Consider the following 56,245-nt stretch of genomic DNA (forward strand, 5'->3'; position numbering starts at 1 on the left):
TCCCCATCCTCGGCCTCGCCCTGCACACTCATCGAGCGGGCAATCTCGACCGCACGCACCAAATCCTGGATCGCCGCCAGCGTCGTGTCCGCCAGCCGGATCAAAGGCTCCCTCGCGCCCGGCGAAAGTCCGGCCAAGGGCTCCACGAAGAGCAGGGTATGCAGAAAGAGCGCCTCCTCGAGCGCATCGGCCACATCGTCGGCATGCTCCATCAAGCGCACCAGCGGCTGCCAGCGCGCGTGCTGCTCCGCCCGCTCGCGCGCCTGCATCAGGAGGTGATCGGCCTCACGCTCCCACTGCTTGCCGCGCTGCCCCTGCGCTTCGAGCGTCGCGGGGTCGGCCTCCTCCAGGGCGGCGCAGACCTCGCGAGCAATGGCGTGGGTGTACGCCGCATGCTCGGCGAGCAGATCCAGTTCGAAAGTACGCTGCCGCAGCAGACGGGCGAGCAGGATGCGCGCCTCGTCGGCGACCAGATCGGGCGGCTGACGTTCGAGCAGTATCCGGGTCGACACGCGCATCAGGGCGAAGAGATACTCGCTCGCCGCCTGCGGCCCCAGCACCTCGTCGAGCCGCTCACCGATGCGAAAGGCTTCGCCATCGACCGACTGCATGGCCGAAAACACCAGGCGCTCGCCGCCGGCCAGCAGCCAGCCCATGTGTCCGCATTCCTCCTTGGCCGCGCGGTAGAGCAAGCCCCGCGCCTCTTCCTTGCCGACGAACTGCTGTAGCCGCTTGCGTGCCCGGTTCCAGTCGATCACAAATACGATCTTCGCGCCCAACGCTTCCAGCGCCGCCTCGAGCGCGGCGCGATCCTGTCCGCGAAATACCGCCTCCCCCACCACGTAAGGCCGCCCTTCGTTCAAGCCGGAACCGGCGGCAGACGTCTGCACCGTCCAGGTGAAACCGATTTCCTCCAGCAAACGCTGGAAGAACCGGAAACGCCCCCGATGCAGATCCGAATAAGTCAAGCGGATCTCCCACTCCTCCACCGTCACCACCAGCACGTGAACGTCGTTCGTGCCGATGTCGTTCTGGATGAGCAGGCGGGGCCCGTCGCGGGTCGCTGCCGTGTCCAACCCCGGATGAGAGAATTTGAGCGGCGCGGTGCGACGCAGTCCGCGCATGAAGGCGCGCACGAGCGACCGATCCTCGGGCGCGAGCCCCCAAACGTGAGCCCCGTCGAGCTCCTCGGTGGCGATCTCCCGGGCCAGCGCATTGAGCGCCTTGTGCAAGTCCATCACCAGAAGATGCAGGCTGTCGCCGCGCTCACGCTCGCCGTGCGTCAACGCGGTGAGCTGCTCGGGCTCCAGCCCCTCCTGCGGATCGAGCCCGCGCAGGAACTCGAGCCAGGCATCACGCCGCGCTACCAGATCGGCCGGCGCCGGGTGATCGGCCTCGCACACGGGGCGCGCCATCGTCTGCAGGTCGGTCGCCACCGACTCACGCCAACGATCGAGGTGGCGCAGCATCAACACCCCATCGTCGAAATAGGCGCTGCGCACCAGTTCCTGCAGCCATCCCGTTTCCCTCACCCCCGCCCGGACGAACTCGGCCGACCAGTCCGTCCCCACCGCCTGCGGCTCGGCGGCGTGCCGCGCCGCCTCCTGCAGCAAACTCAGATAGAGCTTGAGCCGGTCGTTCGCCGCCAGCGCCGCCCGGACCCAACCGGGCAAGAGCAAAGAGCGCTGCCCCAGCGCGGCCACCGCCTCTTCCTTGCGCATCCTCGTCCCCTGCTCCCACTAAGATGTTCCGAGTCTGACGCGGAAAGATTGCGCGACGATGACATTCAAGAAGACAAACGAACCCCCCCACGGCCAAGCGCAGCGCCCACAGGGATGAACCACCACAGAATGCCCCTCATCCCCCGGAACCCATCCTCCCCACCTCTGCCCGGAAATGCCGCGCATAGCGCCGCGAAATGCGCTCGGCCGAGAGCAACACCGGCACGTCCGCGCACTGGAAATCCGCATCCAACGCCGGCGCTCCACACAACCACGCCCCTGCGTTGAGATAAGCCTTGAGGAGCGGCGGGCAAGGCGCCGGCTCGACGCTCGACGCTCCCCCGACTTCCGGCAGCGGCTGGCGCGGCGTGACGCGGTATTCGATCGGTGCGGCGTGCGCCGCCCACTGCGCCGCGAACAGGGCATGAACCGCATCGATCCCGCCATGCAACGGCACCGAGGCCAGGCCGAAGAGATAGCGGTACCCGCGCACGTCCAGATAACTCGCCAGCCCCGCGAAGAGCAGCGCGATCACCCCACCGTGACGATGCCCCGGCGCGATGCAGGCCCGTCCCACCTCCACCATGCGCTCGCGCAAGGGGTCGAGCCGTACCAAGTCGTACTCCTGCTCCGAATACAACCCCCCCACGCGTTCAGCCCCTTCCGGTGTGAGCACGCGGTAGCAGCCGACCACGCGCTGCTCCAGTCGGTCGCGCACGATGAGGTGTTCGCAATACGAATCGAAGAAGTCGCAATCGAGCCCGGGAATGCGACTCTTGAGCCGCGCACCCAGCTCGTCGTGGAAAACGCGATAGCGCAAGCGCTGCGCCTCATACACGTCGAGCTCGCTCGAGGCGAGTGTCAGTTCATAGCGCCCCAGCGCCGGCAAAGCGGCGCGCTGATGTTGTACGGAAATGGCAAGGGTCATGACGGCTCCTGCGACACGGGTCCCGAACGGGACGACGATGGCAGGGTAAGCGCATCTGATTACAGGGTGATGTCAACGACAAGCCGCTCACCCACCGCCGTCATCCCAACAATCCTCCCAGGAGGCCGCACATACCGACCACCGCCCACGGCGGCACCCGCCAGAACAGCAAAGCCACGAACGCGACGAGCCCCAGACAAAAATCCTGCGGCCGCAGGATCGCGCTCGTCCACACCGGCTGATAGAGCGCGGCGAGCAAAATGCCAACCACGGCGGCATTGATGCCCGCGAGTGCCGCCTGCGCCCATCCGAGATGACGCCACCGCGCCCAGAACGGCAAAGCACCGAAAATCAGCAAGAAGGAGGGAAGAAAGATCGCCCCGAGCGCGAGCAGACCACCCTCCCAGCCCGCCGGCGGCACCTGACGCACGGCGCCGAGAAAAGCAGCGAACGTAAAGAGCGGCCCCGGTACCGCCTGCGCCGCCCCATAGCCGGCAAGGAAAGTCTGCGCGTCTACCCAACCGCGCGGCACCGTCTCCGCCTGCAGCAGCGGCAGCACTACGTGCCCCCCGCCGAAGACGAGCGAGCCGGCACGGTAGAACGCATCGACGAGCGTGAGCGCGGGATTCGCGGCCAAGCGGGCCAACAGCGGCAAGGCCATGAGCAGCACGGCGAAGAGCATCAACCAAAAAAGGCCGGTCCGCCGCCGCATGGCGATCGGCAACGACGCCGGCACCGACGAGTCCCGCCCCGGCAGCAGCACCAAGCCGATCACGCCCGCCACCCCGATCACCGCTACCTGCACCCAGGAAAACGGCGCGAGTGCGACGCAACAGGCCGCCACCGTCATCAGCGTCACACGACGCACATCGGGGCACAGCGTGCGTGCCATGCCCCACACCGCCTGCGCCACCACCGCCACCGCCGCCACTTTCAGGCCATGCAACATCCCCGCGGGAATCGCCTCGGCATGGCGTGTCACCCCCAGCGCGAACAGGATCATCGCCACGGCCGAGGGCAAGGTGAACCCGAGCCAGGCGGCGAGCGCCCCGCCGTAGCCGGCCCGCAGATAGCCTAATGCCATTCCCACCTGACTGCTCGCCGGTCCCGGCAGGAACTGGCACAGCGCCACCAGATCGGCATATTCCCGCTCGTCGAGCCAGCCACGGCGCACCACGAACTCCTCGCGAAAATAGCCCAGATGCGCGATCGGCCCGCCGAACGACGTCAGCCCCAGGCGCAGAAAGACGAACAAGACGTCCCACGCCCCTGCCCTTTTTCGTTCCCCGTTCATTGCCCCTCCCTCCACATCTGCGCCGGGCACATCGACCGCCTGGTCGACTCAGGATAGTCGGTGAACGGTTTTTCGGGTATCGCATGCTTGACATCATTCAATACTTCAACAATAATGGAAATATGGAAATGTTACTTGCTGCCGAACTCCTCGCCGCGCTGGGGCACGAAACGCGGCTCGCCATCTTCCGCCTGCTCGTCGAAGCTGGGCCGCAGGGTCGCTATCCGAACGAACTGAGCGAAGCGCTCGGCCTGCCTCCCACCACACTGTCCTTCCACCTCGCGCATCTGAACCGCGTCGGTCTCATCCGCCGGCACAAAGAGGGGCGGTACCTGCGCTACGCCGCTGCTTACGAGACGATGGACGAACTCCTTGCCTTCCTCACGCAGAACTGCTGCGGCGGAGTTGCTTGCCTCTCTGGGGCGGCAACCAGACCAAACGAAGAACTTCCCCAAACGACCAGCCCTGCACCCCAAGGAGCATGACGATGACGAAGACCGTGCTCGTGCTGTGCACGCACAACGCCTGCCGCTCGCAGCTGGCGCAGGCCCTTCTCGAACACGAACTCGCCCCCGCAGTGCGGGCGATCTCGGCAGGCACGCAACCGGCGGGCGAAGTGCCGGCCGAAGTGTTCGCCGCGCTGCGCCTCGCCGGCCTGCCGGCCGATGGGCTCGTGCCCAAATCCCTCGACGCCGTGCTCGACGAACCGGTCGATCTCGTCGTCACCGTCTGCGACGACGCCAAGGAATCCTGCCCCGTCTTCCCCCGCCCGGTGCCACGGCTGCACGTTTCCTTCCCCGACCCGATGGGGCAGCCGCTCGCACGTTTCCTCGAAGTACGCGACGAAATCCGCACCCGGCTGGTGCCTGCCGTTCGCCAGGCTCTTGGGCTGTAAACGAGGAACTCGTTCATGAGCACAACGCACGCCACGTCTTCCGCCTCCGGCCACGACTCCCCCTTGGGGTTCTTCGAACGCTACCTCACCCTCTGGGTGCTGCTGTGCATCGGCGCCGGCGTCGGGCTCGGCCAAGCGCTGCCAGGCGCGTTCGCCACGCTCTCGCGCTGGTCGGTCGCCGAAATCAACCTGTCGGTGGGCCTCCTCATCTGGATCATGATCATCCCCATGCTGGTGAAAGTCGATTTCAGCGCTCTGCACGACATCCGACGCCACACGCGCGGCATCGGCGTGACGCTCTTCGTCAATTGGCTGGTCAAACCCTTTTCGATGGCCCTGTTCGGCTGGATTTTCCTGCGCCAACTGTTCGCGCCATGGCTGCCGGCCGGCGAGATCGACGCCTATCTCGCCGGACTCATCCTGCTCGCTGCCGCCCCATGCACCGCGATGGTCTTCGTCTGGAGCCGACTCGCCGACGGCGACCCGCTCTTTACCCTCACCCAAGTCGCGATCAATGATTTCATCATGATCTTCGCCTTCGCGCCGCTCGTCGGATTCTTGCTCGGCCTGTCGGCGATCACGGTGCCCTGGCAGACGCTCGTCGCCTCGGTGCTCCTCTACCTCGTCCTTCCCGTAATCCTCGCCCAGATCTGGCGCACACGGCTCATGAAACGCGGCGAGGCGGCCTTTGCCGCGGCGATGCGCCGCATCGCACCATGGTCGACCGCGGCGCTCCTTGCCACCCTGGTGCTGATCTTCGCTTTCCAGGGGCAAGCCATCCTTGCCCAGCCCCTGGTGATCGCACTGCTGGCCGTGCCCATCGTGGTGCAGGTCGCCTTCAACGCCGCGCTCGCCTACGGCCTCAACCGCGCCCTGGGCGAGGACTACGCCGTCGCCTGCCCGTCGGCCCTAATCGGCGCCTCCAACTTCTTCGAACTGGCGGTGGCCACGGCGATCAGCCTCTTCGGCCTCTCCTCCGGGGCGACGCTCGCCACGGTGGTCGGCGTGCTGATCGAAGTGCCGGCCATGCTGCTGGTCGTGAAATTCGTGCGTCGCACCCGCGGCTGGTACGAACGCGGCACACGCTCGGCACCCGTGTAGCAATCGTCCAGTACGGGGCAACAGCGAAGCGGGCGGAACGCGACCGACGCGCCTGGTCACGAAGAGCAGCAGGCAGCCGCGCACCGATGCCATGCGCTCAGCCGGGTATTCGGGCGACCCGCGGCAGCGGTTTCCCACGCCGCAAGCCGATGCACCGCTTCCGAGTCGAATCACCGGCTCCTTGGAAACCGAATGCGTTATCATTGATCCTGTGCCATCATGCTGCAAAGGACCGCGTACCCCATGAACGAGGTCACCGACTTCGGGTTTCGCCAAGTGCCTGAAACCGAAAAAAAACGCCTCGTCGGCCGGGTATTTTCCTCGGTCGCCGGCAAGTACGACCTGATGAACGACCTCATGTCGCTCGGCCTGCACCGCCTGTGGAAGAAATTCACCGTGGCTGTCTCCGGCGTGCACCGCGGCAACAAGGTGCTCGACATCGCCGGCGGCACCGGCGACCTGACGCTCGCGTTCGCCCGTCGCGTGGGCCCCAGTGGCGAAGTCTGGCTCACCGACATCAACGGCGCCATGCTCGCCCGCGGGCGCGACCGGCTCCTGGACGAGGGGCTGCTGGTGCCGACAGCGCAGTGCGACGCCGAAGCGCTCCCCTTCCCTTCCAACCGTTTCGATTGCGTCAGCGTCGCTTTCGGCCTGCGCAACATGACGCACAAAGAAGCGGCGCTCGCCGAGATGCACCGCGTGCTCAAACCCGGCGGCCGGCTCCTCGTGCTCGAATTCTCCCGCGTCTGGGCGCCGCTGTCGCCGGCCTACGACCTCTATTCCTTCAAGGTGCTCCCCTGGCTCGGCGACAAAATCGCCCACGACGCCGAGAGCTACCGCTACCTCGCCGAATCGATCCGCGTGCATCCCGACCAGGAAACGCTCAAGGCGATGATGGAACGCATCGGCTTTCACCGTGTCGATTACTACAATCTCACCGCCGGCGTGGTCGCCCTGCACCTCGGCCGCAAGCTGTAAGCCCTTAACGGAGGTCCCATGAAACGCCCCTTCCTCACCCTGCTGCTCGCGCTCTTCGCCTCCTTTACTTTCTTCGACGCAGCCGAAGCCAAACGCCTCGGCGGCGGCAGCGGTGGCGGCCTGCAGCGCAACATCACCCCCTCTGCCCCCCTCTCCCCGGCGCCGAAACCGGCAAGTCCGACCTCTCCCACCCAGGCCCCCGCCCAGCGCCAGACACCGGCGCAGCAACCCAGCACCACGCCGCAGCCCGCGCCCAAACGCTCCTGGCTCGGTCCCCTCGCTGGACTCGCTGCCGGCCTAGGGCTGGCAGCGCTCTTCCACCACCTGGGCTTGAGCGAAGAATTCGGTTCTCTGCTCCTCCTCGTGCTCTTCGCCGTCGTGCTCTTCGCCCTCTTTCGCCGCTTCGCCGGAGCACGGCGCGCGCCCGAACCGGCCTACGCCGGAGCGACCGAGCGCACGATGACCGGGCCCGCCACGAGCGCGCCCCCTGCAGCGCCGGCCAACGGCACTCCGGTCGCTGACGACCTGCGCGCCCAGCTCGACGAAGCCGCCTTCCTCGCCGAAGCCAAGCGGCGTTTCGTCGAACTGCAGGCAGCGCACGACCGCGGCGACTGGGAAGCCATTGCCTCCCTCGTCACGCCGGAGCTGCTCGCCGACCTGCGCCGCCAGGGTGGGCAGACTCCCGGCGAGAAGACCGATATCGTGATGCTGGAAGCGCGCCTCGTCGATCTCTCCCTCGAAGGGGACCACTACGTCGCCACGGTCGAATTCTCCGGCAGCCTGCGCGAGTCGCGCGACGCCCCGCCGCAACCCTTCAGCGAATACTGGCATCTGGTCAAACCGCTCCACGGCGGCGGCTGGCGCCTGGCTGGCATCCAACCGGTTGCCTGAACCATGTGGCAAAGGGTGCTCACGGCGGCGCTCGAGCGTCACCTCGACGAAGTCCCCTGGTGGCGCGAGCGGCTCGCCGCCCACGCCGGCGCTGCGGTACGCCTCGAAATCGAACCCTTGCCGCCCTTGGGATTGCGAATCGACGCAAACGGCCGACTGCTGCCCGATGCTGCCGTTGCGCCCGCCGTGACGATCCGCCTGCGCCTCGAAGAAGTCCTGCGGCGGAGGCTGCTCGCCGAAGGCGCCGCGGTGCGCACGCACGTCGAAGGCGAAGCGGCGATCGCCGAGCTGCTCGCCAAGGCCTTCTCCGAACCTGCCCCAACGCTGGAACACTGGTTTGCCGAGCGGTTTGGCCCCATCCTGGGGCTGCGCCTGCATGCGCTCATGCGCGCCGGTCTCGCCGCCCTGCGCAATGCCGGCGCGGCGATCAGCGGCAACCTGATCGAAACCCTGAAAGAAGAAGAGGGGCTGCTCCCCTCTCGCGCCGAATACGAACGGCTGCAGGCAGACGCGGCGGCGCTCACCCGCGAACTCGACGCCCTACGCCGGCGCATCGCACGCCAGGCCTCCGGCACAGCGGCACACAAGTGAAAAAGGCCGCATGTCGCGGCCTTTTTCTTTTCCACCTCCGAACAGCAGGCGGCTCAGGTGCCGCCCACGCGGTTCTTCAGGCGCTTGATCTGCTCGATGGTCTGCAACTGCGCCACGGCTTCGAGCAGCTCGGACTGCGCCCGTGCGTAGTCGATCTTGGCCTGCTGGTTGGCAAGCGCCTCCTCGGCCCGACGCTTGGCTTCCAGCGCCCGCGCCTCGTCCAGATCCCGCCCCCGGATCGCCGTGTCGGCAAGCACCGTGACAAGATTGGGCTGAACCTCCAGCATGCCACCGGCCACGAAGATGATCTCGGGTTCGTCACGATCGGGCACCTTGATGCGCAGCGCTCCAGGGCGAATACGAGAGAGCAGAGGCGCGTGACCCGGCAGCACCCCCAGTTCGCCCGATTCCCCCGGCAGCACGATCATCTCCGCGAGCCCCGAAAAGATCTGCTCTTCGGCGCTCACGACGTCGACGTGTACGGTCATTGCCATCTTTTCATCCCCTCGTCGAATACGCCGCGGCCGAATGGTCGCGACGCACGAGCCTGGCCACCGTCAGGCGACGGCGGCCAAGATCGTCATTGCAGTTTCTTGGCCTTCTCCATCGCTTCGTCGATGGTACCGACCATGTAGAACGCCTGCTCGGGAATGTCGTCGCACTGGCCTTCGACGATCATCTTGAAACCACGGATCGTCTCCTTGAGCGGAACGAACTTGCCGGGGCTGCCGGTGAACACTTCGGCCACGTGGAAGGGCTGAGACAGGAAGCGTTGAATCTTACGCGCCCGCGCCACGGCCAGTTTGTCTTCCGGCGAAAGCTCGTCCATCCCAAGAATGGCGATGATGTCGCGCAGTTCCTTGTAGCGCTGCAACGTCGCCTGAACGGCACGTGCCACGGTATAGTGTTCCTCACCCACGATGAGTGGATCGAGCTGACGCGAAGTGGAATCGAGCGGATCGACCGCCGGGTAGATCCCCAACGCGGCGATGTCGCGCGACAGCACCACGGTCGAGTCGAGGTGGAGGAAGGTAGTAGCGGGCGAAGGGTCGGTCAGGTCGTCCGCCGGCACGTACACCGCCTGGATCGAAGTGATCGAACCCACCTTGGTCGAGGTGATGCGCTCCTGCAGCTTGCCCATCTCCTCGGCGAGCGTCGGCTGATAACCCACCGCCGAAGGCATCCGCCCGAGCAGTGCCGACACTTCGGTACCGGCCAGCGTGTAGCGGTAGATGTTGTCGACGAAGAAGAGGATGTCACGTCCTTCGTCACGGAACTTCTCCGCCATGGTCAGGCCCGTGAGCGCCACGCGCAGACGGTTGCCCGGCGGCTCGTTCATCTGACCAAAGACCATCGCCACCTTGTCGAGGACGTTCGACTCCTTCATCTCGTGGTAGAAGTCGTTGCCCTCGCGGGTGCGCTCACCCACGCCAGCGAACACCGACAGGCCCGAGTGCTGCTTGGCGATGTTGTTGATGAGCTCCATCATGTTCACGGTCTTGCCCACGCCGGCACCACCGAACAGACCCACCTTACCCCCTTTGGCAAAGGGGCAAATGAGGTCGATCACCTTGATGCCCGTTTCGAGAAGCTCCACCGAAGGAGACAGCTCGTCGAACTTCGGCGCCTTCTGGTGGATCGAGCGATATTCGTCGGCCTGGATCGGACCGGCCTCATCGATGGGCCGTCCCAGCACGTCCATGATCCGACCGAGCGTGCCATGCCCCACAGGCACCGAGATCGGTGCGCCGGTCGCCTTGACTTTCATGCCGCGGCGCAGCCCGTCGCTCGAACCCAAAGCGATGGTACGAACGACACCATCGCCCATCTGCTGCTGCACCTCGAACGTGAGCCCGGTCTCGGCAAACTCGCTCGTATCTTCCAGCTTCAAGGCTTCGTAGATTTTCGGCATCGCATCGCGGGGGAACTGGATGTCCACCACCGCGCCGATGCATTGAACGATCGTACCCGTTGTCATCGTGTATTTCCTCGATTGTGCATTGTCCGTCACACCGCCGCCGCGCCGCCGACGATCTCGGCGAGCTCTTTCGTGATCGCCGCCTGCCGCGATTTGTTGTAGATGAGCTGCAGCTCCTTGATCACGTTGCCCGCATTGTCGGAGGCCGCCTTCATCGCCACCATCCGGGCGCTCTGCTCGGAGGCCATGTTCTCGGCCACCGCCTGATAGACGATCGTCTCGAGATAGCGTACCAGCAGCTCCTCGATGATCGACTGGGGATCAGGCTCGTAGAGGTAATCCCACGCATGCTCCGGCGCCCCTAGCCGCTCACCGGTCAGTGGCAGCAGCTGCTCGACCACCGGCTCCTGTTTCATCGTATTGACGAAACGGGTATAAGCCAGATGCACCGCCTCGATCTCACCGGCGGTATAGGCGTCGAGCAGCACGCGCACCGGTCCGATGATCTGATCGAGATGTGGCAGGTCACCCAGATGGGTGCGTTCGGCCACGACGTTGGCCTTGATGCGCTGCATGAACCCCAGGCCCTTGTTGCCGATCGCCACCACGCGAATGTCCTCGACCCCGTTTTCCTGCCAAGACTTCATGGTGTTGACGGTGTGCCGCAGGATGTTGGTATTGAGGCCACCGCAAAGCCCTTTGTCCGTCGTCACGAGCACGAGCCCGACCCGCTTCACCGGCTTCCTCTGGATGAGGAAAGGATGGCGAAACTCGGTGACGGTGGCATGTGACAGATGGGCGGCGAGCCGACGGATCTTCTCGGCGTAGGGACGGGCCGTCCGCATCCGCTCCTGAGCTTTGCGCATCTTGGAGGCCGCCACCATTTCCATGGCTTTGGTGATCTTGCGCGTGTTCTGCACGCTCTTGATCTTGCCTCGTATCTCTTTGCTACCGGCCATATCCCGTTTCTCCTAGTGCCGTGGCCCGTGCGCTCAGACCCAGGATTTCTTGAACGCGGCGATCGCATCCTTGAGACGCGCTTCGTCCTCCGCGGAAAGCTCACCCGTCTTCAGAATGCGCTCGATCACTTCGGGCAGCTGCTGCGCCACGTACTGGTGCATGTCATGCTCGCACGCCAGCACTTTTTCCACGGGAACGTCGTCGAAGTAGCCGTTGTTGACCGCCAGCAGCGACACCGCCATCTGTGCGATGTTCATCGGCGAGTATTGCGGCTGTTTCAGCAGTTCCGTGACGCGGCGGCCGCGCTCAAGCTGCTTGCGGGTGGCCTCGTCGAGATCGGATGCGAACTGGGCGAACGCCGCCAGCTCCCGATACTGCGCGAGGTCGGTCCGGATCCCACCCGAAAGCTTTTTGATGACCTTGGTCTGGGCCGCACCCCCCACCCGCGACACCGAGATGCCGGGGTTGACCGCCGGACGGATACCGGCGTTGAAGAGATCGGTTTCGAGGAAGATCTGACCGTCGGTGATCGAGATCACGTTGGTCGGCACGAAGGCGGAAACGTCACCGGCCTGCGTCTCGATGATCGGCAGTGCCGTGAGCGAGCCGGTTTTGCCCTTGACCTCGCCCTTGGTGAAGTTTTCGACGTACTGCTCGTTGACCCGAGCAGCGCGCTCCAGCAGCCGCGAATGCAGGTAGAACACGTCCCCCGGATAAGCTTCCCGCCCCGGCGGACGACGCAGCAGGAGCGAAATCTGACGATAGGCCCAAGCCTGTTTCGTCAGGTCGTCGTAAATGATGAGGGCGTCCAGACCGCGGTCGCGGAAGTATTCGCCCATGGTGCAGCCGGCGTAGGCAGCCAGATACTGCATGGCAGCTGAATCGGAAGCCGAGGCGGCCACCACGGTGGTGTACTCCATCGCACCGTGTTCTTCGAGCTTGCGCACCACGTTGGCAATCGTCGAGGCTTTCTGCCCGATCGCCACGTAGATGCAGTACATGTTCTGGCCTTTCTGGTTGATGATCGTGTCGACGGCCACCGCGGTCTTACCGGTTTGGCGGTCGCCGATGATCAGCTCGCGCTGGCCACGGCCGATCGGGATCATCGTATCGACGGCCTTGAGGCCTGTCTGCACCGGCTGGGACACCGATTTACGCCAGATGACGCCAGGGGCGACTTTCTCGATCTTGTCAGTGAGTTTGGCCTCGATCGGACCCTTGCCGTCGATCGGCTGACCCAGCGCATTGACTACGCGTCCGAGCAGTTCGGGACCGACCGGCACTTCGAGGATGCGGCCGGTGGCCTTGACCGTATCGCCTTCGGAGATGTGCTCGTAGTCGCCGAGCACCACCGCACCGACCGAATCACGCTCCAGGTTGAGCGCGAGTCCGTAGGTATTGCCGGGAAACTCCAGCATTTCGCCCTGCATCGCGTCGGCCAGACCGTGGATACGGCAGATGCCGTCGGCAATCGACACCACGGTGCCCTCGTTGCGGGCCTGGGCCGATAGCTGCAGGTTCTGGATCCGGCTCTTGATCAGGTCGCTGATTTCAGAGGGATTGAGTTGCATCGAATGACTCCTAGATTTTGAGCGCAGCGGCCAGGTTCGCGAGCTTGCCACGTACGGAAGCGTCGATCACTTCGTCGCCCACCTGCACTCGCACCCCTCCGATCAGATCCGGATCGACGGCGACTTCGAGCTGCAGTTTTTTCTTGAAATGGGCTTCCAGGTCTTGCTTGAGGCGTTCCCGCGCCGCATCGTCGAGCGGAAATGCGCTCGTGACCTTGGCGACGGCGACCCCTTCGTGATCGTTCTTCCGGGCGACGAACAGCGCATGGATTTCGGGCAGCAACAGCACGCGGTCGTTCTGCACCAGCAACCGCACGAAGTTCTGCACCGCCTCGGGCAGCGGCTGATCGGCGCCTGCGAGCTCGAGGAGCACACGCGCCTTGCTGTCATCGTCGACCTTGGGATCGAGCAGCACGGTGCGCACTTCGTCGAGCGTGACGAGGGCGGCGAGCCGCTCCAGCGCTTGCGACCAGGCCTCCAGCGCACCGGCCCCCAGCGCCAGCGAGAACGCGGCCTCCGCATAGGGGCGAGCGATGGTGACTTTTTCGGCCATGGCTTAGACGAGTTCCTGTTTGAGGTTGGCCAAGAGCTCGGCGTGAGCCTTGGCGTCGATCTCGCGGCGCAGGATACGTTCGGCGCCGGCGACGGCGAGCCGGGCAACTTCCTCGCGCAGATCGTCTTTGATCCGCTCGACGGCGGCGCGCGCCTCCTGCTCGGCCGCTTCGCGCGCCTGAGCGATGAGACGGGTCGCTTCCGCCCGGGCTTCTTCCATCAGCTTGGCGATCTGCTTGTCGGCGGCCGCGCGCAGCTGGGCCGCTTCCTCGCGCGCCTTGCGCAGTTCTTCGACGGCTTTCTTCTCGGCGAGCGCCAGATCCGCCTTCGCCTTGTCGGCCGCCGCCAGCCCCTCCGCGATCTTGGCCGAACGCTCGTCGAGCGCCTTGACGATCGGCGGCCACACGTATTTCATCGTGAACCAGCCAAGGATGAAGAACACCACCAGCTGGGCGATGAGGGTTGCGTTCAAATTCACGACGTCTGCCCCCTATGAAAAAACGGATGGGCGTTCACGACTCCGAGGATCAGAGCTGGAACGGGTTGGCGAACGCGAACATCATCGCGATACCGACGCCGATCAGGAACGCCGCGTCGATCAGACCGGCGAGCAGGAACATCTTGGTTTGCAGCGCGTTCATCAGCTCGGGCTGACGGGCGGAGGCTTCGAGGTATTTCGACCCCATGATGGCGATACCGATACAGGCGCCGATGGCCCCAAGACCGACGATGAGACCAGCGGCGAGCGCGACGAGACCCAGAACGTTTTCCATGACGACTCCTAGTGGTTGATGACGAAAAAAGAAAAGCGAGATTTTACAACGTTTACCCGCGACTGCCGGCAGCGAAACGCGATTCCGCCACCGGCCCCGGATCAGTGCCCCTCGTGGGCTTGTCCCACATAGACCAGCGTCAGCATCATGAAGATGAACGCTTGCAAGGTGATGATCAGGATGTGGAAGATGGCCCACGCCGTACCGGCCAAGACATGGCCGACGAAGCCGAGCACGGTAGCAGTACCACCGAGCAGCGCAATCAGGATGAAGATGAGCTCACCGGCGTACATGTTGCCGAAGAGCCGCAGCCCGTGCGACAGAGTTTTCGCAAGGAACTCGATGATCTGCATGAGAAAGTTGACCGGGTAGAGCAGCGGATGGCTGCCGAAGGGCGCAGTGAAGAGCTCGTGCAACCACCCCCCGAACCCCTTGATTTTGACGTTGTAATAGATGCAGATGAGCAGAACCCCGATAGACATACCCAGAGTGGCATTGATGTCCGCCGTGGCCACCACGCGGAGATAAGCGTGGTGCGGGTCACCCCCGGCAGCCACATAAATACCTTCCCAGATACGGGGCAATAGGTCGACCGGCACCAGATCCATCGCGTTCATGAAAAAAATCCAGATGAACACGGTCAGCCCGAGAGGCGCGACGAACTTGCGCGATTCGGCGCTGTGAATCACTCCCTTGGCCTGATCGGCAACCATCTCGACCAGGATCTCGACCGCCGCCTGAAAGCGCGTCGGTACACCGGACGTGGCTTTTCTCGCCGCCCGATACAGGAGGTAGACCGTCAACCCCCCCAGCAAAACCGAGAAAAAGAGCGTATCGAGATTGATCACCGAAAAGTCGACGATGTCTTTCTGCGGTCCACCCAGGGTATTGAGGTGCGTCAGGTGATGAACGACGTATTCGGACGCCGTCGGTCCGTGTGCGCTTGCAGTCATGCCTTTCCCTCAGATTTTGCGTAAGAATCCAGCAACCCCAACGTTCGCATAGAGCGTCACGATCAAGCCCGCGAGCAGCGCCGGCCAGCTCTCCACGACCCCCTGACGTACGAACGCGAACAGCAACAGCACGATGGCGGCGATCTTCAAAACCTCACCAGCCAAGAATCCGACTGCCGAGGGCGAGCCCAAGCATGCGCGCAGCGTCAGATAAGCAGCGAACGCGGCATTGGGGATACACACCGAGAACGCTCCGATCGCCGCCGATCGACCCGCCGCCTCCCCGGCCGCGGCCCAAGCCGCCAGCACGACGAGCAGCCCGGCAACCAACTGCCATGCCGCGAGGCGCATCAAACCGGTGCCCACAGCGGCCACCCCCTGCGAAAAATCCTGTGGATTCTAAAGCACATCGAGCGCTGCTGTCAAACTTCGTTACACCATTCGCCCGTTCCGATCGAATCCGCTTTTCTCTCGATTAAAATCACAGTTCGATTTCCTGCCCAGGAGAAATTCATGCCTTTCACTGCCGTCGATCCCGACTACGTGGCCCGCGTGCGCGATAGTTTCTCCCGTCAGCGCGTGATGCAGACCCTTGGCGCCGAGATCACCCGGATCGAACCGGGCGAAGTGGAGATCGTTCTGCCCTTTCGCGCCGATCTGACGCAGCAGCACGGCTTCCTGCATGCGGGAATCGTCACGACCATTCTCGATAGTGCCCTCGGCTATGCCGCATACTCACTGATGCCACCCGGACACGCAGTGCTCACCGTGGAACTCAAGATCAACCTCCTCGCTCCAGCCAAAGGCGATCGCCTGGTGGCGGTGGGGCGCGTGGTGCGCACAGGGCGCACCCTCACGGTGTGTCAAGGCGAGGGCTGGATGGAGCGCGCAGACGGTCATGAGCAAGTTGCCATGATGACCGCGACCATGATCGGACTTCCCGACCGAGAGTAAGAAAAATGGGCGCAGCCGCGGCCGCGCCTTCGCCACTTCAAGCCAGCCAGCGCTTGCGCCGGCGGTAGTGCTTGACGTTGTGGTAATCGACGGCGTGACTGCCCCCCAGGTAAAATTCTTGGATATCGGGGTTTTGCCGTAGCACCTCGGCGGGGCCGTCCATCACGATGCGCCCCTGGTCGACGACGTAAGCGTATTGCACCACGTTCAGGGCCGCCACGGCGTTCTGCTCCACGAGCAACACACTGACCTTCTCCTGCTCGTTGATCGCGCGGATGATGCCGAAAATCTCCTTGACGAGCAAAGGCGAGAGCCCCAGACTCGGCTCGTCGAGCATCAGCAGTTTCGGCTCGGTCATGAGCGCACGCCCGATGGCGAGCATCTGCTGCTCACCACCGGAGAGATAGCCCGCCTTCGACTTCGCCCGCTCGACCAAGCGCGGAAAGTAGCTATAGACTCTATCGCGCAACTGCTGATAGCGCCGCTGATCGCGCCCGCGGTAGGCAGCGACGAGGTTCTCCTCCGGCGTGAGGTGCCCAAAGACGCGCCGCCCCTCGAGCACATGGGCGATGCCCAGATGCACCCGTTGCGGCGCCGGCATCGTGCCCAGATCGCGACCGGCGAACTCGATGTGCCCCCGGGTCACCTCGCCTCGCTCGGGCGCGAGCAGACCGCTCACCGATTTCAGCGTAGTGCTCTTGCCGGCACCGTTGGCGCCGAGCAGCGCTACCATGTCCCCTTCGCGGATCTCGAGCGAGACGCCCTTGATCGCCAGGAACACCTTGTCGTAGACCACTTCAACGTTAGACAGCTGTAGCAGCACGGGGGCCGTGCCGTTGATCCCGCCCGTTTGGCTCATGCTCGCTCCTTGTGCGGCGCCGAGAATCCCCGGCGCCGGCCATCCTCATTTCCCTTGGCTGAACTTCGCCGCGCTCGCGCGGGCTTCTTCCCACACCACGTCCTGATAGGCCGCTGCCCAATCGCTCACGGGAACCCAGGCTTTGCCGTCCCACTGCGACACCCGCGCCTGACCGCCACCCTGGTGATCTTGCGGAGTGATCGTCACGGGAGGCATGAAGCCTTTGGTGTCGAGATTGTTCACCATCTCCAAACCTGCCTTGAGCTTTTCGGCGGTGAGCGGCGGGCCGAGTTTTTCCAGCGCGAGTTTGGCCCCTTCGGTAGCGATCACCATGTCGGCCACACCGTAGTTGTAGTAAGTGTTACCAACCCGCGCTTCCGGTCCAGCGCCCTTGCCGGTCTTGTAGACCTTGTCGAGGATGCGCTGGATGATGGGATGATCGCGCCCAGGCTGCACCACTTCGACGCGCTTGATGCCGATGGCCGTGCTCTCGCCCACGTTCTTCATGTCGGTCTCGGTCAGCCAAACGACCGACAGAATCTTCGCCGGATCGATGCCGTTGCGCACCGCCTCGCGCACCGAAACCGTTTGTGAATTGCCCGCCCCCCAGATCAGCACGAAGTCGGGACGGTAGCGGCGCACGTCCGACCATACTGCCGACTGCTCATTACCCGGACTCGGATAAGCGAACGTGCGCAGCTCGAAGGACTTCTGCTCGGCAAGCTTTTGCAAGATGGGCAAAGGCTCGCGCCCGAAAGGGGTGTCGATATGCACGTGGGCGATTTTCTTGCCCTTGAGCCCACCCTGGGTATCCTCGACGTACTTGAGCAAACGCGCCGCCTGCGACCAGTAACTGGCCATCATGGGGAAGACGTAGGGGAAGGCCTCGCCCACCATGGCGTCACCCCGCCCGTGCAGTGGCGTGCCTAGCACCACCTTGTCCTGCAGCGCCCGCGGCGCGATGGCGTTGGCCACCGGCGTACTGAGAAAATCAAAGTAGATAGCCCCCTCCTCTCGACCACGATTGTAAAGTTCGATACCGCGTTGCGGCTCGTTACCGTGGTCGCGCACGATGGCCTCGAATCTATGTCCCTTGATGCCCCCCTCCTCGTTGAGGAGGGCAAGATAGTCCCGCTGGCCTTGGCTGAACTCGTCGGCCACGAAAGTATAGACCTTGGTAAAGTCGTGGAATAGGCCGAACTTCACCACTTCCTGCGCATGCGACGCGGGTGCCAACATCAGCGTCGCGGCCGCGCACAGCGCCGCAGAAAATTTTTTCATGCTTTTATTCTTCATTGAATTCTCCCCAACTGATCAAATGAATCGATCACACCCTATCTAGGTAAGCCCAGCGAAGCGACGATGTTATTTCTGCGTGCTTCGAATACCCGTCGCGAGCAGTTGCAAGGCTGGACCGCCCGAGGCAGAGGATATGAGACGACGATCTGATGGTCGTCTCCGCCAGATGCTGCTCAGGAAGTACATCGAGGTGCCCACACGAGGCACCTCTCTATTTTTATTTAGTCTGGTTGAACTTCGCCGCGCTTTCGCGAGCTTGTTCCCATACCACGTCTTGAAACGCTGCCGCCCAATCGCTCACCGGCACCCACGCTTTGCCATCCCATTGCGACACCCGGGCGTACCCACCTCCTTGGTGGTCTTGCTCCGTGATCGTCACCGGTGGCATGAAGCCTTGGGTGTCGAGATCGCGAATCATTTCCAGCCCGAGCTTGAGCTTCTCGCTGGTAAGCGGCGGACCGAATTTTTCCAGTGCAAGCTTGACGCCCTCGAACGTGACGACCATGTCGGCTACGCCATAGTTGTAGTAGCTACTGCCAACGCGCTCTTCGGGACCCGCCCCTTTTCCTGCCTTGTAGACCTTGTCGAGGATGCGTTGGATGATGGGATGATCACGCCCCGGCTTCACGACCTCGGCGCGCTTTATGCCAATCGCAGTGCGTTCGCCCACATTTTTCATGTCGGTCTCGGTAAGCCAAACGACCGATAGCATTTTTGCGGGATCGATGCCGTTACGTACCGCTTCACGGATCGAGACGAGCTGAGCGTTACCAGCGCCCCATAGGATGACGTGATCGGGTCGGTAGCGGCGCACATCTGACCATACGGCCGATTGTTCGTTACCCGGGCTGGGATAAGCGAACGTACGAAGCTCGAAGGATTTCTGCCGGGAAAGTTTATCCACGATGGGTATCGGCTCGCGTCCGAACGGCGAGTCGATGTGCACATAGGCGATCTTCTTGCCTTTTAGCCCTCCCTCACTTTCTTCGATGTACTGAAGTATGCGTGCCGCCTGTGACCAATAGGTGGCCATCATGGGAAAGACATAGGGAAAGACCTCACCCACGATGGCGTCCGCCCGACCCGTAAGCGGCATACCGAGGACGACTTTATCCTGCAACGCCCGCGGAACGATGGCGTTGGAGACCGGGGTACTAAAGAAGTTGTAGTAGACCACCCCTTCTTCGCGCGCTCGATTGTAGAGCTCGATACCCCGCTGCGGCTCGTTGCCATGGTCGCGCACGAGTGCCTCGAACTTGTACCCTTTGATGCCTCCTTCTTCATTGATCAACGTCACGTAGTCGCGCTGCCCCTGGCTGATTTCATCGGCCACAAAGGTATACACCTTGGTGAAATCGTGGAACAAGGCGAACTTTGCCGTCTCTTGGGCCTGGAGCACGGGCGAAGCCAGCGCTGCCGCCACAAGCATGCTCCCCGTGAAGAGTCGAAATTTTTTTATCCTACCCATACCATGTCCCCTCTTCTATCTCTTAAGTGCTTTTTACTGAGGCTGCTGGAACTTGGCGGCACTCGCCCGGGCTTCTTCCCAAACGAGATCTTGGTAGGATGCGGCCCAATCGCTCACCGGCACCCACGCCTTGCCGTCCCATTGCGACACCCGGGCGTACCCTCCTCCTTGGTGGTCTTGCTCCGTGATCGTGACCGGTGGCAAAAACCCTTCGGCATCGAAATTACGGATCATCTCGAAGCCTGCCTTGAGTTTGTCTCCCGTGAGCGGAGGACCGAATTTGTCGAGCGCCAAGCGCACCGCTTCCGTGGTGATGAGCATATCGGCCACGCCCATGTTGTAGTAAGTATTGCCGACCACAGCCGGGTCCCCAACTCCTTTGCCTGCCGTCACCACTTTCTGCAAAATGCGCTGTAGGATAGGATGGTTACGACCAGATGGGACGACTTCCGCCCGTTTGATCCCGATGGCCGTGCTCTCACCCAAGTTTTTCATGTCCGTCTCGGCGAGCCAGACCACCGAGAGAATCTTCGCCGGATCGATCCCATTGCGCACCGCTTCACGCACCGAAACGATCTGTGAGTTGCCCGCCCCCCAGATGAACACGAAATCGGGACGATAGCGGCGCACGTCGGACCAAGCAGCCGATTGTTCATTGCCTGGGCTCGGGTACGCAAAAGTGCGCAGCTCGAAGGATTTTTGCGCCGCGAGCTTTTGCATCAGAGGGATGGGATCGCGCCCGAACGGGGAATCGATGTGCACGAAAGCAATTTTTTTCCCTTTGAGTCCCCCTTGGGCATCGTCGATGTATTGCAGCAAACGCGTCGCCTGCGACCAGTAAGTAGCCATCATGGGGAACACATAGGGGAAAACTTCACCGACGATGGCATCCCCCCGGCCGTGTAGGGGCGTGCCCAGCACCATGCGATCCTGCAGCACGCGCGGAATCAAAGCGTTGGCCACGGGCGTACTGAGGAACATGAAGTACACCGCCCCCTCGTCTCGCGCCCGTGTATAGAGTTCGATGCCGCGCTGCGGCTCGTTGCCATGATCGCGGACGAACACTTCGAAGCGATGTCCCCTGATGCCGCCTTCCTCGTTGAGCAACGTCAAGTAATCACGCTGCCCCTGACTGAACTCGACCGCTCCGAACGTGTAGACCTTAGTAAAATCGTGATTGAGCGCGAATTTGATGACCTCTTGCGCCTGTGCCACTGCCGTCAGACATACGGCGGCAAGGGCCGCTGTGAAGCGCACTAGCTTGGTTCTCTTTGTCATCGTGTCTCCTCCTTGTCGTTTCTGTTTCTTCTACAATGCCAAAACCTTCAGCGGCGAGAGTGCTTGAATGGCCAGACCAAGAAATAATTGCGTATGTTGTCATAGATCTTGGCCAGCCCGAGGGGCTCTGCGAGCAGAAAACCCAGGATCAATGCCCCGTAGATCATGAGCGGCAAATGGGAGAGCAGGTTGACCGAGACATTCAACCATCCGAAATCGGACAACATTGCTACGATGTTGGTGAGGATCATCGGTGCTAAAAGGACGAAACCCGCCCCCAAAAACGCCCCGATCACACTGCCCAATCCCCCCACCAGCACCATTGCCACGAGCTGGGTGGAGACATTGAAGCTGAATTGCTCCGGAGTCACCGCACGGTAGAAGCAAAACGCCAGGACTGCTCCGCTCATGCCTCCCAAGAAAGAGCTGGTGAAGAAAGCAAGAAGCTTGTAGCGAAAGGGGTTGACCCCGATCACCGAGGCAGCATAGTCCTTGTCACGAATAGCCACCAACGCACGGCCAAAGCTGGTGCGCTTGACGTTGAGCAGGAACACAGTGAGCAATACCGCCCAAGCAAGCGCGAAGTAATAGCGCACGAGATCGTTTTCCAAGGAGAAAAAGAGGATACGTGCCGAAGGTGCTTGCAATGTAGCATGCGCCCCACCCGAGATGGCTGGCACATTGATGATGAGCCAGTCGACCAGGTATTGCATCGCGAGCGTCGCCATCACGAGGTAGAGCCCCTTGACGCGCAGCGCCGCCGCTCCGAAAAGACATCCGATGAGCGCGGCAATGAGCCCTGCTCCGAGAAAAGCGAACTCGAAGGGCAATCCGAAACGTACGAGATGAATGGCAGAATAGGCGCCGATTGCCATTACGGCAGCATAACCAAAATGTAACTGCCCTGCCACGCCCATCAGTAAAGTGAGCGACAAGGTCGCAGCACTCCAGATGAGCCAAGGAAGCAGGTAGCTCTGAAGATAGAGGGCGGATAGATAGAATGGCGCAGCCAGCACCAGGAGTAAAATCACCCCAACTTGCCAGCGCTCGAACGGGATGGGCCATAGACGCCGCGTAGCCTCGTAGCGCGTATGATAGATACCGGATTGACGATAGAACATACTCATACCCTCTCGATGTCCTCACGGCCAAAAATACCGTAAGGACGTAGCAGGATGGTCAGGACGATCAGTACTGAGGTCACGACGTCTCGTGTCCCACCGCCGACGATGGGATCGAGATAGCCGGGTATCACCGACCCGAGGACGCCGACGATGATCCCACCGACGAAAACACCGAGCAGACTATCGATCCCGCCGAGGATCACCACGGCAATGGCAGGGAAGAGCAGCGCCGAGAGCGTCCAGTCCACTCCCTGCACTGAACCCCAGAGGGTTCCTGCCCCCACGGCGGCCACGCCGGCGATACCCCAGGAGATGCCGATCGCCCGCTCGACGGAAATCCCTACCGCCCAGCTGGCGACATGATCATCCGAGACCGCGCGCAATTTGGTCCCCAGACGCGTACGAAAGAATGCCGCTGCCAGTAAGATCAAAATTCCTGCGCTAATGGCGCCAATTAGATAGGCACGGTTGATGAACACGTCGGCAACGACGAGCGGTGCCAGGCCCAAGCCCAGATCGAGCCGCTTGGGTGCGGCATCGAATACGCCTGGCCCGACGCCGCGCAGCAAGATCTCCAACCCTAGCGTCAGCATCACGATCATTAGCACCGGTTGTCCGACCATACGCCGTAGGAGCCAACGTTCAATGGCGAGGCCGAACAAAAACATGAGCACCACCACGAATGGAATCGCTATCCACAAAGGCAGACCGAGCAAGGCGATCGTCGCCCACAGCAGGTAGCCCGCGATCATCACCATCGCCCCCTGGGCGAGGTTGGGAACGCCCGAAGCCTTGTAAATCATGGTGATTCCCAAGGCAACCAGGCTGTACATGAGACCCGTATTCAGGCCGTTGATGAAGAGCTCCAGCAGAAACAAGAAATCCATCTCACTCTCCCTGCGCCGGGGCGACGTCGTAGAGCCGCAAAAGGCGGGCGATGACGCCAGTCTCACCGGTCTCGTAGGTGATCGTCGCCTGGAAGTCGATCTCGTGACGCGCCGGGTCGTAGAGCGCCTCGAGGATGGGGGCGTAGCGCTCGTAGATCACTTTCCGGCGCAGCTTGCGCGTGCGGGTCACTTCGCCATCGTCCGGATCGAAGGGTTTATGCAGGTTGACGAAGCGGCGGATACGTTGTCCCGGCGGCAGCACGCCGTTGACGTGCGCGATGACCCCGGCGACTAGATCGTAGACTTCGGGCTTTTGCGACAGATCGGCATAAGAGGTATAGGCCACGCCGTGTTCTTCCGCCCAGTGCCCCACCGCCTCGAGGTCGATGCAAACGATGGCTGTGAGGTAGGGGCGGTTCTCACCGATGACGCAGACGTCCTTGACGTATTGGCTGAACTTGATGCGGTTCTCGATGTAGGTGGCGACATAGCGCTCGCCGGAGGCGGTATAAGCGACTTCCGACAGGCGCCCGAGCACGACGAGCGAACCGTCCTCTTCGAAGTAGCCGGCATCGCCCGTGTGCAGCCAGCCGTCTTCCAGGGCCTCTGCGCTCGCCTGGGGATTGTCGTAGTAGCCGTCGAAGACGTTGTCGCCACGCACGAGGATCTCGCCGCTGTCGGCGATCTTGACCTCTACGCCAGGGAAGGGTCGTCCGACGGTATGCAGCTTGACGTCGTCGGCCGCTTGAGCGGCGCACAGAGCGGTGTTTTCGGTTTGACCGTAGAACTGGCGCAGCGGCACACCGAGCGCGCGCAGGAAGAGGAAGTCGTCTTCGCCGATGGCCTCGCCAGCGGTATAGGCACGCTGGACTCGGGCAAGTCCGAGCTGATCGCGAATTGGGCCATAGATCAAAAAATCACCCAACCAGCGCCAGAGGCGCTCTACGAGACTTGGCTCATGCCCTCCAAGGCGACGGCGTTCCAAACTCGTCGCATAAGGCATGAAAATATCGTATAGCTTGCGTTTGAGTAGGGTGGATTCACTCATCCCCACCTGTATGCGCGTAATCATGCCGGACCAAGCCCGAGGTGAAGAGAGGAACATGGTCGGGGCGATTTCGCGCAGATCCCGCATCACGGTTTCTTGCCGCTCAGGGATGTTCACGGCGAAACGCAGCACGAAAGCGGCCCCGACCGAGAAAATATAGTCTCCAACCCATGCCATGGGCAGGTAGGCGAAGTGCTGCTCGCCTTCGATGAAATAGCCGGCTTGCGCCGCGTTGCGCACCGCCGAGAGCACGTGTCCGTGTTTGAGCGGCACCCCTTTTGGGACCCCTGTGGTACCGGAAGAGTGTAAGAGCACGGCTACGTCATGCGCCGAGGGTCGTTGCTGCAAATCACCGGCCAGGGTTGGTTCGAACTGCAGGCGCTCACGCCCCCGTTCGAGCACCGTGGTAAACGCCACGAAGCGCTCCGGCATTTTACCGGCAAGCCCACGCGGATCGTCATAGATCACCAAGCGGTAACGTTCACCGCGTTCCTTTTCGATTTGCAGTAGTTTGTCGACCTGTTCCTGATCCTCGACGATGGCACAGCGAACATCCTCGCGCTCGGCAAGGAGTGCAATCTCGTCTGGAGTAGCGTCGGGATAGGCTGGCGAAGCAATGGCCCGCAAGGCTCCCAGAGCGACCATGGAGAAATAGAGCGCGGGGCGGTTATCGCCGATGATCTGGACGATCTCGAAGGGTCGCACTCCGTAGGATTCGAGCCCGGCGGCAAAAGCAAGCACGTGTTCATGGTACTCGCGCCACGTGTACTCCTGCCAGATCCCACGGTCGCGCTCGCGCATGGCGACCTGCGTCGGATAGTGCGTGGCATTGTCGGCCAATACTTTCAGGAGATGGTCTTCCTTGCGCCAATCGTGGGGGCGCCAAGGCAAGGCAGGGGGCAGATCGTCAGGCCGCATCGCTTCCTCCGATGTAGGCGGCCACGACGGCCGGATCGTTGATGGCAGCCCGCGGTTCACCTTCGGCGATTTTTACGCCATCGTTGAATACCGCCACGCGATGACAAATCGAGGTGACGACATCCATATGGTGCTCGATGAGTAAGATGGTGAGATCACGGTCTTCATGGGCGTCCAAAATGAAACGCACCATGTACTCTTTTTCTTCCTGGTTCATGCCCGCCATGGGCTCGTCGAGCACCAGCAGTCGTGGCTCGGCAGCGAGCGCCCGAGCAAGTTCCACGCGCTTTTGCAGACCCAGGGGGATGACATCGACCGGCTCGTCGCGCACATCCTCGAGCTGCAAAAGGTCGATGATGTCCTCGACCTTGGCTCGGTGCGCCATTTCTTCCTTCTTTGCCCACCACCAATAACCGAGTGTGGCGAGCGCGCTCGGACGCATGTGGATGTGGCGTCCCACGAGGATGTTGTCGAGCACGGTGAGGCCGCGAAAGAGCGCCACGTTCTGGAAGGTGCGCGCCACGCCTTTTTGTGCGATACGATAAGGAGGAAGGCCGTTGATCTGCTCATCAAAGAGGAATATCCGCCCTTTTTGCGGCGGATAGAACCCAGTGACGCTATTGACGAGGGTCGTCTTGCCGGAGCCGTTCGGCCCCACCAACCCGAAGATTTCGCCCTGGAAAATTGCCAGATCGGGGCCCTTGAGCGCATGCAGGCCGCCGAACCATCGATTGATGTTTTCGCAACGCAGCGCAACGCTACGTGCGACTTCGGCCGTCGTCGCCACTCCTCCCTCCTATATTTGACATCGCGAATTTAGTTTATGCTGCGATGAATGTTTATTATCGTATCAGAGAAATAGTAGAGTAAGTCCGCCCGGAGGTCAAGAAGCAGCAACAGAAAAACATTATGGATGAATCAAACGCAACAGCTCATACTTTTCCAGCCGCCTGCAGGGCGGCGAACTCCTCGTCGGTGAAGAGCCGGGAACGAACGAGAAAACGTACTCCCTCGCCATTCTCCAGGGAAAACATCCCCCCCCGTCCTGGTACGACGTCGATGATGAGTTGTGTGTGTTTCCAATATTCGAATTGCGGTTTGCTGATGTAGAACGGCGCCCCGCCGATTTCACCGAGCAGCACGTCGTTGTCGCCGACGAGGAATTCTCCAAGTGGGTAACACATCGGAGAAGAGCCGTCACAGCACCCACCCGACTGGTGAAACATCACCGGTCCGTATTTTTCCTGGAGTTTCTTGATGAGTTCGAGGGCAGCTGGAGTGGCGATCACTTGGGGCGGGGGCTGTATGCTGGTGCGCTCCTCGGCCACGGTGTGTGTGGACATTTCTTCAGTCATCGGTTCTCTCCCGGTGGAAAGGGGCCGGGTCGCCCCCGGCCCGTACCTCAAAAGCGAGTGATGACGTGGAAGCCCGTCGTGTTGTAATTACTCATCGCCGTGAGTACGTCGTTGACTTCATCGAGTGCAACTTCGCGGCTGATGAGCGATTTCGGATTGAGCTTGCCCTGCGCCATGAGCGCGAGCAGGCCGGCATAGTCCGGATGCGGATTGCCGAAACTGCCGACGAACTCGGCCTCCAAAGCAACGAAGAGGTCGACCGGCAAGGGGATCATGCCTCCCTCTTCCTTGGTCGTGAGCCCGATCTGTACATGCCGACCGCCACGGCGCAGCGAGAGCACCGAGTTGAGCGTGGTCTGTTGGATACCCAAGGCGTCGATCGAGGCTTGCACCCCACCTTTGGTGATCTCTTTGATCGCCTCGGGAACTTTCTCACGCTTGGCATTGACGACGGCCACCGCGCCTTCTTGTTTGGCTTTTTCCAGCTTGGCATCGTCGATGTCGACGGCGATCACGTTCTTGCCCAAGGCGGCAGCGATCTGTACGGCCGATAATCCTACACCACCGGCTCCATGGACCGCCAGCCAATCCCCTGGTTTACCGCCGGCACGCACCACGCCATGGTAGGCGGTCATGTAACGGCAACCGATGGCGGCAGCCGCCTTGCCATCGATGTTTTCGGGCAGACGAATGAGGTTGAAGTCGGCATTGCGCACGAGCACATATTGCGCATAACCCCCATTGTAGCCGGTACTCAGCCCAAAAATGACGACGTTCTCGCAAATATTGGGCTGCCCTTTGAGGCAGTATTCACAATGACCGCAGGCGGAATGGAACGGGACGGTGACAGCATCCCCCTTGCGGTAGCGCTTGACATTGCTGCCGACCTCTTCCACCACACCGCCGATCTCGTGCCCGGGGACGATCGGCAGTTCGGGGGAAATGCCGATCCACGACCAATCGCCTTGCCAAGCGTGCCAGTCGGAGCGGCAGATGCCGCAGGCCTCGACGCGCAACACGGCATCATCGGGGCCGGGTTTGGGATTGGGTAGTTCATCGACTTTCAAGGGTTCACGGTGTTTGACCATCACGGCAGCTTTCATCGTCCCTACTCCTTTGTGTCCATAGAGGAGACCCTATGGCAACGCTGCCAGCGGGGCGAGTGGGTTCATTCCCTCGCGCCGCTGGCGAAAAACTCAGAAGAAACCGAGTTTCTTCGGCGAATAGCTCACCAGCAGGTTCTTCGTCTGCTGATAATGCTCCAGCATCATCTTGTGGTTTTCACGCCCAATGCCGGACTGCTTGTACCCTCCGAAGGCCGCGTGTGCCGGATAGAGGTGATAGCAGTTGGTCCACACCCGTCCCGCCTGGATGCCACGGCCCATGCGGTAGGCACGATTGATGTCGCGCGTCCACACCCCCGAGCCCAGACCGTAGAGGGTGTCGTTGGCGATCGCGAGCGCCTCGGCTTCATCCTTGAAGGTGGTAACCGCCAGCACCGGGCCGAAGATCTCCTCTTGGAAGATGCGCATCTTGTTGTGCCCTTTGAAGATCGTGGGCTTGACGTAATAGCCGCCGGCGAGCTCTCCGGGCAGCTTGGCTTGTTCACCGCCGATGAGGCACTGCGCCCCTTCTTGTTTGCCGATGTCGAGATAGGAGAGAATTTTCTCCAGTTGTTCGGAGGAAGCCTGTGCGCCGATCATCGTCGTCGGATCGAGCGGGTTGCCCTGCTTGATCGCTTTGACACGCTCCAGTGCCCGCTCCATGAATTTGTCGTAGATCGATTCTTGGATGAGCGCGCGCGAGGGGCAAGTACACACTTCGCCCTGGTTGAGCGCGAACATCACCATACCCTCGATCGCCTTGTCGAAGAAATCATCGTCGGCCACGGCGACGTCTTCGAAGAAGATGTTGGGCGATTTACCGCCGAGCTCGAGCGTGACCGGGATGAGGTTCTGGCTGGCGTACTGCATGATGAGCCGCCCGGTGGTGGTCTCACCGGTGAAGGCAATCTTGGCGATGCGCGGGCTGGTGGCTAGCGGCTTGCCCGCTTCCAGACCGAAGCCGTTGACGACGTTGACCACACCCGGCGGGATGAGGTCGGCGATGAGTTCCATCATCACCATGATGCTGACAGGGGTCTGCTCGGCCGGCTTGAGCACGACGCAGTTGCCGGCCGCGAGCGCCGGGGCGAGCTTCCACGCTGCCATCAGGATGGGGAAGTTCCAGGGAATGATCTGCCCGACCACGCCCAGCGGCTCACGGAAGTGGTAAGCCACGGTGGTCTCGTCGATCTCGGAGATCGTCCCCTCTTCGGCGCGCAAGCACCCAGCGAAATAGCGGAAGTGATCGATCGTCAAGGGGATATCGGCTGCCAGCGCCTCGCGGATCGGCTTGCCGTTGTCGACGGTCTCGGCATAGGCAAGTTTTTCCAGATTCTGCTCGAGACGATCGGCGATTTTCAACAGGAGCGCCGCGCGCTGCGCTGGTGGCGTCTTACCCCATTTCTCCTTGGCGGCGTGCGCGGCATCGAGTGCGAGCTCGATATCCTCGGCGGTCGAGCGCGCCGCCTGGCAATAGACTTTACCGGTGATCGGGGTGACGTTGTCGAAATACTGACCCTTGACCGGCGGCACCCATTTTCCGCCGATGAAATTGTCGTATTTTGCCTTGAACTGGACCGGGGCGGAAGGATCGCCAGGAAACGGATAAGTCATGTGCTCCTCTCCTCTTCTCTTTTACAAATGATGGACGAACTCCGTGCACCTCGATCGAGGCGCAGGCATTCAAACATTGCAAGTACCGTGCCAAGCTTTTTCTTATCTTTGATTCAAGAATTTTTTGCTATGCTGTACCAAGAAAGCGTCGCAAAACGAGACACCGATTGTCTCAGTGTCTTGAATTGTTGAATGCGAATGAGAACGACGACGCAAACAAGTCCAAGGAGGAACGAGGAATGACGACACTGACCCCATCTCCCGAAGCGGTCGCACTCGCCCGCCGGACTTTTGCCGAAAGGGGTGAGATCTCCTCGCTGCGCTTGACCCCGGAGATCGAGCGCTCCTGGCGCCGTTGTCGGGCACTCGGTCTCTCCTGCGAGCGACACCCCTCCCCTGAAGAAGGACTAGTCGACACGCCTCGCCTCACCCTCGCTCGCGAACAACTGGAAGAATGGCTGCGTTACGCCCGTCCGGTGTTCGAGAGCGTCTTCGGGGATCTGCAGGCAGGGCGCAGCATCCTCGTGCTGGCCGACTCTGAAGGCGTCATCGTCGAGACAACAGGCGACCCGCGCTTTCTCGCTCGAGCCCAACGGGTGCATCTGGCACGCGGCGCGATCTGGCACGAAGGGGTGCGCGGCACGAATGCCGTGGGCACGGCGATCGCCGAAGGGGCGCCGGTCGAGGTGCTGGGGCCGGAGCATTATCTGAGCTGCAACGAATTTCTCGCCTGCACCGCCGCCCCGCTCTTCGACGGCACGGGCCGCTTGGCGGCGGTGCTCGACGTCTCCTGCGATTGGCACGACCATCATCCGCACACCCGCGCTTTGGTCAATACTGCGGTTCGCCTCATCGAGAATCACGCCATCGCCGCCCGCCACCGCGGCCTGCGCATCCATCTCCACCGTAACGCGCACGCCTTGGGTAGTTTCGTCGAGGATGCCATCGTCTGCGTGTCGGAAGAAGGGCAAGTCGTTGCGGCCAATTCCGCCGCTCGCCGCCTCTTCTCCTTACGGAGCGAAGATTTCGGCAACCTGCCCATGGAGCGACTCTTTCGCTGCGCCGCTCCGCTACCGCGCGGCGACGAACCCGTGTTGCTATACGATCACCAGGGCAATCCCCTCTATGCGCGCTTCGAGGGGCAACGCGCGCGCGTCGTGATCCGCCGTGCCGATTCCCCGCCGGCGAGTGACGCCCTGGCCGAGCTCGACACCGGCGACGAGGCGCTGCACCGTGCCATCGTCCACGCCCGAAAGGTGCTCGACAAGGACATCCCCATCCTGTTGCGCGGCGAGAGCGGCGTGGGCAAGGAGCTCTTCGCCCAGGCCATTCATCGCAGCTCCCCGCGGCGCAACGAGCCGTTCGTGGCGGTCAATTGCGCCGCGCTGCCCGAAGCGCTCATCGAGGCCGAGCTCTTCGGCTATGCGCCGGGCGCCTATACCGGTGCGCGCCGCGAAGGCAGCCTTGGGCGCATCCGCGAGGCGCACGGCGGCACGCTCTTTCTCGACGAGATCGGCGACATGCCGCTCGCGCTGCAGGGAAGATTGCTGCGGGTGCTGGAGACGAAGGAAGTGGTGCCGCTGGGCGGCAAGCCGGTGCGCGTCGAGTTCTCCCTGATCGCGGCCACGCACCGCGACCTGCCGGCCGAGGTCGAGGCGGGGCGATTCCGCGCCGATCTCTATTACCGGCTGGCGGGTCTGACGCTCACCCTGCCGCCGCTGCGCGAGCGCAGCGACCTACCCACCCTGGTGGAGCGCATCTTGCGCGCTTGTGCGCCGGATCGGGACCTGCGGCTCGCACCCGAAGTGGCCGCCGCCTTCGCGTCCTACCCCTGGCCGGGCAACGTGCGCGAACTCGCGCAAGCGTTGCGCGTGGCCGCAGCCCTGGTGGATGAGGGCGAGACGGTGATCGGCTGGGAGGCGCTGCCAGAGGGGCTGGCGATGGCGTTGCGGCCACGGGCCGGCATGTCCCCCTCCCTGCCGCAAGGGCGGGAAGAGACCTTCGAACTGGCAACCCTGTCACGCGCTGCGATCGAGCGGGCGCTCGCCGCGAGCCGGGGCAACCGCACGGCGGCAGCCAAGCGCCTGGGTATCAGCCGCGCCACGCTCTATCGCAAATTGCGCGAGATGGGCGGACGGCGCGCCGACCGCTAGGGGAGACGCTGATGAAATGAGCGAGCGGGATGAAGCGCAAGGCGCACGGAGCGCAGCGACCGAGACATATCGAGTGGATAGGCGAGGGAGCGAGCACCGCGCAACGCAGCGATTCGCCCGCGCAGCCAATTATTCAGCGCGTTTCCCTAGGACCGCACGCCCAGACGTTCGAGCAGCCCTTCGAGCGTGTCGGCGTCACTGAAGGCGATCTCGAGCGTGCCGCGCCCGTCGCGGCGGCGCTTGATCACGACCGGCGCGCCGAAGTGCTCTGAAAGCGTTTCTTCCAGCCGCCGCCAGTCGGGGTCTTTCACGTCCTCCGGCTTGGGCGCGGGCGGAGCGAGCAGCGCCTGCACGGCGCGTTCGGTCTGGCGCACCGACCAGCCCTGCGCCGCGGCGCGCCGAGCGAGCTCCACCTGCTGCGGCACGGCGAGCGCGAGCAGCGCCCGTGCGTGCCCCATCTCCAGGGCGCCCTCCATCAGCAGCTCGCGCACCGGCTCGGCCAATTGCAGCAGGCGCAGCAAGTTGGTGACCGCCGAACGGCTGCGTCCGACGGCCTCGGCCGCCTGCTGGTGCGTCATGCCGAATTCGTCGATGAGCCGCTGCAACCCCAGGGCCTCTTCGATCGGGTTGAGATCCTCGCGCTGGAGGTTCTCGATGAGCGACATCGCCAGCGCCGCCTCGTCCGGAATCTCGCGCACGAGGCAAGGCACTTCCAGCAGCCCGGCCATCCGGGCGGCACGCCAGCGCCGCTCGCCAGCGATGAGCTCATAGCGCTCGCCCACGGGACGCACCAGCAGCGGCTGCATCACGCCCTGGGCGCGGATCGAGGCGGCGAGCTCTTCCAGCGCCTGCGGGTCCATGCGCGTGCGCGGCTGGTAGCGGCCGGGATCGATGCGATCAATATCGACATGGCACAACGTCTCCTGCGCCGTCGAAACCGGTGCACCCAGCAGCGCGTCCAGTCCGCGACCCAGACCCTTGCGCTTGCCCGCCGCCATCAGTGCACCTCCGTGAGCGGGGCTGACACGCCCAAGCGCCGTTCCAGCTCGGCGGCGAATTCGAGGTAGGCGAGCGCGCCTCGCGCGCGGGGATCGAAGACGACTCCGGGCATGCCGTGGCTCGGCGCCTCAGCCAGGCGCACGTTGCGCGGGATCACCGTCGTGAAGACTTTCTCGCCGAAATGGCGCTGCACTTCCTCCGAGACCTGCTGCTGCAGCGTCACGCGCGGATCGAACATCACCCGCAGCAGCCCGACGATGCGCAAGTCCCGGTTGAGGTTCGCATGCACCCGCTTGATGGTGTTGGCCAGATCCGACAAGCCCTCCAGCGCATAGTATTCGCATTGCATTGGAATGATCACGCCGTGGGCGCAGGTGAGCGCGTTGAGCGTGAGCAGCGACAACGACGGCGGACAGTCGATGAGCACGAAATCGTAGGCGGCAGGGGCGGCGGCGAGCGCGTCACGCAGACGGAATTCGCGTCGCGGCAAGTCGACGAGCTCCACTTCGGCCCCGGCGAGTTCCCGATTGGCGGGCAGCACGTCGTAGCCGCCGGATTCGGAGCGCAACGTTGCCTCTTCCAAGCCCGACAGCCCCACCAGCACCTGATAGACGGAGCGCTCGAGCGTGCGCTTGTCGATGCCGCTGCCCATGGTGGCGTTGCCCTGCGGGTCGAGGTCGACGAGCAGCACGCGGTGCCCCCGCCGGGCGAGCGCCGCGGCAAGGTTGACGCTGGTCGTGGTCTTGCCGACCCCGCCCTTTTGGTTGGCGATGCAAAACACGTGGCCCATCAGCAAAATTCCCCGATCACGAGATGGCGCGCCTCGGCAAGCCCCGGCACGCCCAGCGGAACGACTCGTGTCACCACGTCCGCCGGCAAGCCGGCGAGTTCGTCGCGGTGGCGCGGCCCTTTCATGGCATACCAGCGCCCACCCGGCGGCAGGAGGTGGCGGGTGAGCGCGACGAACTCATCGAAGCGCGCGAATGCTCGCGAGATGATACCCGAGATCGGCGCCGGCGGCCGCCAGCGCTCGACCCGTTCGTGCCAAGGGTGGAATCCTTTCAGCCCCAATTCGATCGCCGCCTGGCGCTGGAAGGCGATTTTTTTCGCCACCGCGTCGAGCGAATGCACGACGAGCGGACTTTCCTCGGCCTGCGCCACGAGGGCAAGCACGAGCCCCGGCAACCCTGCGCCGGAGCCGACGTCGACGAGCACCCGTTCCTGTCGCACCCAGGGCCAGACGGCGAGCGCGTCGAGCAGGTGGTGGGTGACGACTTCGTCGAGCCGCGCGATCGCCGTGAGGTTGTAGACGCGGTTCCACTTCACGAGCAGCCCGGCGTAGCGCCACAGCGCATCCAGCGTCGTCGCGGGCAAGGAAAGCCCGAGTGCGGCGACGCCCTCTTCGAGCAGAGTGCGCGCCGCGGCCTCGTCCTGGAGCGCAGGAGCGCGAGGGCTCACTCGGTGCCCTCCGGCGCCACTTCGGCCTGGGGCGCGGATTCACCGCGGCGCAACCACACGAGCAAAATGGCGATCGCCGCCGGGGTCACGCCCTGGATGCGGCTCGCCTGCCCCAGGGTTTCCGGCGCGTGCTGGGCGAGTTTCTGCTGGATCTCGCGCGACAGCCCCGGGATGCGGGAATAGTCGATCCCCCGCGGAATGCGGACCGCCTCGGCGGCCTTGAGCCGCTCGACCTCGGTGTGCTGGCGCGCGAGGTAACCGTGGTACTTGGCAGCGATCTCGAGCTGCTCGATCACGGCCGGGTCGCATTCGGGCAGCTCCGGCGCGCCGGGTAAGGTCATGAGTTCCTCGTAACGCACCCCCGGACGGCGCAGCAGATCGAAGAAGCTCGCCTCGCGCTCGAGCGGCGCGCCCAGCACTTGGGCGAACGCCTGCGCCTCGTCCGGCGAGATCCGAGCCGGCACGACCCGCTGTGCCTGCAGGCGCGCGGTCTCGCGCTCGATCGCCTCGCGTTTGCGGCAGAACGCCGTCCAGCGCAGATCATCGACCAGCCCCAGGCGACGCCCGATCTCGGTGAGCCGCAGATCGGCGTTGTCCTCGCGCAACTGCAAGCGGAACTCGGCGCGCGAGGTGAACATGCGGTAAGGTTCGCTCACGCCCTTGGTGACGAGATCATCGACGAGCACGCCGAGATAAGCCTCGTCGCGTCGCGGCCACCACGGCTCGTGCCCCAGCGCGAACCGGGCGGCATTGACCCCGGCGAGGAGCCCCTGCGCCGCGGCCTCTTCGTAGCCGGTGGTGCCGTTGATCTGGCCGGCAAAGAAAAGCCCGTGGAAGTGCTTGGTCTCGAGGCTGTGCTTGAGGTGGCGCGGATCGTAGTAGTCGTATTCGATGGCGTAGCCGGGACGCAGCACATGCACCCGCTCCAGCCCCGGGATGGTGCGCAGCATCTCGATCTGCACGTCGAAGGGCAGCGACGTGGATACCCCGTTGGGATAAATCTCGTTCGTCTCCAGCCCTTCGGGTTCGAGGAAGACGTTGTGCCCGTCCTTGTCGGCGAAACGGTGGATCTTGTCCTCGATCGAGGGACAATAACGCGGCCCTACCCCCTCGATCACGCCGGAGTACATGGGCGAGCGATCGAGGTTGCGGCGGATGATCTCGTGCGTGCGCGCGTTGGTGCGCGTGATCCAACAAGGGCGCTGCGGCGGATGCATGGCGCGCGAGCCGAGGAAGCTGAACACCGGCTCGGGATCGTCGCCCGGCTGCACGGTGCAGCGGGAAAAGTCGATCGTGCGCGCATCGAGCCGCGGCGGCGTGCCGGTTTTCAGGCGCCCCTTAGGCAGCCCCAGCTCGGCAAGCCGCTGCGCAAGCGACAAGGAGGCCGGATCGCCCGCGCGTCCGGCCGTGTAGCGCGACAACCCCACGTGTACGAGGCCGTTCAAAAAAGTGCCGGTGGTGAGCACCACGGCCGGCGCCTCGAAACGGATGCCCAGCTGAGTGACCACGCCCAGCACGCGCTCGCCCTGCACCAGCAGGTCGTCGACGGCCTGCTGGAAGAGCCACAGATTGGGCTGGTTCTCCAGGCGCTTGCGGATCGCCTTGCGATAGAGCACGCGATCGGCCTGAGCGCGGGTGGCGCGCACCGCCGGCCCCTTGCTCGCATTGAGCGTGCGAAACTGGATGCCGGCCTCGTCCGTGGCGAGCGCCATCGCCCCGCCGAGCGCGTCGACCTCCTTGACGAGATGCCCCTTGCCGATGCCGCCGATGGACGGATTGCAGCTCATCTGCCCCAGCGTGTCGAGATTGTGGGTGAGCAGCAGCGTGCGCGCGCCGGCCCGCGCCGCGGCCAAGGCCGCTTCGGTCCCGGCATGGCCGCCGCCGACGACGATGACGTCGAAGCGTTCGGGAAAGATCATGGGCGTGCGATGATCGAGGAAAACTTTTCATTATAGGCGTTTTCGACGCCAAAGAACAGCAAAGGGTTCAGTGTCCGCCGCGGGCGAAGAGCCCCGCTTACAGCCTGCTCAACCACACCCAGCAGGCCCGCCGTTCATGCACGCTTCTCGTCGAGCTCGTCGAGGAACCGGGCGATCTCCGCGATCAATGCATCGGGCCGTTCCCGATGCGGGCTGTGGCCACACTGCGGCAATACCGCCATTTTCCCTCTCGGCGCGCCCCGCGCGATCTTCTCAATCTGCGCCAAGGTCGCGTATTCGTCCCGATCACCCTGCACTGCCAGCACCGGACAGGCGATTTTCGGGATCTCCGCCTCGATGTTCCACGCGCGAAACTCGGGCGAGCGCCAAGTATCACGCCACGCGGCAAATACACGTTGCGGATCGGACTGATGTCGCGCCAGGCGCTGCGGCCAGTCGGTCGTGCGCCACAGCCGGTCGGCCGCCTCGATCCCGGCGATCGCCTCGGGTTCCACCTCGACGTGCGGCGCGATCAGCACCGCCGCTTCTGGCTGGGGCGCCAAACCGGAAGCGGCGTAGAGGAGAGCGATCGAAGCCCCGTCGCTGTGCCCCACGAGCACCGGGCGCTCGATCTCCAGCGCTTCCAGCACTCGCGGCAACCAATGCCAAGCCTCGCGGTGCAAGTAATCCAAACCGCGCGGACGATCTTCTCGTCCACTGCGCCCATAACCCTGTCGTGAATAGGCCATCACGGGACGGCGCAGAGCGTCCGCGAGGCGCTGCGGGAAATCCCGCCAGATCGACACCGATCCCAGAGCTTCGTGCAACAACACGACGGGCGAGGACTCCGCGGCTGCCTCCCGCGGCCGCCACCATTCGTATTCCAGATTGATTCCGTCGATGTCGACGAACGCCATGATTTCCTTTCACCCCATTGAGTTCATGTAGTCTAGCATCACCCCGATTCTGGTGGAAAAAGGAGCGTTTTTCCGTCGCATTCGTTAGAATGAGACCAATTCCTTTGCCGACATCACCACCACCATGCCCAAAGCCGAAGTCGAAATCATCAACAAGCTCGGACTGCACGCGCGAGCCTCGGCCAAGCTCACCGAGCTCGCCAGCCAATTTCCCTGTCAGATCTGGATCAGTCGTAGTGGGCGACGGGTCAACGCCAAGAGCATCATGGGCGTGATGATGCTCGCTGCCGCCAAAGGTAGCAAGGTCGAGATCGAGACCGAGGGCGAACGTGCCGACGAAGCCCTGCAGGCCATCGTCGAGCTCATCCGCAACCGATTCGGCGAAGGGGAGTAAGCGCTTGAGCGGCATCTCGTTCGCGCTGCACGGGCTCGCCGTCTCGAGCGGCATCGCCATCGGCCGGGCGCATCTCATCTCGCACGCCCTGCTCGAAGTCAGCCATTACGAGATCCCCGACAGTCGGGTCGAGGACGAATGCGCCCGCCTGCGCACCGCCGCCGCTGCGATCAAGGCCGAACTCGCCGCGCTCAAAGGCACCACCGCCGCGAGCCAAGCCTCGGCCGAACTGAACGCCTTTCTCGACCTGCAAGCGATGATGCTCGACGACCCGCTGCTCGTCGAAGCCGCCTGCGAGCGTGTGCGCCAGCAGCACATCAACGCCGAGTGGGCGCTCACCCAGCAGCTCGACACGCTGCTCGAGCAATTCGACGCCATCGAAGACCCTTACCTGCGCGAGCGGCGCGCCGACGTCATTCAACTCGTCGAGCGGCTCCTCAAGGAACTGCTGGGGCTAGCACGCCCGCCGAAACCGCGGCGCGACGACCTGCCCACCGTCGTCGTGGCGCACGACCTCTCACCGGCCGACACCATCGGTTTTCGCGGACAGCACATCGCGGGCTTTCTCACCGACGTCGGTGGCCCCACCTCGCACACCGCCATCGTCGCGCGTAGCCTGCAACTGCCCGCGGTGGTGGGCGTGCGGCTCGCACGCTCGCTCCTCGAAGAAGACGATCTCGTCATCATCGACGGAGCGCGCGGCGTCGCCATCGTCAACCCTCATCCCAGCATCGTCGAGGAATACCGCCTGCGCAAGGCCGAGCTGGAGATCTCGCGCACGCGGCTCGCCCGCCTCAAGGACGCCCCGACCGTCACGCTCGATGGCACGCCGATCGAGCTCCTGTGCAACATCGAGACGCCGCGCGACCTCGACCTCGTGCACCGCGTCAACGCCGACGGCATCGGGCTGTACCGCACCGAATTCCTCTTCCTCGATCGGCTCGACCGCCCGAGCGAAGACGAGCAGTACGAGGCTTATCGCGACGTGCTCAAGAGCATGAAAGGCAAGCCGGTCACCATCCGCACCTTCGATCTGGGTGGAGACAAGGATTTCGCCCCAAACACCACGCGGGTGCAGCCCAATCCCGCCCTAGGGCTGCGCGCGATCCGCTATTGCCTTGCCGAACCCACGTTCTTTCTCACCCAGCTGCGGGCGCTGCTGCGCGCCTCGGTGCACGGCACGCTCAAGATCCTATTGCCCATGGTGGCGCACGCCCACGAGATCGACCAGACGCTGCAGCTCATTGCCCGCGCCAAGGAGCAATTACAGCGCGAGGGGAAGAAATTCGCCGAAGACGTCGCACTCGGCGCCATGGTCGAGATCCCAGCCGCAGCGCTCACGCCCGGCATCTTCCTCAAACGCGCGCAATTCCTCTCCATCGGCACCAACGACCTCATCCAGTACACGCTGGCCATCGACCGGCAGGACGATGCGGTGGCCGATCTCTATGATCCCCTGCACCCGGCCGTACTGCGACTGATCGCGGGCACCATCCAATTCGGCGTCAAGAACGGATTGCCCGTATCCCTGTGCGGGGAGCTCGCCGGCCACCCCGAATACACCTGGCTCTTCCTCGGCATGGGACTGCGGCAATTCTCCATGCATCCGGAGCGGGTGCTCAGCGTAAAGCAGCGGCTACTGCGCGCCGACCTCGCCGACCTCGCCCCCAAGGTACAGCGCCTGCTCAAGCTCGATGAGCCGGCACGGCTGCGTGAGGCGTTCGAAAAGCTCAATGCCGCGGCGACCTCTGCCTGAAACGCCTATCCTTCGCCGCCCGTCCATTCCGCCCACGGCGCCGGCGCCACGCCGAAGAGCGAAGCCACCCGCATCGCGATCTGCTGCACCAGCCGCTGCGGCGTGAGCTCCCCCAGGTAGAACGCCGGCACGGGCGGGACGATCACTGCGCCCGCCTCGGTCACCGTCGTCATGTTGCGCAAATGGATGAGGCTCAAGGGGGTCTCACGTGGCACCAGGACCAAGCGCCGGCGCTCTTTGAGCGTCACGTCGGCCGCCCGTGCGATGAGGGTGTCCCCCAGGCCATGTGCGATCGCCGCCAAGGTGTTCATCGAGCAGGGGATCACCACCATGCCGAGCGTGACGAACGAGCCCGAGGCGATCGGCGCGCCGATGTCCTTGTTCGCGTGCAGCGCATCGGCGTGCACCGCGAACGCCTCGCGCCCGACGCCGAGCTCGTACCGAGCGGTACGCAACGCCGCCGCCGATACCACCACGTGCAATTCCCAGTCGGTGACCTCGCGCAACCAACGCAACAGCTCGAGCGCCAGGATGCTGCCCGAGGCACCGGTCACCGCCACCACCAGTCGCGACGGGGATCGAGCGAGGTTTGCATCGCCTACATTTCGTTGCATAATTGACAATTATCCTTTTTCCGGTCGGAGGTGTGTCATGCCCACACCAGTCTCCCACTGTCCGTGGCGACCGATTCTCCTGGCAATGATGCTCGGTCTGCTGAGTGCTTGCACCCTCACCCAGCAGGCAGTACGGTCCGATTCCTCCCGATATGCCCTCACCCACAGCGACCCGTCCCTCGTGAGCGACGAAGACACTGACGAAGCAGAGGATGCGCTCGACGTCTTCCTGACCGCACCGATCTACCGCAGCCCCGACTATACCCTCCGAGCGGAGGTCAAACCCAGTCGAATGACGAGGGCTTTGGAGACCGCACTCTCCTTGCAGGGCACCCCCTATCGCATGGGAGGCAACGACCCCGACGAGGGGCTCGATTGCAGCGGTTTCGTCAAATACTCTTTTTCCAGCATCGGCATCGAGCTGCCTCGCACCTCAAGCGAAATGTATCATGCCACCGAACGGGTCTCACGCAACGAACTGCAGCCCGGAGATCTGCTCTTCTTCAAGACCGGTAGACGCAGCCGTTCGATCAACCATGTCGCCATCTACCTCGGCAACGGGCGATTCATCCATGCCCCACGCAGTGGCCGCAACGTCTCCATCGATACCCTCGAACGAGGCTACTGGCGCGAGCGATTCGTCGCGGGAGGACGAATCGAAGGCTTGAATGCCGAACCACTAGAATTTTCACGGCAAGAGAAAGAAAAAACGGCTGAACCGTCCTCCACGGAAGAAACCGCCCTCCTCGAGACGGCTGCAGCAGTGGGCGCGCCCGCCATGGCCGCCAGCCTCGCCCCGAAAAACCCGGGCGCAAAAACCACTCCGGCCACAGCCAAAGCAACCTCCCGCAAGCCCGCGAACGCCACGCGCAACGCCAAAACGAACAGGACGAAAACCCCAGTAGCGAAGACGCGCACCCCGCCAGCCACCACCCGGGCAGCGAGCCGCTCTCTCGCTTCCTCGCCATCCGGCCAAGCTCAAGGGCAAACGGGGAAAGTGGCGAACACGGCGAAAAACACGCCTGCCACGAAACCGCAGACCCAAGCAAAAGCCAACAGTCCCGTCACTACCGTGTCTCAGCCGCAGCCCATGGGGCGGGTGGCACAAAACGATCGATGAACTCGCCCACGAACGCTCGTGCTCCGGACACCCGGACCCACGGCAGGTTTTCCGCGGCTTCTTCAGCGTCTCCCTAAGCCCACACCCCTTGCTCGATGAGCATCGCGCGAGCTTGCTCGGCCCAGCCGCGATTGGCCGCCGGACTCGCCGGGCTCGGATGCAAGATGCGAGCAATGCGAACCGACTCGATCGTCGCGAGCGCCTGGCGCGCCCGCTGCTCCGCCCACGCCCCGACCCCGATCACCCATCGTGGCTGCAAGACCGCGACCACCTCGCGTAGGTGCGCGTCGCACATGGAGAGCAAGGACGCCCGCGCCTCGGAGGGTAATTTGTCGGGCGTGAGGTTGCGCGTACCGGCGAAGAAGGCGAGCGGACAGTAATTCGCCACGAAGTGCTCGGCAAAAAAGGCTGCCGCGGTACCGAATCGCGCACGAAAGAACCCCCACAGACGCGCTCCGGAAACTTCGGATCGACGACAGGACCACCCCTCGATCGGGCGTTGCGGATGCTCCCGAACCGGGCGGTCGATGGGCGCATCCAGGCCCAGCCACTCGCGTACCGCTGCGACCTCCCCGAAAGGCACTCCTGTTTGCACCATGCCGAATGGTCCGGGATTCATCCCCAAGAAAAGGACCCGTTTCGGCCCCTCGCCATAGCGGCGCAGGTATTGCTCATGCACCGCCCAAGCGTAGTCGAGCGGAGCATAGACATGTGTCACCGGCAGATCAAACTCGAGTGTCGCGGTTCGCTCACGGAGACGACGCGCTGCTGCCACCAGCGCCTCGGCGCTCATCGCTCCACCTCCGCCGCCCAACGCGCGACCTCCGCACTCACGCGCGCGAGCGCTTCGCCGAGCGCGAGCACGGCTCCTTCGGCGTCGGGGCGGGGTACGGAAACCGTCGCACCAAAGCGCCGGCTCGCCAGTACCTTCCCGTCGCTGGCTTGCACCCAGCGCGCCCGCAGTGCCACTTCCGCTTCACCGTAAGGGGTAGGTCCAACCGGCGGCACCCGTTCTTCCATGAGATCGACGTCGACGGCGAGCCGTCGATCGGCCGGTAAGCGCGCCTGCGGCGGAAGCACCACGCGGAATGCGCCGCTTTCCTCGAGATGGCGCGTGAGCACCACCGCCACAGCCTCTTGGGGCGGCTCCGCCCAGCGACTGAGGGTGTAATACTCCAGGCGCAGCGGCTCGCGACGGTAGGCGATGCGCTCTCCGGCAAAAGCCGGCGCCACCCAGGGCGTACTCACCTGAACCGTCAGCGGCAGCGACTGCGAAACGCCGTGCGCTGCGCCCGATCCCGCCGCACGGGCCGCCGCTTCCAGCGACAGCCGCGCCGGTGCCTGTGCAGGCCCCTGAGGCCCCACTGCACAAGCACCCACCGTCAGGCTCGTACCCAGAATCAGCAAAATCGCCCTGGCGCCCATCGTGTCATTCCCCTGGTCCGGGCCGCTCCGGGGGATCACCCCACAGCAAACGTTGCGGCCGCTCTTCGAGCGAAGTGCTCAAACGCTCCAACCGCATCAATGAGGATTCCAGCCGTTGCAGCGCAGCCACTGCCTCAGGCTGCACCCTGCGACGCGCCGCCTGCAGCTCCTCCTGCGCCGTCACGGTAGCCTCGCGCAGTGCCGCAGCCGTTTGCTGCAGTTCTCCCAAGAGCGCCTGCGCCTCGTTCAACGTCCGCCGCCCGTCGACGGCTAGCTCCGGCATCTGCGCCGCGGCTCGTTCGAAGGAGGCAGCCAATGCGTCGATGCGTTTCTCCTGGGCGGCGAGCGCAGCCATGAAACGGCGCGCGTCGGCCATCGTCGCCGTGAGGTTGGCGAGGTTGTCGTCGGAGAGGAGCTTGTGCAGCTGCTGCATCACCCCCGCCACCTGCTCCAGATTCTGCGACAGCGCCACGTCCAGCCGGCGCATCAGCGATGGTGCAGACTGGATCACCGCCGGGCGCCCGTCCGGCCCGGGCAACAGCGGAGGCGATTCGGCGGATCCACCCGAGAGCTCGATGTACGACAGGCCCGTCAACCCTTGGCTGGCGATCGTCGCCTTGGTATCGACCTTGACTGGCGTGCCTTCGACGATCTCCAAATCGATGGCCACCTGCTCGGCATCGAACAGGCGCACCGACGACACTCGCCCCACCACCACACCGCGATAGCGCACGAAACTGCCGCGGTTGACGCCGGTCACCGATTCGGTCGTCAGCACTCGGTAAGGCAGATAGCGGCGTGTATCGACGTCGGCGCCCAGCCACAAGCCCAAGCCGACGAGGGCCGTGAGCGTCAAAACGACGAACACGCCGACGATCGCGTAGGGAACGCGCGATTCCACGTCTGGTCAGCGCCGAGGTGCTCGTCTCAAGCGAAGATCTCGCGCAAAAACTCGCGCAGGATCGCCCAGGAACGCGCATCGGCCGACGGGCTGTAGACGGTGCCGAAAGAAGGATCGTTCGCTTCCGGCAGGGTGAAGGCGTGCATGGTGTTGCCGAAGGCATGCAACTGCCAGTCGGCGCCGGCTTCCGTCATTTCCTTGGCGAAGTCCACCACCATGTTCGGCGGCACCATGGGATCGTCCCAACCGTGCAGCGCCAGCACCTTGGCCTTGATCTTCTTGCCCGCGGTGTTGCCCGGCGGCGTGAAGAGGCCGTGGAAGCTCGCCACCCCGCGCACGTCGGCCCCGCTGCGCGCCAGATCGAGCACCGTGAGCCCACCGAAGCAGAAACCGATCGCCGCGATCCGGTCGGCATCGACTTCGGGCTGGGCACGCAGGGTCTCGATCGCCTTGGCGATGCGCCCCTGCAGCTTCGCGCGATCCTCGATGAAAGGCGTCATCAGCTTCGCGTTCTCTTCCTTGCTCGTGCCGAGCACCCCTTTGCCGTACATATCGACGGCAAATCCGACGTAGCCCTGCATCGCGAGCTGACGCGCTTTTTCACACTCGAATGCGGTACGTCCGGCCCAGGCATGCGCCACGGCCACGGCCGGACGCCTGCCCGTAATCGCATCGTCCCACGCCAGGAAGCCTTCGAGCGTAGTGCCCTCGTGTGTGTATTCCACCAAACGCGTGCGTATCGTCATCTCGTTCCTCCTCTGGGCAGGAAATCCTTGCGGGCCAAATAACCCTCGATATATGTTAGCACCGCCCTCCCCTGCTGACCACCGCTGCGCCTCGGACCGATTCACGGCTGCGCCCTGCCTCGGCCACCAACCATTGACGAAATGCCGCCAGCGCTTGGCGTTCGGCCTTGCGCTCGGGCACGATCAGGTAATAGGCGCGGCGGCTCACGAAGCTGCGATTGCGGGGAATCATCAGCTCTCCGGCGGCGAGCTCCAGCGTGCCCGCCCCTGGTCGGACATCACCGCCAAGGTATCGCACTCCAGCGCCTCGAGCCGCAGCGCCATCGTCGAAGGCATTCGCTTGCGCATCCCCTACCCTCACGCAATGAGCGCAGCGCACCGGTCGATGCATAAAAAGCGCTTGTCGACGGGAGATTCCCTTTATACCATACCAAAACATCACACCCGACCCGCCAAAGGAGAACCTCATGTCCGCTCACCGCCCCACTTTCGACTGGCAAGATCCGCTGCTGCTTGACGCCCAGCTCACCGAAACGGAACGCCTCGTACGCGACACGGCTCATGATTACGCCCAAGAAAAACTCATGCCGCGAGTCCGCGACGCCTTTCGCCACGAAAAAATCGACCCGACGATCTTCCGTGAAATGGGCGAGCTGGGCCTGCTCGGCCCAACCATCCCCGAAGAATACGGTGGTGCGGGGCTCAACTACGTCGCCTATGGGCTCATCGCCCGCGAGATCGAATACGTCGACTCGGGCTACCGTTCGATGATGAGCGTGCAGAGTTCGCTCGTGATGGTCCCCATCCACGAATTCGGCACTGAATCGCAAAAGCGCAAATACCTGCCCAAACTCGCCCGCGGCGAATGGATCGGCTGTTTCGGGCTCACCGAGCCCAACCACGGCTCCGACCCGGGCGGCATGGAGAGCCGGGCGCGCCGCGTCGACGGCGGCTACCTTCTGTCAGGCAACAAGATGTGGATCACCAACAGCCCCATCGCCGACGTCTTCGTCGTCTGGGCCAAAGACGACGAGGGACAGATCCGCGGCTTCATCCTGGAGAAAGGGTGGAAAGGGCTCTCGGCGCCGGTCATCCATGGCAAGGTGGGGCTGCGCACCTCGGTCACCGGCGAAATCGTCATGGACGAGGTCTTCGTGCCCGAGGAAAACGTCTTCCCCGAAGTCCGCGGCCTCAAGGGCCCCTTCACCTGTCTGAATTCCGCCCGCTTCGGCATCGCCTGGGGTGCGCTGGGCGCAGCCCAAGCCTGCTACGAGACCGCCCGCAACTACGTGCTCGAACGCAAGCAGTTCGGCCGGCCACTAGCGGCCAACCAGCTCATCCAGAAAAAGCTCGCCGACATGTGCACCGAGATCGCCCTTGGGCTGCAGACGGTGCTGCGCATCGGGCGGATGAAGGACGAAGGCATCGCGACCGTCGAACTCACCTCCCTCGTCAAGCGCAATTCCTGCGGCAAGGCGCTCGACATCGCCCGCACCGCCCGCGACATGCTCGGTGGCAACGGCATCAGCGACGAATACTGCGTGGCGCGCCACCTCGTCAACCTCGAAGTGGTCAATACCTACGAGGGTACGCACGACATCCACGCCCTCATCCTCGGCCGTGCCATCACCGGCATCGCCGCCTTTGCCAACTGAGGCGAGGAATCGCGACGATGGACCAAGCCCTCTCCCACCTGCGCGTGCTCGATCTCTCGCGCGTGCTGGCCGGCCCCTGGGCGAGCCAGCTGCTCGCCGATCTGGGTGCCGACGTCATCAAGATCGAAAAGCCCGGCAGCGGCGACGACACCCGCACCTGGGGGCCGCCGTGGTGGAAGGGAAACGGTGAAGACGAGGAAAAAGTAGCCGCCTACTTCCTGTGCGCGAACCGCAACAAACGCTCGCTCACCGTCGACCTCACCCGCTCCGAAGGCCAGGAGATCATACGGCGCCTGGCCGAAAAGGCCGACGTCGTCATCGAAAATTTCAAGGTGGGGACGCTGGCGCGCTACGGCCTGGATTACGCCAGCATCTCGGCGCGCAACCCCCGACTCGTGTATTGCTCCATCACCGGTTTCGGCCAGACCGGTCCCTATGCGCCCCGGGCGGGATACGATTTCCTCATCCAGGGCATGGGCGGCCTCATGAGCATCACGGGTCGGCCCGACCACGAACCCGGCGGCGGACCGATGAAAGTGGGCGTGGCGCTCACCGACATCCTCACCGGGCTCTACGCCGCCAATGCCATCCTCGCTGCGCTTGCCTGGCGCGAACGCAGCGGCCGAGGCCAGTACATCGACATGGCGCTCCTCGACGTGCAGGTCGCCTGCCTCGCCAACCAGGCGCTCAACTACCTCACCACCGGCCAGGATCCTCAGCGGATGGGCAACGCCCACCCCAGCGTCGTCCCCTACCAAGATTTTCCCACTGCCGATGGCTGGATGATCCTGGCGATTGGCAACGATGGTCAATTCGCCCGTTTCTGTGCCGAAGCAGGGGTGCCGGAACTCGCCGCCGACCCGCGCTATGCCACCAACCCGGCGCGCGTCGCCCACCGCGCCGAGCTGATCCCGCGCCTGCAGGAGCTCACCCGCACGCGCAGCACCGATGCCTGGATCGCCGCCCTGGAACGGGCCGGCGTTCCCTGCGGCCCCATCAATCCCCTCTCCCGGGTCTTCGCCGACCCCCAAGTGCGTGCCCGCGGCATGGCGCTGCACCTGCCCCACGAGCGGCTGGGCGAGGTACCCCAGGTCGCCAACCCCATGCGGCTGTCGGCTACCCCTCCGGCCTATCGAGGTGCTCCGCCGCTCCTGGGTGAGCACACCGCCGAAGTGCTGCGCGAGGTGCTCGGGATGGACGAGGCCGAAATATCGTCGCTGCAGGCCAAAGGCATCGTGTGAACGGCGAGCGGCTTTGCAATTTTTGCTCCCATTACCTACACTGATGCGACCGCGACTTCACGAACGCAAGGGCGAAGCAGAAAAGCTACCGCAACAGAAACACCATTCACACGGAAGGGGCGCCGCGCAAAACCCTCCTTGGCGTTTACCGCCGGGCCGGGCGCCTCGAGTGCCGTATGCAAATTCAATATCATATGGGTAAGCACGCATGTGAGCCCTGGAAAATGCCGCCATGCAGTCGCGCAGTCGCTCATTCGGAGCATCCGACTAACGCTCCGCAGTAGGCACCAAAATCCCACAAGGACTGGTTTGCGCCCCGTTCTCACGAGGAACCATCATGACGAACTCCCTCCCCTCCTACCTCGATCGCTCCCACCTCGGCCCTTGGGAAGTCTTCCTCGAACAGGTCGACCGCGTGCACCCTCACCTCGGCGAACTGGGCTACTGGATCGAAACCCTCAAACGACCCAAGCGTATCCTCATCGTCGACATCCCGGTGAAGATGGACGACGGTTCGATCCGGCACTTCGAAGGCTACCGCGTCCACCACAACACCTCGCGCGGGCCCGGCAAGGGCGGGGTGCGCTATCACCAGGACGTCACGCTCTCCGAGGTGATGGCGCTCGCCGGCTGGATGACGATCAAGAACGCCGTGATCGGTCTTCCTTTCGGGGGAGCCAAGGGAGGGGTACGGGTCGATCCCCGCACCCTGACCCGGGGTGAACTGGAGCGCCTCACTCGCCGCTACACCAGCGAGATCGGCGTACTCATCGGCCCGGACAAGGACATCCCTGCGCCGGACGTCAACACCAACGAGCAGATCATGGCCTGGATGATGGATACCTACTCCATCAACCAGGGGCGGACGGTGATGGGTGTGGTCACCGGCAAGCCGGTCAGCCTCGGTGGCAGCCTGGGCCGGCGCGAAGCCACCGGTCGCGGCGTCTTCATCGTCGGGCGCAGCGCGGCGCGCAAACTCGGCCTGGATCTGGCTGGCGCTCGTGTCACCATCCAGGGCTACGGCAACGTCGGGGCTACCGCCGCCCGTTGTTTCGCCTCGGCCGGCGCAAAAATCGTCGCCCTGCAAGACGTCACCGGCACGACCCACAACGGTGACGGCATCGACCTCGACGCCCTGCAGCACTGGCTCGACGGCGGGGGTACCCTGGGGCGGTTCCCGGGGGCCACGACGATCGCGAACGAAGACCTCTGGTCGGTCGAAACGGACATCCTCGTTCCGGCCGCCCTCGAAGGCCAGATCGACCGGCACAACGCCATGGACATCAAGGCGCGGCTCATCCTCGAAGGCGCCAACGGCCCCACCACGCCCGAAGCCGACGACATCCTCACCTCCCGCGGGGTGACCATCGTGCCCGACGTACTCACCAATGCCGGCGGGGTCACGGTGAGCTATTTCGAGTGGGTGCAGGATTTCTCCAGTTTCTTCTGGACCGAGCAGGAGATCAACGAACGGCTCGAGCGCATCCTCAGCGAAGCCTTCGAGGCCGTATGGAAAGCCGCGCAAGAACACCGCGTGACGCTGCGCACCGCCGCCTATATCCTCGCCTGCCGGCGCGTGCTCGAGGCACGGCAGCTGCGCGGCATTTATCCCTAACTGCACTGAAGGTAATCCTCATGAATCTCAAAGACCCTTCCCTCTTCCGTACCCAAGCCTACATCGACGGGCGCTGGGTCGATGCCGACGACGGTGCCGTGCTCACCGTACGCAACCCCGCCGATGGCAGCGTGCTCGGTACCGTGCCCAAGATGGGCGCTACCGAGACGCGCCGCGCGATCGAGGCGGCCAACGCCGCCTGGCCGGCCTGGCGCGCCCTCACCGCCGGGGCGCGCGCCCGCATCCTGCGCCGCTGGTTCGACCTCATCGTCGAAAACCAGGAAGACTTGGCCCTGATCATGACCTCGGAGCAGGGCAAACCTTTGACCGAGGCACGCGGCGAAGTGCTCTATGCCGCTTCCTTCATCGAGTGGTTCGCCGAAGAGGGCAAGCGCATCTACGGTGACGTCATTCCGCCGCATCAGACCGACAAGCGCATCGTCGTCACCAAGGAGCCGATCGGTGTGTGCGGCGCGATCACCCCCTGGAATTTCCCCTCTGCCATGATCACCCGCAAGGCTGGGCCGGCACTCGCCGCCGGCTGCCCCATGGTGCTCAAGCCCGCGAGCCAAACCCCGTACTCGGCCCTGGCGCTGGCGGTGCTCGCCGAACGAGCCGGCGTACCGGCAGGCGTGTTCAACGTCGTCACCGGTTCGGCCACGGCCATCGGCGGTGAGCTCACCGCCAATCCCACCGTGCGCAAGCTCTCGTTTACCGGCTCCACCGAGATCGGCATCAAGCTCATGGCGCAGTGCGCCCCCACCCTGAAAAAACTTTCGCTCGAACTCGGTGGCAATGCGCCATTCATCGTCTTCGACGATGCCGATCTCGACGCCGCCGTGCAGGGGGCTCTCGCCTCGAAATACCGCAACACGGGCCAGACCTGCGTGTGCGCGAACCGTCTGCTCGTGCAAGACGGCGTCTATGAGCGTTTCGCCACCAAGCTCGCCGAGGCCGTCTCCCGGCTCAAGGTCGGCCCGGGGCTCGCCGAAGGCACCAACCAGGGGCCCCTGATCGACGAGAACGCCGTGCGCAAGGTCGAGGAGCACATCGCCGACGCCGTGAGCAAAGGGGCACGCATCGTGCTTGGCGGCAAGCGCCATCCCCTGGGCGGGACCTTTTTCGAGCCCACCATCCTTGCCGACGTCACGCCCGAGATGAAAGTGGCACGCGAAGAGACCTTCGGTCCGGTAGCGCCGCTCTTCCGTTTCCACACCGAAGAAGAAGCCATTCGCATGGCCAACGATACCGAGTATGGACTAGCCGCCTATTTCTACACCGAATCCTCGAGCCGCGTCTGGCGCGTGGGCGAGGCGCTCGAATACGGCATCGTCGGCATCAACACGGGCATCATCTCCACCGAGGTCGCTCCTTTCGGCGGCATGAAGTTCTCCGGCATGGGGCGCGAGGGCTCCAAATACGGCATCGAGGAATATATAGAGATCAAGTACATGTGCATCGGCGGCATCTGATGGTGCCACGGCGCGCGGCGGCTCACCTCCCCGCCCGCGCCGAGAAGTACGCCCGCAGCTCCGGCTCCGGCCGCTGGGCCAGCTCCTCGGCCGTCCCCACGGCCAATACCTTCTTTCGGGCGAGAAAGACCACGAGGTCGCTCGCACCGAAGATCGAGTCGAGATCGTGCGTGACCTGAAAAATGGTCACGCCCAGGGCATCGCGCAACTCCAATACGAGCCGGTCGAATGCCCGGGCGCTCACCGGATCGAGCCCCGAGGTCGGCTCGTCGAGAAAGAGAATCTCGGGATCGAGCGCGAGCGCCCGGGCGAGCGCCGCGCGCTTGGTCATGCCGCCGGAGAGTTCGCGCGGATGGCGATGCACCGCGTCCGCGTCCAACCCTGCAAGCTGGATTTTGAGCATGGCCAGTTCCTCGCGCAGCCGTAGGGGCAAGCGGGTATGTTCGGCAAGCGGCAGCATCACGTTCTCCAGTACCGTGAGGGAGGTGAAGAGCGCCCCCTGCTGGAACATAACCCCCAGGCGCAGCTGCAGACGGATACGCTCCGCGCGCCCGAGAGAGGCCACGTCCCGCCCCAGGAGCCGGATGGAACCGGCAGCCGGGCGCGTGAGCATGATGAGGTTGTTGAGGAGCACCGTCTTGCCGCTGCCGCTGCCCCCGACGAGCGAAACCACCTTGCCGCGCGGCACGACCAGGTCGAGCCCCTCGTGGACCACGTGTTTGCCGAAGCGGTTGCACAGGCCATGCACCTCGATCGCGGGCGTATCTTCGCTTACCTCGCTCATAGCCCCAGCCAACGAAAGACAATGGAGAAGATCGCGTCGAGCACGATCACCCAGAAGATGGATTGCACCACGCTGGAGGTGGTCGCCCGCCCCACTTCGAGCGCCGAGCCACGCACGCTCATGCCCGCTTGGCAGCCGATGAGGGCGATCGCCATGGCGAACACCGGCGTTTTCACCAACCCCACCCAATAGTGGGCGTGACCGAGCCGGCCCAAGCGCTGTAGCCCGACGGTCCAATCCAGCCCAAACCCGCCCGTAGCCACTACCATCCCACCGAAGAGTCCAGCAGCGTTGGCTAGCGTCGTGAGCAGCGGCAGGGCGATCGCCAGGGCCAAGAAGCGCGGAATCACCAACATCTCAGCCGGCGGCAGGGCCAGTGAGCGCAGCGCGTCGATCTCCTGGGTGACGCGCATCGATCCGAGCTGAGCAGCATAGCTCGAGCCGGTGCGACCGGCCACGATGATCGCCGCGATCAACGGCCCCATTTCGCGCAATACGACGACGCCGATCATATCGGCGATGAAGACGTTGGCCCCGAAGCGATCGAGCGTCACGCCAGCCTGGTAGGCGAGCACCACGCCGATGAGAAAGGAGAGCAGCGCCACGATGGGCACCGCCCGCACGCCGGCTGCCTCCAGCTCCACGATCACCTCGCGCCAGCGGATGCGCCAAGGACGCACGAGCAAAGGCAGAAAGTGGACCGTGACCTCGCCGATGAACGCAAGTAACGCAAAAAAATGACGGACGACGTCGATGGCAGACTTGCCGATGGAAGCGAAGCCAGAAAAAGGCGCGGGCGCGGGCGGCGGCGTACGCTGAGCCACGCGGTCGATGAGGGCGAGCGTTGCCCGCCATACCTCCGGCAGAGACGAATGATCCAGCACGCGCCCCTTGGACTCAGCCAGGGCAGCGACGTGTTCCACCACCAGGGCTCCCACGGTGTCGAGCTCGGCCCCTGGTGCTACCTCGAGGCGAACCGGCCCCGCGGGCAGAGCATCCAGCGCCTGCGCGACCGCTTTGAGGAGTGCGTCGGCCTTCACCCCGGCCGCCGTCCACGACCCGTCGAGAACGAGGCTTGGCGGCTCGTTCGTCCAACGTACGTGGGCACCGGCAGAATCAGTGATCTCGTCCATGGGGCTATGATACGCGAGATGGCGGAAGGCAGCAGGAGTCGAACCTACCTGGGAGCGTCGGACGCCCCCAACCGGGTTTGAAGCCCGGCCGTGCCACCGGACACGGATGCCTTCCTTTCCAAAGCTTATTGTACCGATTACAGCGCGACGGCAACCGGGTACATCAGGTCGCACCCCGCTAGAATCTCAGATCTCGGAAAATGGCGCCGTCGACTCGCCGCGCAACAGGTGCGCATCCTGGCCGCGGCGCTGCACCCGGCGGGTGTAGCCGATGCGATCGAAGAATTCCAGGATCTGCACCGCCCGTTTGCGCCCCAGCCCCGTGGCGTCGCGAAAACGCGCCGCTTGCACGCCCCCCTCGGCCGCGGCGAGCTCGGCGGCAATCGCCGCGAGCTCCCGCACTCGCCGTGGGGCATAGAAGAGATCCTTGACCACCTGCGCCGCCTCGCCGCGGCGCGCGAGCTTGCGCAGCAGGGTGCGCACCGTCTCCTCCGGCACCCCTTCCGCGCGCGCCAGATCTCGCACCCAAGGCGGATCGAATCCGCCCGCTTCGAGCCGGGCGAGCAATCGCGCCGCGAGCGCCTCCTCTTCGGGTGCGAGCCTGGCGGCATGCCCTGGCAGGTGCCACCAGGGGCCGCTGCGCGCCACCTTGCCTTGGCTCGCCAGCGCGTCGAGCACCCCCTGCCACAGCGGCTCGGGAATGAGCGCGTCGACCATGCGGCGCAGGCGCTGCGTGTCCACGCCGGGGTCGTCGGGCACGCGTTCGTGCTGGCGCTCGAGCACGGCGAGCACCCGATCGGCGAGCGCCTCCCAGTGCTCGGGCAGAATCCAGGCCGCGCCTCGAGCGCCCTGCACCCGCAGCGCCTCGGGCGGCAGCACCGCCGCCGAGATCGGCGCCGCGAGTAGCCGCTCCAGCAGCGCCTCGTCCACGCCATAGGGCGCCTGAGCCAGTAGCGGTCCGAGCCCCTCGCCTTCGAGCAGGCGCGTGATCGCCTCGAGCCAAGCTCGGCGCCGCGGCGAACGCCGCTTGCGCTCGGGCGCATAAGGGTCGAGCACACGGCCGCCGCCCAGGGTGCGGTTCGCCTGGGCGTTGCGGACGATGAAGCGATCACCCGGGGCGGCACACAGCGGTGCCTCGAAGACCAGCTGCACCAGCCCCCGTCCACCGGACGACAGGAGATCGCCTTCGAGCGGCACGACGTACGCGAGCCGGTGCGCCGCACCAAGGTGGACATGCACTGGCGTGCGCACGCCGAGCGCCGGTGCGTCCGCGGCGAGCGCGAGTTCCACGTCGAGATGGCGCGTGGGCAAGAAACAGCGTGCATCCGCGATCCAGTCGCCGCGCGAAATGGCCTCCTTCGCCACGCCCGGCAGGTTCAGGGCACAACGCTCGCCGGCCGCGGCGCGCTCGCTCGGTCGGTTCTGGGCGTGGATGCTGCGCACGCGCACCGGCAGATTTGCCGGCATGAGCCGCAGTTCCTCCGATCCGCCCAAGGCGTAGCATCCCCCATGGACCGTACCGGTCACCACCGTGCCCACGCCGGCGAGCGTAAACGCGCGGTCGACCGCCAAACGAAAGAATCCCTCGCGGCGGCGCGCGGCGACGCTCCTCGCCTCGCGTTCCAGATGCGCGCGCAGCGCCGCCGTGCCCTCGTCTCCCGGCTCCTGCGCCCGCACGGTGAAGACCGGCGCCCCTTCGAGAAAGGTGCCGGCGATGAGCGCAGCGATTTCGTCCCGAACCTGCGTCAGGCGCGAGGCATCGACGCGATCGGCCTTGGTGAGCGCGACCGCCCCGCGCGTCACGCCGAGCCAGCCGAGGATGGCGAGGTGCTCGCGCGTCTGCGGCATCACCCCGTCGTCGGCGGCCACCACCAAGAGCGCGAAGTCGATACCGCTCGCCCCCGCGGCCATGGTATGCACCAAGCGCTCATGACCGGGCACGTCGATGAAACCGAGTACTTCCCCATCGGCGAGCGGCAGATAGGCATACCCCAACTCGATGGTGATGCCGCGTGCCTTCTCCTCAGCGAGCCGGTCGGTGTCGACGCCGGTGAGCGCCTTGACCAGCGTCGTCTTGCCGTGGTCGATGTGCCCCGCCGTGCCGACGATCATGGCCGCAATTCCGCCAACTGGGCAAGGAAGGCGGCCTCGTCGGCCTCGCCCAGACAGCGCAGGTCCCACCACAGTGCCTCGTCGGCCACGCGCCCCAGCACCGGGCGCGGCAGCGCACGCAGCGCCGCCTCGAGCCGCGACAAGGAACGCCCCGCGCGCTTGCCCACCGGGCGAAGCACGAGGCCGTGGCTGGGCAGGCGTTCCACTGGCAACGCCCCGCTGCCGATCTGGCTCGCCATGGCAGCCTCGCTGACGACGAATCCCTCGCCCAGGGCCCGTTGGACCGGCTCGCGCAAGCGCGCCGCCTGAGCGGCCATGGCCGAAGCGGGACGCGTGAGGAGCCGCAGCGTCGGCAGACGTTCGGCGAGAAACTCCGGCTCACGGTAGAGCCGCAACGTCGCCTCCAACGCCGCCAGGGTGAGCTTGCCCACCCGCAGCGCCCGTTTGAGCGGATCCTTCTTGATGCGGCGGATCAGATCCGCTCGCCCGACGAGGAAACCGGCCTGAGGGCCGCCCAGCAGCTTGTCGCCGCTGAAAGTGACCAGATCGGCGCCAGCGGCGACGGTTTCGCGCACCGTCGGCTCTGCCGGCAGCCCCCAGGCGGCCAGATCGACGAGGGTACCGCTGCCCAGATCGACCCCCAGCGGCAGGCCGTGGGCGTGCGCGATCTCCGCCGCCTCGGCCACAGGGACGCTCTTGGTGAAGCCGGTAATGGCATAGTTGCTGCAGTGCACTTTCAGCAGCATCGCCGTGCGCGGTCCGATCGCTTCGGCATAGTCGTGGGGATGGGTACGGTTGGTGGTGCCCACCTCGACGAGGCGGGCGCCGGCGCGTTTCATGATGTCGGGAATGCGGAAAGCCCCGCCGATCTCCACCAGTTCTCCACGCGAAACCACCACTTCGCGCCGCTTGGCGAGCGCATCGAGGGCAAGCAGCACCGCCGCGGCATTGTTGTTGACCACGGTGGCCGCCTCGGCGCCGGTGAGCTCGCGCACGAGTTCTTCCACCAGCGTATCGCGGTCGCCTCGACCACCCCCCTCGAGGTCGAACTCCAGCGCCGCCGGGGCCGTCATCGCCTGCACCACGGCGCGCACCGCCTCGTCGGCGAGAATCGCCCGGCCGAGGTTGGTGTGCAGCACCGTTCCCGTGAGATTGAAGACGGTACGCAGACGCGGACGATCCTGCGCCTGCAGAGTCTCCTGCACGCAGGCGGCGATCGCCTCGGGTCGCAGCGCATCGAGGGCAAGCGCACCCTCCTGCGCCCGCACCCGCAGCGTTGCCAGATGTGCGCGGGAAACGGCCAGCACCCGCGTGCGGCCGTGGGCCGCGAGCAATGCGCCGAAGGCAGACGAAGCCAGCAGCCGTTCGAGCGAAGGGATGTCGCTCGCCGCGGCAGATTCAGTACGAACCTTCGTCACGCGAACCACAGCAAGGGATTGGCGCTCGCGCGCACGTACCCGGCCTCTCCCATCAACACGTCGAGCGCGAAACTGGCGAGATCGTCGGCCACCGCATCCACCTCCAGATCTTTCTCCTGGTAGAAAATCTTACGATAGCTGTGGCAAGCATCGCAAGATTCGGCCTTGATCGCCTCGGAACCCCCTTCGAGGTGGTGATAAGCCACCGAGCGGGTGTCCTCGCAGTGGCTGCACTTGACGCGCACCATGTGCCACTCACTTGCGCACAGGCCGCAGTGCAGATAGCGCAGACCGTCGCTCGCCGCCCCCACGCGCACGATACTCGCCACCGGCAGGCTGCCGCACACGGGGCAGACACGCGAGGGCACCGCGGCCGGCACCGCCGCCGGCGGCAGGCGGCTCGCCCGCTCGGTCCAATACACCTGCAGCGCCGCCATGAGAAAAGGCGCTGCGCCCACGTCCCCCGGTTCTTCCCCGGCAAGGAGCGCCTGGACGAGCGCATCGAGCCGCTGCGGCTCGGCAGTGAGCGCTTGCTCGAGTCGCGCCACCGTCGCCCGCGGTGCCTCCCTGAGCTCTTGGGTCGACAAGGCCGTGAGCACCGCCCGCAGCGCCTCGCGCCACAGGCCCTCGATCGGTCCCTCGCAGGGAAGCGGCGGCATGCCGTGCGTGCGCGCGAGCGAGAGCCGCGCTTCGTCGGGCAAGGGCGCGGTGAAGGCGCCGAGCGCCTCGTGCTGGACCTGGGCGAGTTTGGCCATCAAGGCGAGATACTCACCCAGAGAATTCCCCTCGGCCAGATGACGCAGGCGCGCCGCGCGCTCGGCGAATACCTGGCGTGAGGGCAGGCGCAGCCGCGGCAAGGCGTTGCGCTCCAGCCCCTCGATCTCACCGCGTGACAATATGCGTTGCAAGCCGTTCTCCCTTACTTGTTGGCACCCTTGACCATCTGTCTGAACCAGGCGCGATGATGCCGCCAGGCCCAGCCCCAGGTCACGTCGCCCCGCGTCATTGCGCGCACCGAACCCTTCACCCAGATGGCCGCGTAGATGTGCACGATGATGGACGTGATGGCCACGAAGGCGCACAGCGCATGCACCACCGCCGCCAACCGCACGGTCCCTACGGAAAAAGCGAACCATTCACGCCACAATCCAATGCCTGAGAGAAAGAGCCCCACCGCGCTCAACACCAGCACGTAGAAGAGAAGCTTTTGCAAGGCGTTGTAGCGCCCCACCTCGGGCAGCCGCTCCTCGCGGTTGGCGAGCACGTCGGGGAACTGCTTCAACCACTGTGCGTCCTTCGCCTCCCAGGCGTTGTGCCGCGCCAGACGCAGGGCGAGCAGAGCGAAACAGACGAAGAACACCACCCCGATATACGGATGCA

The 56,245-nt window shown here is 64.3% G+C and carries 55 protein-coding genes and 1 tRNA gene (2 of these 56 only partly in view); 15 read left to right on the top strand and 41 right to left on the bottom strand.

Translation table 11 applies throughout. The annotated features are described in order from the left end of the window. The 3 genes from EPD80_RS03390 to chrA form a co-directional block, all read right to left on the bottom strand. On the bottom strand, window positions 1-1,721 hold the 5' portion of the coding sequence (locus EPD80_RS03390; RefSeq protein ID WP_142809451.1) for a phosphate transport regulator. Its footprint begins 226 nt before the window's first position; only the first 1,721 of its 1,947 coding nucleotides appear in the window; it begins with the start codon at window positions 1,719-1,721; its stop codon lies beyond the left edge, outside the window. Window positions 1,722-1,857: 136 nt separating this feature from the next. Continuing rightward, on the bottom strand, window positions 1,858-2,649 hold the full coding sequence (locus EPD80_RS03395) for a GNAT family N-acetyltransferase (protein ID WP_142809453.1): 792 nt from the start codon (window positions 2,647-2,649) through the stop codon (window positions 1,858-1,860). 100 nt (window positions 2,650-2,749) lie between these two features. Then, window positions 2,750-3,943 (bottom strand): chromate efflux transporter, encoded by a 1,194-nt coding sequence (gene chrA, locus EPD80_RS03400; RefSeq protein ID WP_142809455.1) that lies wholly within the window; start codon window positions 3,941-3,943, stop codon window positions 2,750-2,752. 122 nt (window positions 3,944-4,065) lie between these two features. Between chrA and EPD80_RS03405 the strand changes: the two genes are divergently transcribed. The 6 genes from EPD80_RS03405 (at window position 4,066) to EPD80_RS03430 (ending at window position 8,399) form a co-directional block, all read left to right on the top strand. Continuing rightward, window positions 4,066-4,428, top strand: coding sequence for an ArsR/SmtB family transcription factor (locus EPD80_RS03405; protein WP_142809457.1), 363 nt, complete (start codon window positions 4,066-4,068; stop codon window positions 4,426-4,428). After that, a complete protein-coding gene (locus EPD80_RS03410; protein ID WP_142809459.1) occupies window positions 4,425-4,838 on the top strand; it encodes an arsenate reductase ArsC in 414 nt (137 codons plus the stop codon). Before EPD80_RS03405 ends, EPD80_RS03410 begins: the two co-directional genes overlap by 4 nt. A gap of 15 nt (window positions 4,839-4,853) precedes the next feature. Further along, window positions 4,854-5,939 (top strand): ACR3 family arsenite efflux transporter, encoded by a 1,086-nt coding sequence (gene arsB / locus EPD80_RS03415; RefSeq protein ID WP_142803925.1) that lies wholly within the window; start codon window positions 4,854-4,856, stop codon window positions 5,937-5,939. 243 nt (window positions 5,940-6,182) lie between these two features. After that, the gene (gene ubiE / locus EPD80_RS03420; protein WP_142809461.1) at window positions 6,183-6,917 is read left to right on the top strand and encodes a bifunctional demethylmenaquinone methyltransferase/2-methoxy-6-polyprenyl-1,4-benzoquinol methylase UbiE; all 735 of its coding nucleotides are present in this window, start codon (window positions 6,183-6,185) and stop codon (window positions 6,915-6,917) included. Window positions 6,918-6,935: 18 nt separating this feature from the next. Beyond that, window positions 6,936-7,808, top strand: coding sequence for a Tim44 domain-containing protein (locus tag EPD80_RS03425; RefSeq protein WP_142809463.1), 873 nt, complete (start codon window positions 6,936-6,938; stop codon window positions 7,806-7,808). A gap of 3 nt (window positions 7,809-7,811) precedes the next feature. Continuing rightward, window positions 7,812-8,399: a hypothetical protein gene (locus tag EPD80_RS03430; protein WP_142809465.1), complete on the top strand. Its 588-nt coding sequence runs from the start codon at window positions 7,812-7,814 to the stop codon at window positions 8,397-8,399. A 53-nt stretch (window positions 8,400-8,452) separates the two neighbouring features. Here EPD80_RS03430 and EPD80_RS03435 read toward each other — a convergent pair whose 3' ends face one another. The 9 genes from EPD80_RS03435 to EPD80_RS03475 all read right to left on the bottom strand — a co-directional run bounded on the left by EPD80_RS03435 (window position 8,453) and on the right by EPD80_RS03475 (window position 15,501). Beyond that, complete coding sequence (locus tag EPD80_RS03435) at window positions 8,453-8,893, bottom strand: F0F1 ATP synthase subunit epsilon (RefSeq protein WP_142809467.1); 441 nt, start codon at window positions 8,891-8,893, stop codon at window positions 8,453-8,455. Window positions 8,894-8,979: 86 nt separating this feature from the next. After that, a complete protein-coding gene (gene atpD, locus EPD80_RS03440; RefSeq protein ID WP_142809469.1) occupies window positions 8,980-10,377 on the bottom strand; it encodes a F0F1 ATP synthase subunit beta in 1,398 nt (465 codons plus the stop codon). 29 nt (window positions 10,378-10,406) lie between these two features. Further along, window positions 10,407-11,276 (bottom strand): F0F1 ATP synthase subunit gamma, encoded by an 870-nt coding sequence (gene atpG, locus EPD80_RS03445; protein WP_142803931.1) that lies wholly within the window; start codon window positions 11,274-11,276, stop codon window positions 10,407-10,409. Between the two features lie 33 nt (window positions 11,277-11,309). Then, a complete protein-coding gene (gene atpA / locus EPD80_RS03450; protein ID WP_142803932.1) occupies window positions 11,310-12,848 on the bottom strand; it encodes a F0F1 ATP synthase subunit alpha in 1,539 nt (512 codons plus the stop codon). Between the two features lie 10 nt (window positions 12,849-12,858). Then, complete coding sequence (locus EPD80_RS03455; protein WP_055423314.1) at window positions 12,859-13,401, bottom strand: F0F1 ATP synthase subunit delta; 543 nt, start codon at window positions 13,399-13,401, stop codon at window positions 12,859-12,861. A 3-nt stretch (window positions 13,402-13,404) separates the two neighbouring features. Beyond that, window positions 13,405-13,878 (bottom strand): F0F1 ATP synthase subunit B, encoded by a 474-nt coding sequence (locus EPD80_RS03460; protein ID WP_142809470.1) that lies wholly within the window; start codon window positions 13,876-13,878, stop codon window positions 13,405-13,407. A 49-nt stretch (window positions 13,879-13,927) separates the two neighbouring features. Next, window positions 13,928-14,173, bottom strand: coding sequence for a F0F1 ATP synthase subunit C (gene atpE, locus EPD80_RS03465; protein ID WP_142803934.1), 246 nt, complete (start codon window positions 14,171-14,173; stop codon window positions 13,928-13,930). Window positions 14,174-14,274: 101 nt separating this feature from the next. After that, window positions 14,275-15,126: a F0F1 ATP synthase subunit A gene (gene atpB / locus EPD80_RS03470; protein WP_142809472.1), complete on the bottom strand. Its 852-nt coding sequence runs from the start codon at window positions 15,124-15,126 to the stop codon at window positions 14,275-14,277. A gap of 9 nt (window positions 15,127-15,135) precedes the next feature. Next, a complete protein-coding gene (locus EPD80_RS03475; RefSeq protein WP_142809474.1) occupies window positions 15,136-15,501 on the bottom strand; it encodes an ATP synthase subunit I in 366 nt (121 codons plus the stop codon). Window positions 15,502-15,639: 138 nt separating this feature from the next. Between EPD80_RS03475 and EPD80_RS03480 the strand changes: the two genes are divergently transcribed. Next, entirely contained in the window at window positions 15,640-16,080 is a 441-nt protein-coding gene (locus tag EPD80_RS03480; RefSeq protein ID WP_142809476.1) for a PaaI family thioesterase, read from the top strand. Window positions 16,081-16,117: 37 nt separating this feature from the next. Here EPD80_RS03480 and EPD80_RS03485 read toward each other — a convergent pair whose 3' ends face one another. From EPD80_RS03485 to adh, 11 genes are all read right to left on the bottom strand, one after another. After that, on the bottom strand, window positions 16,118-16,939 hold the full coding sequence (locus EPD80_RS03485; protein ID WP_142809477.1) for an ABC transporter ATP-binding protein: 822 nt from the start codon (window positions 16,937-16,939) through the stop codon (window positions 16,118-16,120). Between the two features lie 45 nt (window positions 16,940-16,984). After that, the gene (locus EPD80_RS03490) at window positions 16,985-18,220 is read right to left on the bottom strand and encodes an ABC transporter substrate-binding protein (protein WP_142809479.1); all 1,236 of its coding nucleotides are present in this window, start codon (window positions 18,218-18,220) and stop codon (window positions 16,985-16,987) included. 235 nt (window positions 18,221-18,455) lie between these two features. Continuing rightward, entirely contained in the window at window positions 18,456-19,706 is a 1,251-nt protein-coding gene (locus EPD80_RS03495) for an ABC transporter substrate-binding protein (protein WP_313770261.1), read from the bottom strand. 33 nt (window positions 19,707-19,739) lie between these two features. Next, on the bottom strand, window positions 19,740-20,984 hold the full coding sequence (locus EPD80_RS03500; RefSeq protein ID WP_142809482.1) for an ABC transporter substrate-binding protein: 1,245 nt from the start codon (window positions 20,982-20,984) through the stop codon (window positions 19,740-19,742). Between the two features lie 47 nt (window positions 20,985-21,031). Then, window positions 21,032-22,105: a branched-chain amino acid ABC transporter permease gene (locus EPD80_RS03505; protein WP_142809483.1), complete on the bottom strand. Its 1,074-nt coding sequence runs from the start codon at window positions 22,103-22,105 to the stop codon at window positions 21,032-21,034. A 2-nt stretch (window positions 22,106-22,107) separates the two neighbouring features. Beyond that, window positions 22,108-22,995: a branched-chain amino acid ABC transporter permease gene (locus EPD80_RS03510; protein WP_142809485.1), complete on the bottom strand. Its 888-nt coding sequence runs from the start codon at window positions 22,993-22,995 to the stop codon at window positions 22,108-22,110. Between the two features lies 1 nt (window position 22,996). Beyond that, complete coding sequence (locus EPD80_RS03515) at window positions 22,997-24,961, bottom strand: AMP-dependent synthetase/ligase (protein ID WP_142809487.1); 1,965 nt, start codon at window positions 24,959-24,961, stop codon at window positions 22,997-22,999. Further along, on the bottom strand, window positions 24,951-25,748 hold the full coding sequence (locus EPD80_RS03520) for an ABC transporter ATP-binding protein (protein WP_142809489.1): 798 nt from the start codon (window positions 25,746-25,748) through the stop codon (window positions 24,951-24,953). Before EPD80_RS03520 ends, EPD80_RS03515 begins: the two co-directional genes overlap by 11 nt. Before the next feature lie 145 nt (window positions 25,749-25,893). Next, window positions 25,894-26,304, bottom strand: coding sequence for a DUF779 domain-containing protein (locus tag EPD80_RS03525; protein WP_142809847.1), 411 nt, complete (start codon window positions 26,302-26,304; stop codon window positions 25,894-25,896). 59 nt (window positions 26,305-26,363) lie between these two features. Then, the gene (locus EPD80_RS03530; RefSeq protein WP_142809491.1) at window positions 26,364-27,419 is read right to left on the bottom strand and encodes a zinc-dependent alcohol dehydrogenase family protein; all 1,056 of its coding nucleotides are present in this window, start codon (window positions 27,417-27,419) and stop codon (window positions 26,364-26,366) included. A gap of 93 nt (window positions 27,420-27,512) precedes the next feature. Further along, the gene (gene adh, locus EPD80_RS03535) at window positions 27,513-29,033 is read right to left on the bottom strand and encodes an aldehyde dehydrogenase (RefSeq protein ID WP_142809493.1); all 1,521 of its coding nucleotides are present in this window, start codon (window positions 29,031-29,033) and stop codon (window positions 27,513-27,515) included. A gap of 239 nt (window positions 29,034-29,272) precedes the next feature. Between adh and EPD80_RS03540 the strand changes: the two genes are divergently transcribed. Continuing rightward, window positions 29,273-31,186 carry a sigma-54-dependent Fis family transcriptional regulator gene (locus EPD80_RS03540; RefSeq protein WP_142809495.1) on the top strand — a complete coding sequence of 638 codons (1,914 nt, stop codon included), beginning with the start codon at window positions 29,273-29,275 and terminating at the stop codon, window positions 31,184-31,186. A 146-nt stretch (window positions 31,187-31,332) separates the two neighbouring features. On the opposite strand, the gene EPD80_RS03550 is transcribed toward EPD80_RS03540, so the two are convergent. The 5 genes from EPD80_RS03550 to EPD80_RS03570 form a co-directional block, all read right to left on the bottom strand. Continuing rightward, entirely contained in the window at window positions 31,333-32,184 is an 852-nt protein-coding gene (locus EPD80_RS03550; protein WP_142809497.1) for a ParB/RepB/Spo0J family partition protein, read from the bottom strand. Then, a complete protein-coding gene (locus EPD80_RS03555; protein WP_142809499.1) occupies window positions 32,184-32,975 on the bottom strand; it encodes a ParA family protein in 792 nt (263 codons plus the stop codon). The genes EPD80_RS03550 and EPD80_RS03555 overlap by 1 nt, the downstream gene beginning before the upstream one ends. After that, window positions 32,975-33,643: a 16S rRNA (guanine(527)-N(7))-methyltransferase RsmG gene (gene rsmG / locus EPD80_RS03560; protein ID WP_142809501.1), complete on the bottom strand. Its 669-nt coding sequence runs from the start codon at window positions 33,641-33,643 to the stop codon at window positions 32,975-32,977. Before rsmG ends, EPD80_RS03555 begins: the two co-directional genes overlap by 1 nt. Next, window positions 33,640-35,562, bottom strand: coding sequence for a tRNA uridine-5-carboxymethylaminomethyl(34) synthesis enzyme MnmG (gene mnmG, locus EPD80_RS03565; protein WP_142809503.1), 1,923 nt, complete (start codon window positions 35,560-35,562; stop codon window positions 33,640-33,642). The genes rsmG and mnmG overlap by 4 nt, the downstream gene beginning before the upstream one ends. A 134-nt stretch (window positions 35,563-35,696) precedes the next feature. After that, window positions 35,697-36,479, bottom strand: a complete 783-nt coding sequence (locus tag EPD80_RS03570; protein ID WP_142809505.1) for an alpha/beta fold hydrolase — start codon at window positions 36,477-36,479, stop codon at window positions 35,697-35,699. Window positions 36,480-36,603: 124 nt separating this feature from the next. Here EPD80_RS03570 and EPD80_RS03575 point away from each other — a divergent pair, with 124 nt between their 5' ends. Together EPD80_RS03575 and ptsP are read left to right on the top strand one after the other, a co-directional pair. After that, window positions 36,604-36,873, top strand: a complete 270-nt coding sequence (locus EPD80_RS03575) for an HPr family phosphocarrier protein (protein ID WP_142803950.1) — start codon at window positions 36,604-36,606, stop codon at window positions 36,871-36,873. Between the two features lie 13 nt (window positions 36,874-36,886). After that, on the top strand, window positions 36,887-38,629 hold the full coding sequence (gene ptsP, locus EPD80_RS03580; protein WP_142809851.1) for a phosphoenolpyruvate--protein phosphotransferase: 1,743 nt from the start codon (window positions 36,887-36,889) through the stop codon (window positions 38,627-38,629). Window positions 38,630-38,634: 5 nt separating this feature from the next. Here the strand turns inward: ptsP and EPD80_RS03585 are convergent, their stop codons facing one another. Next, on the bottom strand, window positions 38,635-39,243 hold the full coding sequence (locus tag EPD80_RS03585; protein WP_142809508.1) for a UbiX family flavin prenyltransferase: 609 nt from the start codon (window positions 39,241-39,243) through the stop codon (window positions 38,635-38,637). 37 nt (window positions 39,244-39,280) lie between these two features. Between EPD80_RS03585 and EPD80_RS03590 the strand changes: the two genes are divergently transcribed. Beyond that, complete coding sequence (locus EPD80_RS03590) at window positions 39,281-40,363, top strand: NlpC/P60 family protein (protein WP_221928821.1); 1,083 nt, start codon at window positions 39,281-39,283, stop codon at window positions 40,361-40,363. A 73-nt stretch (window positions 40,364-40,436) separates the two neighbouring features. Here the strand turns inward: EPD80_RS03590 and EPD80_RS03595 are convergent, their stop codons facing one another. From EPD80_RS03595 to EPD80_RS03615, 5 genes are read right to left on the bottom strand one after another with little or no spacing between them, the layout of a single operon-like run. Continuing rightward, window positions 40,437-41,156 carry a uracil-DNA glycosylase family protein gene (locus tag EPD80_RS03595; protein ID WP_142809510.1) on the bottom strand — a complete coding sequence of 240 codons (720 nt, stop codon included), beginning with the start codon at window positions 41,154-41,156 and terminating at the stop codon, window positions 40,437-40,439. Next, on the bottom strand, window positions 41,153-41,788 hold the full coding sequence (locus tag EPD80_RS03600; RefSeq protein ID WP_142809512.1) for an ABC-type transport auxiliary lipoprotein family protein: 636 nt from the start codon (window positions 41,786-41,788) through the stop codon (window positions 41,153-41,155). The genes EPD80_RS03595 and EPD80_RS03600 overlap by 4 nt, the downstream gene beginning before the upstream one ends. 4 nt (window positions 41,789-41,792) lie before the next feature. After that, window positions 41,793-42,689: an MlaD family protein gene (locus EPD80_RS03605; protein ID WP_142809514.1), complete on the bottom strand. Its 897-nt coding sequence runs from the start codon at window positions 42,687-42,689 to the stop codon at window positions 41,793-41,795. 26 nt (window positions 42,690-42,715) lie between these two features. Then, complete coding sequence (locus tag EPD80_RS03610) at window positions 42,716-43,435, bottom strand: dienelactone hydrolase family protein (protein ID WP_142809516.1); 720 nt, start codon at window positions 43,433-43,435, stop codon at window positions 42,716-42,718. Window positions 43,436-43,490: 55 nt separating this feature from the next. Then, complete coding sequence (locus EPD80_RS03615) at window positions 43,491-43,667, bottom strand: hypothetical protein (RefSeq protein ID WP_185957694.1); 177 nt, start codon at window positions 43,665-43,667, stop codon at window positions 43,491-43,493. A 235-nt stretch (window positions 43,668-43,902) separates the two neighbouring features. On the opposite strand from EPD80_RS03615, the gene EPD80_RS03620 reads away from it, so the two are divergent. The 4 genes from EPD80_RS03620 (at window position 43,903) to gabD (ending at window position 49,418) form a co-directional block, all read left to right on the top strand. Beyond that, the gene (locus EPD80_RS03620) at window positions 43,903-45,090 is read left to right on the top strand and encodes an acyl-CoA dehydrogenase (protein ID WP_142809519.1); all 1,188 of its coding nucleotides are present in this window, start codon (window positions 43,903-43,905) and stop codon (window positions 45,088-45,090) included. Between the two features lie 17 nt (window positions 45,091-45,107). Next, window positions 45,108-46,331 (top strand): CaiB/BaiF CoA transferase family protein, encoded by a 1,224-nt coding sequence (locus tag EPD80_RS03625; protein ID WP_142809521.1) that lies wholly within the window; start codon window positions 45,108-45,110, stop codon window positions 46,329-46,331. Between the two features lie 337 nt (window positions 46,332-46,668). Continuing rightward, a complete protein-coding gene (locus tag EPD80_RS03630; RefSeq protein ID WP_142809523.1) occupies window positions 46,669-47,946 on the top strand; it encodes a Glu/Leu/Phe/Val family dehydrogenase in 1,278 nt (425 codons plus the stop codon). A gap of 20 nt (window positions 47,947-47,966) precedes the next feature. Further along, the gene (gabD, locus tag EPD80_RS03635) at window positions 47,967-49,418 is read left to right on the top strand and encodes an NADP-dependent succinate-semialdehyde dehydrogenase (protein WP_221928822.1); all 1,452 of its coding nucleotides are present in this window, start codon (window positions 47,967-47,969) and stop codon (window positions 49,416-49,418) included. A 22-nt stretch (window positions 49,419-49,440) separates the two neighbouring features. Here gabD and EPD80_RS03640 read toward each other — a convergent pair whose 3' ends face one another. From EPD80_RS03640 to EPD80_RS03670, 7 genes are all read right to left on the bottom strand, one after another. Continuing rightward, window positions 49,441-50,202 (bottom strand): ABC transporter ATP-binding protein, encoded by a 762-nt coding sequence (locus EPD80_RS03640; protein ID WP_142803960.1) that lies wholly within the window; start codon window positions 50,200-50,202, stop codon window positions 49,441-49,443. Next, window positions 50,199-51,335 (bottom strand): MlaE family ABC transporter permease, encoded by a 1,137-nt coding sequence (locus EPD80_RS03645; protein WP_142809525.1) that lies wholly within the window; start codon window positions 51,333-51,335, stop codon window positions 50,199-50,201. The genes EPD80_RS03640 and EPD80_RS03645 overlap by 4 nt, the downstream gene beginning before the upstream one ends. Window positions 51,336-51,354: 19 nt before the next feature. Further along, a tRNA-Sec gene (locus tag EPD80_RS03650) sits at window positions 51,355-51,450 on the bottom strand. A gap of 71 nt (window positions 51,451-51,521) precedes the next feature. Further along, window positions 51,522-53,447 carry a selenocysteine-specific translation elongation factor gene (selB, locus tag EPD80_RS03655; protein ID WP_142809527.1) on the bottom strand — a complete coding sequence of 642 codons (1,926 nt, stop codon included), beginning with the start codon at window positions 53,445-53,447 and terminating at the stop codon, window positions 51,522-51,524. Next, window positions 53,444-54,865, bottom strand: a complete 1,422-nt coding sequence (gene selA, locus EPD80_RS03660; RefSeq protein WP_142809529.1) for an L-seryl-tRNA(Sec) selenium transferase — start codon at window positions 54,863-54,865, stop codon at window positions 53,444-53,446. The genes selB and selA overlap by 4 nt, the downstream gene beginning before the upstream one ends. Then, a complete protein-coding gene (fdhE, locus tag EPD80_RS03665) occupies window positions 54,862-55,773 on the bottom strand; it encodes a formate dehydrogenase accessory protein FdhE (RefSeq protein WP_142803966.1) in 912 nt (303 codons plus the stop codon). The genes selA and fdhE overlap by 4 nt, the downstream gene beginning before the upstream one ends. 11 nt (window positions 55,774-55,784) lie before the next feature. Next, on the bottom strand, window positions 55,785-56,245 hold the 3' portion of the coding sequence (locus EPD80_RS03670; protein WP_142803967.1) for a formate dehydrogenase subunit gamma. The gene runs 175 nt beyond the window's last position; only the last 461 of its 636 coding nucleotides appear in the window; its start codon lies off the right edge, out of view — the gene reads right to left on this strand; the stop codon is at window positions 55,785-55,787.

It is taken from the genome of Tepidiphilus olei, assembly GCF_006980705.1.
Classification (GTDB): domain Bacteria; phylum Pseudomonadota; class Gammaproteobacteria; order Burkholderiales; family Rhodocyclaceae; genus Tepidiphilus; species Tepidiphilus olei.

What these genes read in the sequence shown, in the direction of transcription:
- EPD80_RS03515 (WP_142809487.1), bottom strand. Translation starts at nt 24,961, where the DNA reads ATGCGGCCTGACGATCTGCCCCCTGCCTTGCCTTGGCGCCCCCACGAT.
- EPD80_RS03630 (WP_142809523.1), top strand. Translation starts at nt 46,669, where the DNA reads ATGACGAACTCCCTCCCCTCCTACCTCGATCGCTCCCACCTCGGCCCT.
- EPD80_RS03395 (WP_142809453.1), bottom strand. Translation starts at nt 2,649, where the DNA reads ATGACCCTTGCCATTTCCGTACAACATCAGCGCGCCGCTTTGCCGGCG.
- EPD80_RS03570 (WP_142809505.1), bottom strand. Translation starts at nt 36,479, where the DNA reads ATGGCGTTCGTCGACATCGACGGAATCAATCTGGAATACGAATGGTGG.
- EPD80_RS03455 (WP_055423314.1), bottom strand. Translation starts at nt 13,401, where the DNA reads ATGGCCGAAAAAGTCACCATCGCTCGCCCCTATGCGGAGGCCGCGTTC.
- gabD (WP_221928822.1), top strand. Translation starts at nt 47,967, where the DNA reads ATGAATCTCAAAGACCCTTCCCTCTTCCGTACCCAAGCCTACATCGAC.
- atpG (WP_142803931.1), bottom strand. Translation starts at nt 11,276, where the DNA reads ATGGCCGGTAGCAAAGAGATACGAGGCAAGATCAAGAGCGTGCAGAAC.
- EPD80_RS03585 (WP_142809508.1), bottom strand. Translation starts at nt 39,243, where the DNA reads ATGCAACGAAATGTAGGCGATGCAAACCTCGCTCGATCCCCGTCGCGA.
- EPD80_RS03510 (WP_142809485.1), bottom strand. Translation starts at nt 22,995, where the DNA reads ATGGATTTCTTGTTTCTGCTGGAGCTCTTCATCAACGGCCTGAATACG.
- EPD80_RS03405 (WP_142809457.1), top strand. Translation starts at nt 4,066, where the DNA reads ATGGAAATGTTACTTGCTGCCGAACTCCTCGCCGCGCTGGGGCACGAA.
- EPD80_RS03555 (WP_142809499.1), bottom strand. Translation starts at nt 32,975, where the DNA reads ATGGGCCACGTGTTTTGCATCGCCAACCAAAAGGGCGGGGTCGGCAAG.
- EPD80_RS03550 (WP_142809497.1), bottom strand. Translation starts at nt 32,184, where the DNA reads ATGGCGGCGGGCAAGCGCAAGGGTCTGGGTCGCGGACTGGACGCGCTG.
- EPD80_RS03540 (WP_142809495.1), top strand. Translation starts at nt 29,273, where the DNA reads ATGACGACACTGACCCCATCTCCCGAAGCGGTCGCACTCGCCCGCCGG.
- EPD80_RS03495 (WP_313770261.1), bottom strand. Translation starts at nt 19,706, where the DNA reads ATGGGTAGGATAAAAAAATTTCGACTCTTCACGGGGAGCATGCTTGTG.
- atpB (WP_142809472.1), bottom strand. Translation starts at nt 15,126, where the DNA reads ATGACTGCAAGCGCACACGGACCGACGGCGTCCGAATACGTCGTTCAT.
- arsB (WP_142803925.1), top strand. Translation starts at nt 4,854, where the DNA reads ATGAGCACAACGCACGCCACGTCTTCCGCCTCCGGCCACGACTCCCCC.
- EPD80_RS03485 (WP_142809477.1), bottom strand. Translation starts at nt 16,939, where the DNA reads ATGAGCCAAACGGGCGGGATCAACGGCACGGCCCCCGTGCTGCTACAG.
- mnmG (WP_142809503.1), bottom strand. Translation starts at nt 35,562, where the DNA reads ATGATCTTTCCCGAACGCTTCGACGTCATCGTCGTCGGCGGCGGCCAT.
- EPD80_RS03490 (WP_142809479.1), bottom strand. Translation starts at nt 18,220, where the DNA reads ATGAAAAAATTTTCTGCGGCGCTGTGCGCGGCCGCGACGCTGATGTTG.
- EPD80_RS03505 (WP_142809483.1), bottom strand. Translation starts at nt 22,105, where the DNA reads ATGTTCTATCGTCAATCCGGTATCTATCATACGCGCTACGAGGCTACG.
- EPD80_RS03645 (WP_142809525.1), bottom strand. Translation starts at nt 51,335, where the DNA reads ATGGACGAGATCACTGATTCTGCCGGTGCCCACGTACGTTGGACGAAC.
- atpD (WP_142809469.1), bottom strand. Translation starts at nt 10,377, where the DNA reads ATGACAACGGGTACGATCGTTCAATGCATCGGCGCGGTGGTGGACATC.
- EPD80_RS03615 (WP_185957694.1), bottom strand. Translation starts at nt 43,667, where the DNA reads ATGATTCCCCGCAATCGCAGCTTCGTGAGCCGCCGCGCCTATTACCTG.
- EPD80_RS03430 (WP_142809465.1), top strand. Translation starts at nt 7,812, where the DNA reads ATGTGGCAAAGGGTGCTCACGGCGGCGCTCGAGCGTCACCTCGACGAA.
- EPD80_RS03480 (WP_142809476.1), top strand. Translation starts at nt 15,640, where the DNA reads ATGCCTTTCACTGCCGTCGATCCCGACTACGTGGCCCGCGTGCGCGAT.
- EPD80_RS03435 (WP_142809467.1), bottom strand. Translation starts at nt 8,893, where the DNA reads ATGGCAATGACCGTACACGTCGACGTCGTGAGCGCCGAAGAGCAGATC.
- EPD80_RS03530 (WP_142809491.1), bottom strand. Translation starts at nt 27,419, where the DNA reads ATGAAAGCTGCCGTGATGGTCAAACACCGTGAACCCTTGAAAGTCGAT.
- chrA (WP_142809455.1), bottom strand. Translation starts at nt 3,943, where the DNA reads ATGAACGGGGAACGAAAAAGGGCAGGGGCGTGGGACGTCTTGTTCGTC.
- atpA (WP_142803932.1), bottom strand. Translation starts at nt 12,848, where the DNA reads ATGCAACTCAATCCCTCTGAAATCAGCGACCTGATCAAGAGCCGGATC.
- selB (WP_142809527.1), bottom strand. Translation starts at nt 53,447, where the DNA reads ATGATCGTCGGCACGGCGGGGCACATCGACCACGGCAAGACGACGCTG.
- ubiE (WP_142809461.1), top strand. Translation starts at nt 6,183, where the DNA reads ATGAACGAGGTCACCGACTTCGGGTTTCGCCAAGTGCCTGAAACCGAA.
- EPD80_RS03610 (WP_142809516.1), bottom strand. Translation starts at nt 43,435, where the DNA reads ATGACGATACGCACGCGTTTGGTGGAATACACACACGAGGGCACTACG.
- EPD80_RS03425 (WP_142809463.1), top strand. Translation starts at nt 6,936, where the DNA reads ATGAAACGCCCCTTCCTCACCCTGCTGCTCGCGCTCTTCGCCTCCTTT.
- adh (WP_142809493.1), bottom strand. Translation starts at nt 29,033, where the DNA reads ATGACTTATCCGTTTCCTGGCGATCCTTCCGCCCCGGTCCAGTTCAAG.
- EPD80_RS03525 (WP_142809847.1), bottom strand. Translation starts at nt 26,304, where the DNA reads ATGTCCACACACACCGTGGCCGAGGAGCGCACCAGCATACAGCCCCCG.
- EPD80_RS03625 (WP_142809521.1), top strand. Translation starts at nt 45,108, where the DNA reads ATGGACCAAGCCCTCTCCCACCTGCGCGTGCTCGATCTCTCGCGCGTG.
- EPD80_RS03575 (WP_142803950.1), top strand. Translation starts at nt 36,604, where the DNA reads ATGCCCAAAGCCGAAGTCGAAATCATCAACAAGCTCGGACTGCACGCG.
- EPD80_RS03590 (WP_221928821.1), top strand. Translation starts at nt 39,281, where the DNA reads ATGCCCACACCAGTCTCCCACTGTCCGTGGCGACCGATTCTCCTGGCA.
- atpE (WP_142803934.1), bottom strand. Translation starts at nt 14,173, where the DNA reads ATGGAAAACGTTCTGGGTCTCGTCGCGCTCGCCGCTGGTCTCATCGTC.
- EPD80_RS03600 (WP_142809512.1), bottom strand. Translation starts at nt 41,788, where the DNA reads ATGGGCGCCAGGGCGATTTTGCTGATTCTGGGTACGAGCCTGACGGTG.
- EPD80_RS03410 (WP_142809459.1), top strand. Translation starts at nt 4,425, where the DNA reads ATGACGATGACGAAGACCGTGCTCGTGCTGTGCACGCACAACGCCTGC.
- EPD80_RS03595 (WP_142809510.1), bottom strand. Translation starts at nt 41,156, where the DNA reads ATGAGCGCCGAGGCGCTGGTGGCAGCAGCGCGTCGTCTCCGTGAGCGA.
- EPD80_RS03620 (WP_142809519.1), top strand. Translation starts at nt 43,903, where the DNA reads ATGTCCGCTCACCGCCCCACTTTCGACTGGCAAGATCCGCTGCTGCTT.
- EPD80_RS03500 (WP_142809482.1), bottom strand. Translation starts at nt 20,984, where the DNA reads ATGACAAAGAGAACCAAGCTAGTGCGCTTCACAGCGGCCCTTGCCGCC.
- EPD80_RS03640 (WP_142803960.1), bottom strand. Translation starts at nt 50,202, where the DNA reads ATGAGCGAGGTAAGCGAAGATACGCCCGCGATCGAGGTGCATGGCCTG.